This window comes from Octadecabacter ascidiaceicola, from assembly GCF_900185015.1.
GTDB classification, from domain to species: domain Bacteria; phylum Pseudomonadota; class Alphaproteobacteria; order Rhodobacterales; family Rhodobacteraceae; genus Octadecabacter; species Octadecabacter ascidiaceicola.
In genome coordinates this window covers 1-55,517 of sequence record NZ_FXYD01000006.1, presented here as the reverse complement: position 1 = coordinate 55,517, position 55,517 = coordinate 1, and the positions used below count along the sequence as shown (strand labels likewise).

General features: G+C 55.8%; 63 protein-coding genes, 1 pseudogene and 1 riboswitch (1 of these 65 running past the window's edge). Of the genes and pseudogenes, 35 read left to right on the top strand and 29 right to left on the bottom strand.

All coding sequences use genetic code 11. The features are described from left to right. The 3 genes in view from OCA8868_RS15470 to OCA8868_RS15460 are tightly spaced (each overlapping or abutting the next) and all read left to right on the top strand, a layout consistent with a single transcriptional unit that may run on beyond the window. On the top strand, positions 1-148 hold the 3' portion of the coding sequence (locus tag OCA8868_RS15470) for a serine hydrolase domain-containing protein (RefSeq protein WP_093997494.1). Its footprint begins 1,034 nt before the window's first position; only the last 148 of its 1,182 coding nucleotides appear in the window; the start codon falls outside the window, past its left edge; it ends in the stop codon at positions 146-148. Then, a complete protein-coding gene (locus tag OCA8868_RS15465) occupies positions 148-522 on the top strand; it encodes a DUF2237 family protein (RefSeq protein ID WP_093997493.1) in 375 nt (124 codons plus the stop codon). The genes OCA8868_RS15470 and OCA8868_RS15465 overlap by 1 nt, the downstream gene beginning before the upstream one ends. Next, positions 515-988, top strand: a complete 474-nt coding sequence (locus OCA8868_RS15460; protein WP_093997492.1) for a tRNA (cytidine(34)-2'-O)-methyltransferase — start codon at positions 515-517, stop codon at positions 986-988. The genes OCA8868_RS15465 and OCA8868_RS15460 overlap by 8 nt, the downstream gene beginning before the upstream one ends. 9 nt (positions 989-997) lie before the next feature. On the opposite strand, the gene trpB is transcribed toward OCA8868_RS15460, so the two are convergent. The 6 genes from trpB to OCA8868_RS15425 form a co-directional block, all read right to left on the bottom strand. After that, a complete protein-coding gene (gene trpB / locus OCA8868_RS15455) occupies positions 998-2,227 on the bottom strand; it encodes a tryptophan synthase subunit beta (RefSeq protein WP_093997491.1) in 1,230 nt (409 codons plus the stop codon). Between the two features lie 389 nt (positions 2,228-2,616). Beyond that, entirely contained in the window at positions 2,617-3,282 is a 666-nt protein-coding gene (locus OCA8868_RS15445) for a phosphoribosylanthranilate isomerase (protein ID WP_093997489.1), read from the bottom strand. A 6-nt stretch (positions 3,283-3,288) separates the two neighbouring features. Beyond that, the gene (locus tag OCA8868_RS15440; RefSeq protein ID WP_093997488.1) at positions 3,289-3,639 is read right to left on the bottom strand and encodes a LapA family protein; all 351 of its coding nucleotides are present in this window, start codon (positions 3,637-3,639) and stop codon (positions 3,289-3,291) included. Positions 3,640-3,648: 9 nt separating this feature from the next. Continuing rightward, the gene (gene ihfB / locus OCA8868_RS15435) at positions 3,649-3,930 is read right to left on the bottom strand and encodes an integration host factor subunit beta (RefSeq protein ID WP_093997592.1); all 282 of its coding nucleotides are present in this window, start codon (positions 3,928-3,930) and stop codon (positions 3,649-3,651) included. Positions 3,931-4,240: 310 nt separating this feature from the next. Then, positions 4,241-5,923, bottom strand: a complete 1,683-nt coding sequence (gene rpsA, locus OCA8868_RS15430; protein ID WP_093997487.1) for a 30S ribosomal protein S1 — start codon at positions 5,921-5,923, stop codon at positions 4,241-4,243. Between the two features lie 214 nt (positions 5,924-6,137). Next, entirely contained in the window at positions 6,138-7,589 is a 1,452-nt protein-coding gene (locus OCA8868_RS15425) for a KAP family P-loop NTPase fold protein (RefSeq protein WP_179214877.1), read from the bottom strand. A gap of 123 nt (positions 7,590-7,712) precedes the next feature. Here OCA8868_RS15425 and OCA8868_RS15420 point away from each other — a divergent pair, with 123 nt between their 5' ends. Further along, entirely contained in the window at positions 7,713-8,129 is a 417-nt protein-coding gene (locus OCA8868_RS15420) for a hypothetical protein (RefSeq protein WP_093997485.1), read from the top strand. A gap of 3 nt (positions 8,130-8,132) precedes the next feature. Then, positions 8,133-9,197, top strand: a complete 1,065-nt coding sequence (locus OCA8868_RS15415) for an agmatine deiminase family protein (protein ID WP_093997484.1) — start codon at positions 8,133-8,135, stop codon at positions 9,195-9,197. 442 nt (positions 9,198-9,639) lie between these two features. On the opposite strand, the gene OCA8868_RS15410 is transcribed toward OCA8868_RS15415, so the two are convergent. Both OCA8868_RS15410 and OCA8868_RS15405 read right to left on the bottom strand, forming a co-directional pair. Then, positions 9,640-10,794: a DUF2130 domain-containing protein gene (locus tag OCA8868_RS15410; RefSeq protein ID WP_093997483.1), complete on the bottom strand. Its 1,155-nt coding sequence runs from the start codon at positions 10,792-10,794 to the stop codon at positions 9,640-9,642. 41 nt (positions 10,795-10,835) lie between these two features. Beyond that, positions 10,836-11,237: a rhodanese-like domain-containing protein gene (locus OCA8868_RS15405; RefSeq protein ID WP_093997482.1), complete on the bottom strand. Its 402-nt coding sequence runs from the start codon at positions 11,235-11,237 to the stop codon at positions 10,836-10,838. 77 nt (positions 11,238-11,314) lie between these two features. Between OCA8868_RS15405 and OCA8868_RS15400 the strand changes: the two genes are divergently transcribed. Together OCA8868_RS15400 and OCA8868_RS15395 are read left to right on the top strand one after the other, a co-directional pair. Beyond that, positions 11,315-11,986 (top strand): hypothetical protein, encoded by a 672-nt coding sequence (locus tag OCA8868_RS15400; protein WP_093997481.1) that lies wholly within the window; start codon positions 11,315-11,317, stop codon positions 11,984-11,986. Next, entirely contained in the window at positions 11,986-12,633 is a 648-nt protein-coding gene (locus OCA8868_RS15395; RefSeq protein ID WP_093997480.1) for a histidine phosphatase family protein, read from the top strand. Before OCA8868_RS15400 ends, OCA8868_RS15395 begins: the two co-directional genes overlap by 1 nt. 6 nt (positions 12,634-12,639) lie before the next feature. Here the strand turns inward: OCA8868_RS15395 and OCA8868_RS15390 are convergent, their stop codons facing one another. The 13 genes from OCA8868_RS15390 to miaB form a co-directional block, all read right to left on the bottom strand. Further along, on the bottom strand, positions 12,640-13,248 hold the full coding sequence (locus OCA8868_RS15390) for a (d)CMP kinase (RefSeq protein ID WP_093997479.1): 609 nt from the start codon (positions 13,246-13,248) through the stop codon (positions 12,640-12,642). Continuing rightward, entirely contained in the window at positions 13,245-13,724 is a 480-nt protein-coding gene (locus tag OCA8868_RS15385; protein ID WP_093997478.1) for a hypothetical protein, read from the bottom strand. The genes OCA8868_RS15390 and OCA8868_RS15385 overlap by 4 nt, the downstream gene beginning before the upstream one ends. Beyond that, positions 13,721-15,073, bottom strand: coding sequence for a 3-phosphoshikimate 1-carboxyvinyltransferase (gene aroA / locus OCA8868_RS15380; protein WP_093997477.1), 1,353 nt, complete (start codon positions 15,071-15,073; stop codon positions 13,721-13,723). The genes OCA8868_RS15385 and aroA overlap by 4 nt, the downstream gene beginning before the upstream one ends. 103 nt (positions 15,074-15,176) lie before the next feature. Further along, the gene (gene trmB, locus OCA8868_RS15375) at positions 15,177-15,866 is read right to left on the bottom strand and encodes a tRNA (guanine(46)-N(7))-methyltransferase TrmB (protein ID WP_093997476.1); all 690 of its coding nucleotides are present in this window, start codon (positions 15,864-15,866) and stop codon (positions 15,177-15,179) included. 31 nt (positions 15,867-15,897) lie between these two features. Beyond that, on the bottom strand, positions 15,898-16,401 hold the full coding sequence (locus tag OCA8868_RS15370; protein ID WP_093997475.1) for an ABZJ_00895 family protein: 504 nt from the start codon (positions 16,399-16,401) through the stop codon (positions 15,898-15,900). Positions 16,402-16,461: 60 nt separating this feature from the next. Further along, the gene (gene metK, locus OCA8868_RS15365) at positions 16,462-17,640 is read right to left on the bottom strand and encodes a methionine adenosyltransferase (RefSeq protein WP_093997474.1); all 1,179 of its coding nucleotides are present in this window, start codon (positions 17,638-17,640) and stop codon (positions 16,462-16,464) included. 6 nt (positions 17,641-17,646) lie between these two features. After that, a riboswitch (SAM-SAH riboswitch) is annotated at positions 17,647-17,694 on the bottom strand. Between the two features lie 15 nt (positions 17,695-17,709). Continuing rightward, entirely contained in the window at positions 17,710-19,248 is a 1,539-nt protein-coding gene (gene lnt / locus OCA8868_RS15360; protein ID WP_093997473.1) for an apolipoprotein N-acyltransferase, read from the bottom strand. Beyond that, positions 19,241-20,131 (bottom strand): hemolysin family protein, encoded by an 891-nt coding sequence (locus tag OCA8868_RS15355; RefSeq protein ID WP_093997591.1) that lies wholly within the window; start codon positions 20,129-20,131, stop codon positions 19,241-19,243. Before OCA8868_RS15355 ends, lnt begins: the two co-directional genes overlap by 8 nt. A gap of 50 nt (positions 20,132-20,181) precedes the next feature. Beyond that, the gene (ybeY, locus tag OCA8868_RS15350; RefSeq protein WP_093997472.1) at positions 20,182-20,673 is read right to left on the bottom strand and encodes an rRNA maturation RNase YbeY; all 492 of its coding nucleotides are present in this window, start codon (positions 20,671-20,673) and stop codon (positions 20,182-20,184) included. Between the two features lie 69 nt (positions 20,674-20,742). Then, complete coding sequence (locus OCA8868_RS15345) at positions 20,743-21,756, bottom strand: PhoH family protein (protein WP_093997471.1); 1,014 nt, start codon at positions 21,754-21,756, stop codon at positions 20,743-20,745. 124 nt (positions 21,757-21,880) lie between these two features. Continuing rightward, a complete protein-coding gene (locus tag OCA8868_RS15340; RefSeq protein WP_179214876.1) occupies positions 21,881-22,312 on the bottom strand; it encodes a hypothetical protein in 432 nt (143 codons plus the stop codon). 2 nt (positions 22,313-22,314) lie between these two features. After that, positions 22,315-22,884: an OmpA family protein gene (locus OCA8868_RS15335; protein WP_245848309.1), complete on the bottom strand. Its 570-nt coding sequence runs from the start codon at positions 22,882-22,884 to the stop codon at positions 22,315-22,317. 318 nt (positions 22,885-23,202) lie between these two features. Beyond that, positions 23,203-24,510, bottom strand: a complete 1,308-nt coding sequence (gene miaB / locus OCA8868_RS15330) for a tRNA (N6-isopentenyl adenosine(37)-C2)-methylthiotransferase MiaB (protein ID WP_093997470.1) — start codon at positions 24,508-24,510, stop codon at positions 23,203-23,205. A 108-nt stretch (positions 24,511-24,618) separates the two neighbouring features. Here miaB and OCA8868_RS15325 point away from each other — a divergent pair, with 108 nt between their 5' ends. Continuing rightward, positions 24,619-25,482: a hypothetical protein gene (locus OCA8868_RS15325; protein ID WP_370738006.1), complete on the top strand. Its 864-nt coding sequence runs from the start codon at positions 24,619-24,621 to the stop codon at positions 25,480-25,482. 707 nt (positions 25,483-26,189) lie between these two features. On the opposite strand, the gene OCA8868_RS15315 is transcribed toward OCA8868_RS15325, so the two are convergent. Further along, positions 26,190-26,672, bottom strand: a complete 483-nt coding sequence (locus OCA8868_RS15315; protein WP_245848308.1) for a hypothetical protein — start codon at positions 26,670-26,672, stop codon at positions 26,190-26,192. A gap of 48 nt (positions 26,673-26,720) precedes the next feature. Further along, a complete protein-coding gene (gene irr, locus OCA8868_RS15310; protein WP_093997467.1) occupies positions 26,721-27,149 on the bottom strand; it encodes a Fur family transcriptional regulator Irr in 429 nt (142 codons plus the stop codon). Positions 27,150-27,308: 159 nt separating this feature from the next. Between irr and fabA the strand changes: the two genes are divergently transcribed. The 6 genes from fabA to OCA8868_RS15280 all read left to right on the top strand — a co-directional run bounded on the left by fabA (position 27,309) and on the right by OCA8868_RS15280 (position 32,576). Further along, positions 27,309-27,818: a bifunctional 3-hydroxydecanoyl-ACP dehydratase/trans-2-decenoyl-ACP isomerase gene (fabA, locus tag OCA8868_RS15305; protein WP_093997466.1), complete on the top strand. Its 510-nt coding sequence runs from the start codon at positions 27,309-27,311 to the stop codon at positions 27,816-27,818. A 49-nt stretch (positions 27,819-27,867) separates the two neighbouring features. Next, a complete protein-coding gene (locus tag OCA8868_RS15300; protein WP_143849658.1) occupies positions 27,868-28,353 on the top strand; it encodes a hypothetical protein in 486 nt (161 codons plus the stop codon). A gap of 157 nt (positions 28,354-28,510) precedes the next feature. Continuing rightward, entirely contained in the window at positions 28,511-28,870 is a 360-nt protein-coding gene (locus OCA8868_RS15295) for a VOC family protein (protein ID WP_093997464.1), read from the top strand. A gap of 78 nt (positions 28,871-28,948) precedes the next feature. Continuing rightward, complete coding sequence (locus tag OCA8868_RS15290; RefSeq protein WP_093997463.1) at positions 28,949-30,178, top strand: beta-ketoacyl synthase N-terminal-like domain-containing protein; 1,230 nt, start codon at positions 28,949-28,951, stop codon at positions 30,176-30,178. A 798-nt stretch (positions 30,179-30,976) separates the two neighbouring features. Then, complete coding sequence (locus OCA8868_RS15285; RefSeq protein WP_093997462.1) at positions 30,977-31,768, top strand: enoyl-ACP reductase FabI; 792 nt, start codon at positions 30,977-30,979, stop codon at positions 31,766-31,768. Positions 31,769-31,772: 4 nt separating this feature from the next. Continuing rightward, positions 31,773-32,576 carry a metalloprotease gene (locus OCA8868_RS15280; RefSeq protein WP_245848306.1) on the top strand — a complete coding sequence of 268 codons (804 nt, stop codon included), beginning with the start codon at positions 31,773-31,775 and terminating at the stop codon, positions 32,574-32,576. A gap of 6 nt (positions 32,577-32,582) precedes the next feature. Here the strand turns inward: OCA8868_RS15280 and OCA8868_RS15275 are convergent, their stop codons facing one another. The 3 genes from OCA8868_RS15275 to OCA8868_RS15265 all read right to left on the bottom strand — a co-directional run bounded on the left by OCA8868_RS15275 (position 32,583) and on the right by OCA8868_RS15265 (position 34,029). Beyond that, a complete protein-coding gene (locus OCA8868_RS15275; protein WP_093997460.1) occupies positions 32,583-32,879 on the bottom strand; it encodes a fatty acid desaturase in 297 nt (98 codons plus the stop codon). A 39-nt stretch (positions 32,880-32,918) separates the two neighbouring features. Then, a complete protein-coding gene (locus tag OCA8868_RS15270; protein WP_245848317.1) occupies positions 32,919-33,338 on the bottom strand; it encodes a Rieske 2Fe-2S domain-containing protein in 420 nt (139 codons plus the stop codon). 253 nt (positions 33,339-33,591) lie between these two features. Then, positions 33,592-34,029, bottom strand: coding sequence for an FKBP-type peptidyl-prolyl cis-trans isomerase (locus OCA8868_RS15265; protein WP_093997459.1), 438 nt, complete (start codon positions 34,027-34,029; stop codon positions 33,592-33,594). A 94-nt stretch (positions 34,030-34,123) separates the two neighbouring features. Between OCA8868_RS15265 and OCA8868_RS15260 the strand changes: the two genes are divergently transcribed. From OCA8868_RS15260 to OCA8868_RS15235, 6 genes are all read left to right on the top strand, one after another. After that, a complete protein-coding gene (locus OCA8868_RS15260) occupies positions 34,124-34,519 on the top strand; it encodes a DUF1801 domain-containing protein (RefSeq protein ID WP_093997458.1) in 396 nt (131 codons plus the stop codon). Between the two features lie 54 nt (positions 34,520-34,573). Continuing rightward, positions 34,574-35,251: a haloacid dehalogenase type II gene (locus tag OCA8868_RS15255; protein WP_093997457.1), complete on the top strand. Its 678-nt coding sequence runs from the start codon at positions 34,574-34,576 to the stop codon at positions 35,249-35,251. After that, complete coding sequence (locus OCA8868_RS15250; protein WP_093997456.1) at positions 35,251-36,066, top strand: alpha/beta fold hydrolase; 816 nt, start codon at positions 35,251-35,253, stop codon at positions 36,064-36,066. Before OCA8868_RS15255 ends, OCA8868_RS15250 begins: the two co-directional genes overlap by 1 nt. Continuing rightward, positions 36,063-37,034, top strand: a complete 972-nt coding sequence (locus OCA8868_RS15245) for a threonine ammonia-lyase (RefSeq protein WP_093997455.1) — start codon at positions 36,063-36,065, stop codon at positions 37,032-37,034. The genes OCA8868_RS15250 and OCA8868_RS15245 overlap by 4 nt, the downstream gene beginning before the upstream one ends. Positions 37,035-37,103: 69 nt before the next feature. Continuing rightward, positions 37,104-38,321: an endonuclease/exonuclease/phosphatase family protein gene (locus OCA8868_RS15240; RefSeq protein ID WP_093997454.1), complete on the top strand. Its 1,218-nt coding sequence runs from the start codon at positions 37,104-37,106 to the stop codon at positions 38,319-38,321. Next, a complete protein-coding gene (locus tag OCA8868_RS15235) occupies positions 38,308-39,078 on the top strand; it encodes an alpha/beta fold hydrolase (protein WP_093997453.1) in 771 nt (256 codons plus the stop codon). The genes OCA8868_RS15240 and OCA8868_RS15235 overlap by 14 nt, the downstream gene beginning before the upstream one ends. Here the strand turns inward: OCA8868_RS15235 and OCA8868_RS15230 are convergent. Beyond that, positions 39,061-39,852 (bottom strand): phosphotransferase, encoded by a 792-nt coding sequence (locus OCA8868_RS15230; protein ID WP_179214875.1) that lies wholly within the window; start codon positions 39,850-39,852, stop codon positions 39,061-39,063. The two genes, OCA8868_RS15235 and OCA8868_RS15230, sit on opposite strands and share 18 nt — an antisense overlap. Positions 39,853-40,001: 149 nt before the next feature. Here OCA8868_RS15230 and OCA8868_RS15225 point away from each other — a divergent pair, with 149 nt between their 5' ends. The 11 genes from OCA8868_RS15225 to OCA8868_RS15175 all read left to right on the top strand — a co-directional run bounded on the left by OCA8868_RS15225 (position 40,002) and on the right by OCA8868_RS15175 (position 49,363). Then, positions 40,002-41,216 (top strand): TCR/Tet family MFS transporter, encoded by a 1,215-nt coding sequence (locus OCA8868_RS15225; protein WP_093997451.1) that lies wholly within the window; start codon positions 40,002-40,004, stop codon positions 41,214-41,216. An 83-nt stretch (positions 41,217-41,299) separates the two neighbouring features. After that, entirely contained in the window at positions 41,300-42,382 is a 1,083-nt protein-coding gene (locus OCA8868_RS15220) for a zinc-binding dehydrogenase (protein WP_093997450.1), read from the top strand. A gap of 160 nt (positions 42,383-42,542) precedes the next feature. Further along, complete coding sequence (tmpA, locus tag OCA8868_RS15215) at positions 42,543-43,670, top strand: 2-trimethylaminoethylphosphonate dioxygenase (RefSeq protein ID WP_093997449.1); 1,128 nt, start codon at positions 42,543-42,545, stop codon at positions 43,668-43,670. Continuing rightward, complete coding sequence (tmpB, locus tag OCA8868_RS15210; RefSeq protein ID WP_093997448.1) at positions 43,663-44,244, top strand: (R)-1-hydroxy-2-trimethylaminoethylphosphonate oxygenase; 582 nt, start codon at positions 43,663-43,665, stop codon at positions 44,242-44,244. Before tmpA ends, tmpB begins: the two co-directional genes overlap by 8 nt. A 74-nt stretch (positions 44,245-44,318) precedes the next feature. Next, positions 44,319-44,588, top strand: coding sequence for a hypothetical protein (locus OCA8868_RS15205; protein ID WP_093997447.1), 270 nt, complete (start codon positions 44,319-44,321; stop codon positions 44,586-44,588). Then, entirely contained in the window at positions 44,585-45,814 is a 1,230-nt protein-coding gene (locus OCA8868_RS15200; RefSeq protein WP_093997446.1) for a mandelate racemase/muconate lactonizing enzyme family protein, read from the top strand. Before OCA8868_RS15205 ends, OCA8868_RS15200 begins: the two co-directional genes overlap by 4 nt. 116 nt (positions 45,815-45,930) lie before the next feature. Next, positions 45,931-46,536 (top strand): TetR/AcrR family transcriptional regulator, encoded by a 606-nt coding sequence (locus tag OCA8868_RS15195; protein ID WP_093997588.1) that lies wholly within the window; start codon positions 45,931-45,933, stop codon positions 46,534-46,536. Positions 46,537-46,642: 106 nt separating this feature from the next. Beyond that, positions 46,643-47,326, top strand: a complete 684-nt coding sequence (locus tag OCA8868_RS15190; RefSeq protein ID WP_179214874.1) for a PspA/IM30 family protein — start codon at positions 46,643-46,645, stop codon at positions 47,324-47,326. Positions 47,327-47,356: 30 nt separating this feature from the next. Further along, on the top strand, positions 47,357-47,650 hold the full coding sequence (locus OCA8868_RS15185; RefSeq protein ID WP_093997444.1) for a hypothetical protein: 294 nt from the start codon (positions 47,357-47,359) through the stop codon (positions 47,648-47,650). A gap of 121 nt (positions 47,651-47,771) precedes the next feature. Beyond that, positions 47,772-48,428 carry a lysophospholipid acyltransferase family protein gene (locus OCA8868_RS15180; protein ID WP_093997587.1) on the top strand — a complete coding sequence of 219 codons (657 nt, stop codon included), beginning with the start codon at positions 47,772-47,774 and terminating at the stop codon, positions 48,426-48,428. After that, positions 48,425-49,363 (top strand): phosphatidate cytidylyltransferase, encoded by a 939-nt coding sequence (locus OCA8868_RS15175; protein WP_093997443.1) that lies wholly within the window; start codon positions 48,425-48,427, stop codon positions 49,361-49,363. Before OCA8868_RS15180 ends, OCA8868_RS15175 begins: the two co-directional genes overlap by 4 nt. A 9-nt stretch (positions 49,364-49,372) precedes the next feature. On the opposite strand, the gene OCA8868_RS15170 is transcribed toward OCA8868_RS15175, so the two are convergent. Continuing rightward, positions 49,373-50,515, bottom strand: coding sequence for a lytic murein transglycosylase (locus OCA8868_RS15170; RefSeq protein ID WP_093997442.1), 1,143 nt, complete (start codon positions 50,513-50,515; stop codon positions 49,373-49,375). A 146-nt stretch (positions 50,516-50,661) separates the two neighbouring features. On the opposite strand from OCA8868_RS15170, the gene OCA8868_RS15165 reads away from it, so the two are divergent. Further along, positions 50,662-51,276 carry a hypothetical protein gene (locus OCA8868_RS15165; protein ID WP_093997441.1) on the top strand — a complete coding sequence of 205 codons (615 nt, stop codon included), beginning with the start codon at positions 50,662-50,664 and terminating at the stop codon, positions 51,274-51,276. 322 nt (positions 51,277-51,598) lie between these two features. Here OCA8868_RS15165 and OCA8868_RS15160 read toward each other — a convergent pair whose 3' ends face one another. Further along, complete coding sequence (locus OCA8868_RS15160; RefSeq protein WP_093997440.1) at positions 51,599-52,621, bottom strand: LacI family DNA-binding transcriptional regulator; 1,023 nt, start codon at positions 52,619-52,621, stop codon at positions 51,599-51,601. A 286-nt stretch (positions 52,622-52,907) separates the two neighbouring features. Between OCA8868_RS15160 and hisD the strand changes: the two genes are divergently transcribed. The 3 genes and pseudogenes from hisD to OCA8868_RS15145 form a co-directional block, all read left to right on the top strand. Then, positions 52,908-54,215 (top strand): histidinol dehydrogenase, encoded by a 1,308-nt coding sequence (gene hisD, locus OCA8868_RS15155; protein ID WP_093997439.1) that lies wholly within the window; start codon positions 52,908-52,910, stop codon positions 54,213-54,215. A gap of 109 nt (positions 54,216-54,324) precedes the next feature. Beyond that, positions 54,325-55,308: an alcohol dehydrogenase catalytic domain-containing protein gene (locus OCA8868_RS15150; RefSeq protein ID WP_093997438.1), complete on the top strand. Its 984-nt coding sequence runs from the start codon at positions 54,325-54,327 to the stop codon at positions 55,306-55,308. Positions 55,309-55,418: 110 nt separating this feature from the next. Beyond that, a pseudogene (locus OCA8868_RS15145) lies at positions 55,419-55,517 on the top strand (sulfopyruvate decarboxylase subunit alpha); the annotation flags it as partial.

The following is a 55,517-nucleotide window of genomic DNA, read 5'->3' as shown; positions in this document are numbered from 1 at the left end:
CCGCGGCATCTACGGCCAATATATCTACATTGACCGCCCGCGCGGGGTTGTCATTGCCGTCAATTCCGCCGACAGGGGTTTTCGAAACGAAGGCGTCGACGATAGCAACGTCGATATGTTCCGCCTCATCGCAGGAAGCTTGGACTGATGGAAAAAGACCCCTCTCTTAATGTGCTGGGCGGCGCCTTGCAAACCTGCTCAATGGATCCGGTGACTGGGTACTTCCGCAACGGTGCGTGCGACACTTGCGCCGCCGATGAAGGCAGCCACACTGTTTGTGCGGTGATGACGGCAGAGTTCCTCGCCTATTCCAAATATGTCGGCAACGATCTGTCCACCCCGCGCCCTGAATACGGGTTCGCAGGGCTGAACGCAGGCGATGGCTGGTGCCTGTGCGCCGCACGGTTCCTGCAAGCCGCTGATGAGGGCTGCGCACCGAAGGTCAATCTAGCTGCAACCCATCAGCGCGCGCTTGAAATCGTACCGCTCGACGTTTTGCAAAAGCACGACGCCGATGTCTGAACCGCGCCTGAAGATCGTCCTCGTGACCCCTGAAATTCCGTACAACACAGGGGCCATCGGGCGCACCTGTGTTGCGCTGGAACTAGAGCTGATCCTGATTAAGCCATACGGATTTTCGCTGGACGAAAAGGCCGTGAAACGCGCCGGAACGGACTATTGGAAACACGTCACCCTGAGCGAATACGACGATTGGGAAACCTTCATAACAGAACGTAATCCGCCACGCGACAGCATGTATTTCTTTGAGGAAGACGGCGAACACAGCCTGTACGAACCCGACTACCAACAGGACGCCTATCTCGTGTTTGGCTGTGAATCCGCAGGCCTGCCAACCACCATTCTAGACGGGAACAACGATCGCGTATTCCACCTACCAATGCTCAGCCCGCTTGTGCGGTCTCTGAACCTCGCAAACGTGGCGACAGCGGTGATCTATCAGGCAATGCGCCCGCAATTGATGGGCTGAACGAAGCGTTTAAGCGCCGTCAGACATATCCAAGCCCAGCGCCTTAGCAACGGTAAAGATATCCTTATCGCCGCGCCCACACATGTTCATGACCAACAGGTGATCCTTTGGAAGGGTCGGTGCGATCTTCATCACGTGCGCCAAGGCATGGGACGGTTCCAAAGCGGGAATGATACCTTCCATTGCACAAGACAGCTGGAACGCCTCAAGCGCTTCAACATCGGTGATGGCGACGTATTCAGCACGGCCAATTTCATGCAACCATGAATGCTCTGGGCCGATCCCCGGATAATCGAGGCCCGCCGAAATCGAGTGGCCTTCCAGAATTTGCCCATCGTCATCTTGCAACAGATAGGTGCGGTTGCCATGCAGCACGCCTGGGCGACCACCTGTCAGCGATGCGCAATGTTCCATCTTGGCATTCACGCCTTTGCCGCCGGCTTCAACCCCGATGATGTTGACGGACTTGTCGTCAAGGAACGGAAAGAACAGCCCCATCGCATTGGACCCGCCACCGATGGCGGCAATCAATGTATCAGGCAAACGGCCTTCGGCGGCTTGCATCTGCTCTTTGGTTTCCTTGCCGATGATAGCCTGAAAATCACGTACCATTGCGGGGTACGGATGCGGCCCAGCAACGGTGCCAATGCAATAGAACGTATCGCGCACATTGGTGACCCAATCGCGCAACGCGTCATTCATCGCGTCCTTTAATGTGCCACGGCCTGACGTCACAGGAACAACCTCGGCGCCAAGCAATCTCATACGGAACACGTTCGGCGCTTGGCGTTCAACGTCATGCGCACCCATATAGACCACACACTTCAAGCCGAACTTGGCACAGACAGTTGCCGTCGCAACCCCGTGCTGACCTGCACCGGTCTCCGCAATAATCCGTGTCTTGCCCATACGGCGTGCCAGAATGATCTGACCCAAAACGTTATTAATCTTATGCGCGCCCGTGTGGTTCAGTTCATCACGCTTCAGGTAAATCTTCGCACCACCCAAATGTTCGGTCAGCCGTTCGGCAAAATACAGCGGCGACGGGCGGCCCACATAATGCGTCCACAGGTCATTCATCTCAGCCCAGAAGGTTTCATCCGTCTTTGCGTGCTCATACTGCTCCTCAAGCTCGAGAATCAGTGGCATCAGCGTCTCGGATACAAACCGCCCACCAAAGTCGCCAAAACGACCCTTTTCATCAGGGCCAGTCATAAAGGAATTGAAAAGATCGTTCATCGCGCGTCTCCGGCCATTTGCTTGGGCTGGCGCGAGATGTAACGTGGCTGTTTCATTAGGTAAAGCTGAACACAGACTTTCCTCGAAAGTCTGTCCACAAATCTTCTAGGAAGATTTGCCCCGCCCTACCGTCAGGCGTACCGGTTCCGCATTGCAAAAGACAACCACTTGCCCTGCGTTTTCAACCATAGAAAACCCGCGTCTCGCGATCTCGCGCTCAAAAACACTGCGGCCAACCATCCGCTCCATATCACGGGTCTTTCGCCTAACGATCCCACCTTCACGCGCCGCGCGAGCGGAAAAAAGATGATGGAACCATTGAGCTGGTGTGACTGGAATCACGGCGTGTTTCATAAATCCACTCTAGCCTAAGGACAGTTAATGACGCCTTAAAGCTTTGGGACCGAAGGGCTTTTCGCAGCCCTTACGAACGCTTGGATCAGCCCCGCATCTTTGACGCCGACGGTCCCCTCAACACCGCTGGATACATCAACCTGCGTGGCACCAGTGCGGCGCACAGCCTCCGCAACGTTGTCTGGCGTCAAACCGCCTGCCAACACCCAAGGAACGGTCCAGTACTTGCGATCAGCAAGCAGGGTCCAGTCAAAGGCCAGTCCGTTGCCACCCGGTAGCGGCGCGTCTTTGGGTGGTTTGGCATCAATCAACAGCTGATCGGCCACCACAGCATAGGTATCAATCGCCGGCAGATCGCTGGCGTCTGCAATTCCAACGGCCTTCATGACCGGCAACCCATAACGCGCTTTCACTTCCGCCACACGTTCAGGCGTTTCTGATCCGTGAAGTTGCAGCATATCCAATGGAACGGCAGACGTGATTGCATCCAACAACGCGTCATCCGCATTCACAACCAGCGCCACCTTCGCCACGCCCAAAGGCACATCAACCGCAAGGGCAGCAGCGTCTTCAATGGAAATGTTGCGTGGAGACTTAGGGAAAAACACGAAACCAACATAGGTCGCACCAGCAGACGCTGCCGCATCAACATCAGCCGCCGTTCGCAGCCCGCAAATCTTTACCCGAATGTCGTTTGGCATCGGCCTTTAGCTGGCTTTATCAAGCAGCGCGACGATCTCGTCTTTACCTTCGTGCTTCTGCTCTTTCAGGCTGTCGACTTCTCGCTTAAGCGCGTCTCGTTCACGACCCGTCGCACGGGCATCTGCACGCATCCGATGCTCACGCACCCATTCCCACAGGAACCCAATCAACAAACCCACGCCAACACCGATAAAGATTGCCATAAACAACGGCATCTCGATGTCAGGTGAAATGCCTAGAGGCGCAGCCAACGCTTCAGGCATTGCGCGAAGCGTAACGATATCACGATTGGCCATGCCAACAATGATAAGGGCGGTCCCGACGATAGCCCAGAAAGTGTACTTTATATATTTCATGGAAGCAGTTTACTTCCCGTTCAACCGGTCCCGCAAGAGCTTGCCGGTCTTAAAAAACGGAACATGCTTTTCTTCAACTTGAACAGCCTCACCCGTGCGCGGGTTTCGGCCCAAGCGGGCGTCACGTTTCTTAACTGAAAATGCGCCAAAGCCGCGCAGTTCAACGCGGTCACCATTCGCCATAGCGTCAATAATGCGGTCAAAAATAGTATTAACAATTTTTTCAACGTCGCGCTGGAACAGGTGCGGATTCTGTTCGGCGATCTTATCAGTCAATTCGGAACGGATCATATTGATGTTCTCCCCCATCGGATTTTTTGCGGGTCATGGCGCGATGACCTCTTATCCAGAGACTATAGGATGGAAAATCCGTTCGCGGAAGAACCCCAAAGGGCGATTCAGACCCCAAACGCACAGAATTGGCACAGAATCCAAGCCAAATCAGTAAATGAAACCGGATACTTGCGGCGATCACCCTTTGCGGTGGACGTCTCACACAACTGATTCGAAGCGGTAGTTGCGATGTAAAAACAAAACCCCGCCAGCTTTCGCCAGCGGGGTTTCAAGATTTCAATCAGTCAAATCTGACCGCAAGTACGACTTATTCGTCATCCTTGTTCAAAGCTGCGCCAAGGATATCGCCCAAGGACGCGCCGGAGTCAGAAGAACCGAACTGCTCGACTGCTTCTTTTTCTTCAGCAATCTCACGCGCTTTGATGGACAGACCCAAACGACGTGTTTTCGCGTCGATGTTTGTCACACGTGCATCGATCTTGTCGCCAACGCCGAAACGCTCAGGGCGCTGCTCGGCACGGTCACGGGACAGGTCAGAGCGACGGATGAAGGATTTCGCGCCTTCATAGTCAACTTCGATGCCGCCATCTTCGATCTTCGTGACTTCAACAGTTACGATTGTGCCGCGCTTAACGCCGCCAACTGCATCCTGGAACGGGTCACCGTCCATAGCTTTGATAGAGAGGCTGATGCGCTCCTTTTCAACGTCTACTTCAGTAACCTTAGCGTTCACCATGTCACCTTTGCGGAAATCACCGATGACGTCTTCGCCGCGGCCTTCCCATGTCAGGTCAGAGAGGTGAACCATGCCGTCGATGTCGCCTTCGAGGCCAACAAACAGACCGAATTCGGTGATGTTTTTGACTTCGCCTTCAACTTCGGTGCCTTCAGGGTGTGATTCAGCGAACACTTCCCATGGGTTACGCTGTGTCTGCTTAAGACCGAGCGATACGCGGCGCTTGGACTCGTCGATTTCCAGAACCATGACTTCAACTTCTTGCGAAGTAGACACGATCTTGCCTGGGTGTACGTTCTTCTTTGTCCAAGACATTTCAGAAACGTGCACAAGACCTTCAACACCGGCTTCCAGCTCAACAAATGCGCCGTAGTCGGTGATGTTTGTGACGCGACCAGTGTGCGTTGTGTCCAAAGCGTATTTGGCTGCAACAGCATCCCATGGATCTTCCTGCAGCTGCTTCATGCCGAGGGAGATACGGTGCGTGTCTTTGTTGATCTTGATCACCTGAACCTTGATCGTTTCACCAATTGTGAGGATCTCGGATGGGTGGTTCACACGGCGCCATGCCATGTCTGTGACGTGGAGCAAGCCGTCTACGCCGCCGAGGTCAACGAACGCACCGTATTCAGTGATGTTCTTAACCACGCCGTCAACTTCCTGACCTTCAGTCAGGTTGCCGATAACTTCTGCGCGCTGTTCTGCACGGGACTCTTCAAGGATTGCACGACGGGAAACAACGATGTTGCCACGACGACGGTCCATCTTGAGGATTTGGAACGGCTGCTTCAGCCCCATCAATGGGCCAGCGTCGCGCACTGGGCGTACGTCAACTTGGGACCCTGGCAAGAACGCAACAGCGCCGCCCAGATCAACAGTAAAGCCACCTTTAACGCGACCAAAGATTGCGCCTTCAACGCGCTCTTCGTCTGCGTATGCTTTCTCAAGGCGATCCCATGCTTCTTCACGGCGCGCCATCTCACGAGAGATAACAGCTTCGCCGCGGGCGTTTTCAGAAGAGCGAAGGAACACTTCGACTTCGTCGCCAACATTGATTTCTGGGGCTTCGCCAGGGTTTGCGAATTCTTTTACGTCAACGCGGCCTTCCATTTTGTAGCCTACGTCGATGATGGCCTGTCCCGCTTCGATTGCGATGACTTTGCCTTTTACGACACTACCTTCTTGTGGCGTGTCGATTTCGAAGCTTTCGTTCAAGAGTGCTTCAAACTCGTCCATTGATACGTTCTGAGCCATGTGGCGTCTGTTTCCGGTCTGTGTTGGCCGCGCGGGATCGTTTCCGCCGGACTTAGGTTATCCCACCAAAGGCGGGTTCAAGTTTACGTTTCGCTGAGGTGTCCCAGAACAACAAAAGAGGGCCGGAAACTCCGACCCTGCTCAAGCTGTGCGTTCTACGACCCATCAACAGCCGCGCGTATAGGGCGGTTTCTCGTTGTTTGCAAGGGTCGGGTTAGCCTGAGGCTTCGTGGAACTGAACTATATGTGCCGCTGACAGAACAGCTTTATGTTCAGGTACAAAGTAGGGACTAAGGCCAACCAAAACTTTGTACCATTCTCGGAGGTCGTGCCGGCCCACTCGGTAACGTTCGGGTTCTAAATCGAATAAGGTGCTTCCGATCTTACCAATTGCTTCACGGTGCTCGCGCTCAATTCTTGTCCGTGCTTTGTAATAATCCTCTGCTTCCCCTGCTTGTTGCTGTAGTTCTTCAAATCTTGACAGCATTCGAGAAGACAGAGCCGCCCGTGGCAGAATATTCTCAAAGATGACTCCTCCATCGGTCGCCTCATCAAACGCCAACCAAACCAACAACGGCGCATCCAGCGGCACATTCCGATAACATCGCAATGCCACCTCAACCTTCAACAACACCCGCTCGATTTGACGCATCGACAGCCCGCTTAGCGGGGCCAACTGCGCCGCGACTTCCGCCGCGCGTTCAACTGTGAACTCGGGTCCTTCTCCAAATGGCACCCCGATAATGTCTAGCTTGTCCAAAACCAAAGCCCGCGCCGCTTCTCCAATAACCTCTTTCGTTGTCCCGAGGCTCAGGCGAATATCAACAAACTTCTCCAGATACTCCTCATGGTCATCGTCTTTGTCATCCTGCTCCGGCTTACCAAATCGGTGGTTCGCCAACCGCTCCAAATGCTTGGCATTCACCATCAAGACAAAAACATACCCCGCGCGATCAAACACCAGTTTCATCGCTTCCAACAAGGCAATCACATAGTCAGGATGACAACGATCTAACTCATCAATCAGGATAACAACGCGATCTGGACCGTTCTTCTTTTCCCGCTTAACCTTTGTTTCCGCATTCTCCCCATCTTTCATAGTCAATGCGAACCGCAGATTGTCCAGCTGCTGCGGCAACTCTTCTGCACGCGCCTTCTCAGCTTTCATCTGTGTGGCAATCAGCTGCTTGGCGACCTTTGATAAACCATCGCCAACTCCATCAACAAGCGTCTCTAGTGGTGCCGACGTGTCCTCGTCCCCCGCAGCGGCTTGGCCTGCCGCCTCAATCACTCCATCTACAGCGCGCCCGATGACTGCTCCTGCTACCGCACGTCCACCAACAGCAGCCCATTTCAACCCTGACTTCTTCAGCTTAGATGCGGTCGTCTCGTCCTTCGGACCCAACGCCTCAACCAACGCCCCAATAAACGTCACCACCGGATCACCTGAATGGTCTGACTTCTGGGCATCAATCTGGATGACGACCTCGCCCTCTGCCTTCAAATGCTTCGCCCACGCTTCCCTAAAAAACGTCTTCCCGCGGCCAAACCCCGCCTCAATCGAGATGACCTTGCTGTCATCAATCGATTTAATCAGGTTCGTGAACGTCTCACCCCGAGCCCTCACGTTCAACAGGTCTTCACCCCAAATTTCATCACTCGTCACGCACCGCTCCTGCAATCTTTGGGTGAAATCTAAGGGTTGAGGTCCAGACTTTCCAGAAGCAGGCGCACTTGATACGCGTCATTTCCCTCATTACCGTCATCACAACCCAATTTGGAGCGCCTCATGACCCTTGAAGAAGCGATGGCCGACCAAGCTGCGTGGCTCAACATCTGGCTGCCGATCTTGATGTTCGGTAGTATGATCTTGCCCGTTGTTCTGCTGATTTGGAAACCTAGTCGCTTGGCGGGGCTTGCAGGCATCGCGGCGGGGCTTCTCAGCTTTGCAGCGATTTCATGGATGTACGAACAGCTGGGCTACGTGAAACTACTCGGCCTGCCCCACGTATTATTCTATACGCCGGTGGTCATTTATTTCATCAGCCGCCTGCGCAGCGGATTACTCCCCAAGTACGCGGTGTGGATCATGTCCGCGTCGTTAGTCATCATCCTGATATCATTGGCATTCGACTACACGGACGTGGCACGCTATTTCCTTGGCGAGCGCACTCCACTGGCGGTACCTGCTGGGTTTGAAGGGTAAATCGTGAAGAGACGATCGTTTATTGGAGGGGGCGTTGGCATGGTCGCGTTAGGCACATCAACAACCCTGACTGCGCAAACAGGCTACTTCGTTCCCTCCGAGGAAGCCCGTCACCAGCGCACATTCATGCAATGGCCCGTGAACCGCCGTGTCCATCCGGACCCCCTGTTCCTCGAAATGGCGCAGCAGACCATTGCCGATGTCGCCAACGCGATTGCCGACTTCGAGCCTGTCACCATGCTGGCCCACCCTGATGATCACGCAAGCGCACGGCGCAAGCTTTCGTCTGGGGTTGAGCTGTGGGACATTCCCACAGAGGACCTCTGGTGCCGTGATGCTGGCCCTATCTTTTTGGTCGATGGCAATGGCGGCCTCGCCGTGAGCCATATCCAATTCAATGGCTGGGGCGAAAAACAGGTCAACGCGCGCGACAGCAAGATCGCAGCCGAAGTCGCCAATCGCCTTGGTCTTGAATTGATCCCGACAGGCCTTCGCGGTGAAGCTGGCGCAGTTGAGCAAGACGGCCATGGCCTCCTGCTCGCGCATGAAAGCTCTTGGGTGAACGACAACCGTAATCCAGGCCTGACTCGCGGTGAAATTGAAACCCGACTGCTGCGCGCCTATGGGGCCGACCGAATGATCTGGACCGATGGCGTTTGGGGGGAAGACATCACGGATTACCACATCGACAGCCTTGCGCGTTTTACAGGGCCTAATCGCGTGCTGATCAACCTGCCGGACGATCCCGATATGTCGGATCCTTTCCACGTCGCAGCACTCGATACCCACGACGCACTGGAGGCCGCAGGCCTGCAAATTGAAGTCATCCCAGAACCAACAATCCGCCGCGTAAACAGCATCGACTTTGTCGCCTCCTACGCCAACTACTACGTTTGCAATGGCGCGGTGATCGCCGCCCAGTTTGGCGATGCGGAAACCGATGCAATCGCCGAAGATGCGCTGCGCCGTCACTACCCCGGCCGTGAGATCATCACCCTCAATGTTGACCCACTCGGAGAAATGGGCGGCGGCATCCATTGCGCAACACAACAGATGCCCGCGATATGAGCTGGCTTTCGCGAAACGCCCCGCAGATCGAAGCAGTTGCGGCAACTGTAACCGCTCTCGTCGCGATTATTGCTGTCGTTGGCGTGAAAATCTAACTCGACGCTACAGATGAATTACAAAGGGCGCAATCCGCGCGGGACTCTTACCGCGCTCATCTCGCCCTCGCGACGGCCAATCCAGCATTCGCACTACCCGCTGACGGCTGCGCCATTCTGGCCAGTCCTGAAGGTGGGGCCTACGTCGCCTTCGTCGATCACCTGCGATATTCGGCTGAGCAAATGTTAGAAGTGAGCGAAGGCTGGGAACCTACGTTCCTCGAACAACTCGCGCCACATATAGACTACATCTGCTCGCCCATCGGCCCGACCGGTGATACTGAGGCGACCAGCGACCTCCTGACCCAGTTCAGCACCGCGGAGTGTCCAGCGACGCCAACCTGTGGCTAGTCATCCTCAAACCCGATCGCAAGCGCATCCAGGCTCTCGATTTCCGGCATAGAGCGCCCCGCGATCCCCTGAAGGTCACCATGCATCCCGATGGTTGACGCAATCACCGCGTCAATCTGCTTGGACCGTGCAGCCCATTGTTTTTCCATGAAGAACCGTTCTTTGCGCAGGTTGTCTTGCATGTCTTCAAACCGCTCAACGATGGCATCAACGCGCTGTTTGAACTGGGTACCGGTAAGATAATCATAGATCATCTCCATCTTACTCTCCTGCCCCATCGCACGCCCTTTAGCACCCGCAACATCGAGAATCCCCTGTCGCAATGACATTGCCAGCGGCACGGCATACCGCGGCGCACAGACCCAAATGCCGTCAACAATCCCGAAACTATCAACGCCTTCGGGCAGGGCCACAGACGTAATCACCGCGACCTCACATCCAGACGCGCGCTGGTCATCGCGCAGCTTGGCCAACCAACCAGCGGTCCAATTCTTCGTGCGCTTGCTTTCCCACAAAATGCGCCCCGCGACGGCGCCGTTCAACATCACATCTTGGCGCACATCCGCGCCGCTCACACCCTTGGCGACGGGCACAAAACCGTCCATCGGAAAAGCGCGTTCCAAAGTCTCTTCTAGTACCATCTCTGCCGCTTCGCCTTGCGTTTGCATCGACCCCTGCTCGGATTTTTGTTTGAGCGCCTCGATCTGCTTTTTCATCCCGTCGATCATCTGCGCTTGCTCAGCAACTTTCAGCGCGGCTTTTTCCTCGGCGTCCTTCGACAGCTTTTCTGCCAAGGCATCCCGCTCCGCTGCGACCCTCTTTTGCACCGTCAGTTCCAGCTCGGCTTCTTTGTCTTTCAGCTCTTGCTCACGCTTCATCGCGGTGGCCTGTGCCGCCTGCGCCTCACGCAGCTTAACCTCTTGCTCTTTCACGCGTTCCTGCAACGCCACTTGGTCCGCCACCGCCGCAACCCTGCCCGCTTCTTTGGCCTGCGCTGTCGCCACTTGAATAGCCTTGGCCGCCTGCGCCTCGCGCTTTGCCAACTCGTCATTGAACGAAGACCGAAGGTCGGCAAGCATCGGGCCGGCCAATTGCTCGGTCAGCTCAATTTCGTTGGAACATTTGGGACATTGGATCTTCAGCTCGGACATCAGTGCGTTCTCACGGTTGGTTCACCCAGCCCTACCACACATCATTGTGGCTTTGCATCCAGCACTTCGACTGGCCCGCCATGTTCGACCCATGTGCTGAACCCTTCGCGCAAATGCGAGGCCTCGAACCCCATGTCTTGCAAAGTCGCGACCGTCAACGCCGACCGCCAGCCAGACGCGCAGTGAAACACATATCGCTTATCCTGCCCGAATACGGGTTTGTAATATAGGCTGTCTGGATCGATCCAGAATTCAACCATACCGCGGGGCGCATGAACACTGCCGGGAATGAACCCACGCCCACGTTCGCGCACATCACGAATATCCACAATCACCACGTCTGGATCATCAACCAGCCCGATTAAATCAGCTGTTTCAACCTCTTGAATACGGGCACGGGCGGCAGCAACCATGTCTGCCGCAGATATTTTTAACTTTTTCATGGGATGACGATGGGCGCACAAAACAGCATGGTCAAGCACCCGATTGCCAATGAAATTAACCTGTCTATTGTGCGCGCATGTTTCGCCTTGCTTTCATCCTGCTATTCCTGCCGACCTTTGCTGCCGCCGACTGGTCCCCGCGACCGTCGATGTTCAGCTATGATGCGACCTTTGAAAACTGCAAAGCCAACCCCGACGCTGAAAACCTAGCAGCGTCTTGCGAAGGTGCGATTGCGAACGCCTATGTTCTGAAACGCGCTGTCGCTTGGGCGGCGTACAAATGTTTCCCCGAAAGCTTTGCAACCTGCGCCGCGCCGTTTGAGGAAGAAGGCCTGCCAGCAATTGCCGCATGGATTGCAGTTGATGCCGGATGTGATGCAACAAACGTTCTGGACCTGCCCGAAGACGAACCCCTTCCGGCGGACCACTGTATTTCCATCGCGTCAGACATCATGATCGACGAAGGGGTTGTGCCGCTAAACACAGATATTTCATGCGGTATCGATTGGATCGAGTGCGGGGATATCACCCACATCAATGCGTCTTTCTGGGCCGAACAGGTCGATGAAATCACGCAAGATGATCCCGAATTCGCCAATGACCTACAATCGCGCAACCGCGAAGACTGCGCCGGCGAGGCCCGCGAAATCGGAAGCTGGGCCATCATAATGGACGGGCTGATCTGCGAAGCAGAACGCTCAGCGGCGCTCTGGTCTGACCTCGCCGTTCAATCCGCGCAGGATCAATAATGGGCGAGCTTTTCCTCGTCCGCCACGGGCAAGCCAATTCAGGCGCAACGACCGAAGCCGACTATGACCGCCTGTCCGACCTTGGCCACACCCAAGCGACCCTTTTGGGCAATTGGATGCGGACGCACGAAGCCCCGTTTGATCTGGTTCTGTCAGGCACCATGCGTCGCCACCGCGAAACAGCCGACGGAATGGGCTACCCGCCTGCCCTGTTCGATGAACGCCTGAACGAAATGGAATACTTCGCGCTGGCCCGCGACATGCAGGTCCACCACGACATCGATCCCCCCGTGACGACGGAAGATTTCGTCACCCACATGCCCCAAACCCTCGCGGCGTGGGAACAGGCGACCATCAATGGCGTCGAACCCTTCGCAACGTTTGAATCCCGCATCAATGATGCCCTGGCCGAAGCCGCCAAACCCGGAAAGCGCGTGCTGTGCGTTACCTCAGGTGGTGTGATTTCAATGGTTATGCGCGGGGCTTTGGGTTTGGACACGCATCAGATGGCACATATCTTGCTGCCCATCTTCAACTCATCCCTGCACAGGTTCCGCATCCGGCCCGAAGGCACATTCCTGTCCGCCTTCAACGCCATTCCGCACCTAGACCCGCCCGAGCTAAGCGACCATCGCACCCATTTCTAAACGGGTTTAGCCCCGCGCCGCCTGAACAATTTCAATCGCCCGTGCAATCGCCTGCTCTGCCGTCAAATCAGATGTATCCAACAGCACCGCATCCTCGGCGGGCTTCAACGGCGCCGTCGCGCGTTCACTGTCGCGTTTATCGCGTGCTTCAACGTCTGCCAGCACATCAGCGAACGCTAACCCCATGCCTTTGCCGTTCAGCTCATCCAACCGCCGTTGCGCGCGCTTTTCCGCTCTCGCGGTGACAAACAGTTTCACATCCGCACTGGGGCAAATAACCGTACCGATATCGCGCCCGTCCAGAACGGCACCATCACCACGCGCCGCGAATTGCCGCTGAAACGCGACCAAAGCCGCACGCACGTCAGCGTCAACCGCCACCTTGCTCGCCGCCTGCGCTACTTCAGGCGTGCGCAGGTGTTCACCGTCCAGATCAATAGGTTCCAGCGTCTGCGCGGCCTCAAGCGGATCAGCGCCATGCAACACTTTCGCCCCAACCGCACGGTACAGCAGCCCCGTATCCAAATGGGCAAACCCAAAATGCGCCGCCACAGCCTTGGAAATGGTGCCTTTGCCCGCTGCCGCAGGCCCGTCAATCGCAACAGTAAAACTCACGCCAATCTCCTCAGATGTACAATTAGCACCAACCCGCACAGGTAAAGTGATGCAAACTTAGCCATAGTCAAATGATGTGCGGTCGCGATCACCTCTGGGTCCATAACATCCACGAACATGAAACGATAAATCGCTGCGTTTTCAGACAGATCAATCACCGCATAGATCGCCGCCAGTCCCGCCACGAAATAGCGAACCCAATTTCCGCGCCATCCAAACAGCGCCATCCACAACGCCAGCATAACAATGAAAACACGGTCTATCCGGCTCAGGATCACACCATAAGTCGTACGCGCCGGTTCGCTAATGGCGTCCGCAAACGGCGCGATGCTCTGGGCGTCATAGCCCGTCAAATGAAAGTCCGGTGGCCAATGCCAGTCTGCGCCGGGCAGCACAGTTAGGTAAGTCATCGCACCCATCAGCAGATAGCTGACCAGTGCAACGGTCCCTGTAAACTGGCGCCCTAAACGGATCATCCGTTCGTACGTGTGACGCTCGCCCCAAGGTCGGCCATCAGCCCCTCGAAAATCGGGAACGACGTGGCAATCGGGCCGCCATCATCCACGGACATCGGGTTATTTGTCGCCAGTCCCATCACAAGGAAAGACATCGCGATGCGGTGGTCCAAACGGCTTTCGGCGGTAATACCACCTTCAACGTTGCCAAACCCAAGGCCCGTTACGGTCCACCAATCAGGCCCCTCATCAACCTCAACACCCGCGGCACGCAGCCCTACGGCCATTGCATCAATGCGGTCGCTTTCTTTGACGCGCAGCTCTTTCACGCCCTTCATCACTGTCTGCCCCTTGGCAAACGCCGCAACGACGGACAGCACAGGATATTCATCAATCATCGACGCGGCGCGTGCAGGCGGAACCTCGATCCCGACCATATCGGGCGAGTACTTCGCCCGCAGATCGGCCACAGGCTCACCGCCCTCCTCGCGCATGTTCTCAAACGTCAAATCCGCGCCCATTTCTTGCAGCGTGTAAAACAGCCCAGCGCGGGTTGGGTTCAGCCCGATGTTTGGCACCAGCACGTCAGACCCTTCGGCCAACAAAGCCGCACATACAGGAAACGCTGCCGAGCTTGGATCACGTGGTACAATAATCGTCTGCGGTTTCAATTCCGGCTGCCCGACCAGCGTAATAACGCGGCCCTCATCGGTGTCTTCAACCGACAGATCAGCGCCGAAACCAACCAGCATGCGTTCCGTGTGATCGCGGGTGGCTTCTTGTTCAATCACCACCGTTTCACCGGGTGCATTCAATCCCGCTAACAACACCGCGGACTTCACCTGCGCAGACGGAACCGGAACCGTGTAGCGCACAGGCACAGGGTTCTTCGCGCCCACGATCGTCATCGGTAAACGTCCACCTTCACGGCCAACAGATTGCGTTCCAAACAGGGCCAACGGATCAGTCACCCGCCCCATCGGACGCCCGTTCAGGGATGCATCCCCCGTGAACGTTACCGTAATATCGCTGGTTGCCATCGCGCCCATAATCAGGCGAACGCCGGTGCCAGAGTTCCCGCAATCAATCACATTCTCAGGCTCGCCAAACCCGCCAACTCCCACACCATGCACGGACCATTCACCACCACCGTGGTTCACAACTTCAGCGCCAAACGCCTTCATCGCGCGCCCTGTGTCCAGCACGTCTTGGCCTTCCAGCAATCCAGTGATCTTGGTTTCCCCAACCGCCATCGCACCTAAGATCAGAGACCGGTGCGAAATGGACTTGTCGCCAGGAACATGCGCCTCGCCCTTCAGTGGCGTGCCCTTGCGGGTTGTCATTGGAATGGGGGCGCCGTGGCTCGACATATCGTATCCTTCAAATCAGTTGGCACCTGATAAACCGCCCATGAACGAAGGTCCACTTGTCCCTTCATCTTGGCCGATATACTCCCGCCGGAGGCTCCTGCCCTTACCGCTTGCTGAACGTCAAATAATGCGGTGTGCGGCCTTCGCGTAGCGCCTTTTGCTCATAGCGTGTAGAAATCCAATCATCCCAAGCAACCCCACCCTGCGTGACAAGCTCAAATCCCGCAGGCGGAACTTCCTCAAGCGTTTGGCGCACATAATCGGGAATATCCGTCGCAACGCGGAATTCGGCACCCGCCTTCAGCACACGGTTCAACGGTTCCAAATGCTCAGGCGTCACAAAACGACGGCGGTGATGACGCGCTTTCGGCCACGGGTCTGGGTACAATAGAAACGCTTTTGAAATAGACGTATCCGGCAGCACGTCAAACATATCACGCACGTCGCCGGGATAGATACGCAAGTTGTTAACGCTTGCTTGGCGCACCTTGCCCAACAGCATCGCTACACCGTTGATATAAGGCTCACAGCCGATGATACCCACATTCGGGTTCGTAGCCGCTTGGTGAACCACATGTTCACCACCACCAAACCCGACTTCGAGCCAAACGTCATTGCCTCCAAACAATCCGTCCAAATCAAGATCATCGCGGGCAGGATTGGCGTCCCAATCAACCGCACCAGGCGACAGCGCCGCGAGGTCTTCTTCAAGGTAACCCTTTTGACTGTCCTTCAGGTGCTTGCCTTTAAGACGGCCATAGAAATTGCGGTGGGGGCGGATTGGATCTGTCATGCCAGCCCTTTAACCGTGTGCCCCAGCAACCTCAACCTTTACGCGCCTGCTTGGCTGCCAAACGTTCTTCCTGCTTGATTGATCCGCGAACGCCAGACCACAACATGAGCTTGTTGATAAGGATCAGCACGACAGCCGTGACAGCAGCAACAATCAACAAAATGTCGCGTTCCTCGTTCCAAAGTGACAACAGCCCAGCCGCTTCATATTCAGCTAGAGGTTGAAGGATGATCCCGATCCAAAGCGTCGCGGCGCTCAACACAAATGCAAGGACGGTGAAAACGAACGCCAACATCCAACCTTCACCGCCCGTCATGCGGCGCACTTCGTGCTTATAAAATAGCTGCGCAACAAGCATCGGCGGCAAAATCACAGAAACGACAGAAACCCCCGTGCCACCACCGCCGCTAAAGATACTTTCTGCGATGTCAGGAAGGAACCGATAGAGGCAAAACGCAATCACAAAAACCGCCACCACGACGATGACGTAATACATCGCATAGCGAAGCGAGTAGAAACCGAGGGACTTATTCATGTTCTCACACCTATAAAAAAGGCGCCAACTGCAAGAGCAACTGGCGCCATTTACTAGCTCTTATACCGCTTTCTTCAGCGCATCTACCAATGTCGTCGCTTCCCAAGAGAAACCACCATCCGCCTCAGGCGCACGCCCGAAGTGTCCGTATGCTGCGGTGCGTTGATAAATCGGCTTGTTCAAATCGAGGTGAGTGCGAATGCCATTCGGCGTTAGGTCAATCACCTTAGGGATAGCCGCCTCAATCGCCGCCGCTTCAACGTTTCCAGTGCCATGCGTGTCGACATAAATCGACAACGGACGTGCCACGCCAATCGCATAAGACAGTTGCACGGTGCAACGCGACGCCATACCCGCAGCAACAACGTTCTTGGCAAGGTAGCGCGAAACGTATGCCGCTGAACGGTCAACTTTGGTTGGATCTTTACCAGAAAACGCGCCGCCGCCGTGTGGGGCCGCACCACCGTAAGTATCCACGATGATCTTGCGCCCCGTCAGGCCCGCATCGCCATCCGGTCCACCGATGACGAACTTGCCCGTCGGGTTCACATGCCATTCAGTCGCCGCATCAATCCAACCTTCAGGCAGAACTTCACGGATATAAGGCTCAACAACGGCGCGCACATCGGCGCTGGTCATGCTCTCATCCAAGTGCTGCGTTGACAAAACAATGGAGGAAACACCCACGGGTTTGCCGTTTTCATAACGCACAGAAAGCTGGGACTTCGCATCAGGACCAAGCGTCGGCTCAGTTCCGTTTTTGCGTACCTCGGCCAAACGGCGCAGGATTGCGTGCGCATAATGGATCGGCGCGGGCATCAGCTCAGGCGTTTCATCGACTGCGTAGCCGAACATAATCCCTTGGTCGCCCGCACCTTCGTCACCGGCTTCACCCGTAACGCCCTGTGCAATATGCGCGGACTGTTCGTGCAGCAGGTTCATGACGTTGCAGTACTTCCAGTGGAACTTGTCCTGCTCGTAACCAATGTCCTTAATGCAATCACGTGCAATCTGGTCGATGTCGCCCATCATACCTGCAAGCTTCGCAGGGTCCGACAAACCAATTTCACCGCCAATGACGACCTGATTAGTCGTCGCGAATGTCTCACACGCGACGCGTGCTTTGGGCTCAACAGCGATCAACGCGTCAAGAACCGCGTCAGAAATGCGGTCACAGACCTTGTCAGGATGTCCTTCAGAAACGGATTCCGAAGTAAAAGTATAATTGTTACGTGCCATTGGGAGTGCTCCAGTTAAGTTCAGATCCACGTCAGGAAGCCGTTGTGGACGATTTGCGTTCGGTCCCGCCTAAACCCGCGGCCCGTCCCCGTCAATGCGTATACGCGAACGTTGGGCGATGCCTGCCATGATGCAGAGACAAAGCAACACAAGTAACGGCCAATCACCAATCTTGGCGTATAAAGTCTGCGCAGATGCACCCGGCACAAAGGCATCCAGATATCCTGCCTCATTCAAAGGAAGGCTTTCGGTGATGTTTCCCCTTGGATCGATAATCGCTGAAATTCCCGTGTTGGCAGCGCGTACCACTGGCAGACCTTGTTCAATCGCCCTCGCTTGCGCTTGCACCAAGTGCTGCCGAGGCCCTGCCCCTTTGCCGAACCAAGCATCGTTGGTGAGGATCAACAACACATCCGGTCGCACGTCTCCGCGTTGCATTTCTTCCGGGAAGATGCCCTCGTAACAGATCAACACCCGCGCAAGGCCAAGCCCGTCAATCTGCATCAACCCGTCCCCGACGCCCGGTGAAAAGCCCGCAACCTGATCGACTAAGGTACCAAGGCCGATGGGCTTAAGAAGCCATGCCAGCGGGATATATTCACCAAACGGCACCAAATGCACCTTGTCAGAAATCGCGCTAATACTCTCCGGCTGATCAATCAAAATCGCGGAATTGAAGTAATTTTCGCCGTCACGCCGCTGGATCCCTGCCACAACAGGTGCGCCATGCGCGGCAAGCGACATTTGCTCTGTCCAGGGTTGGGCAAAATTCAACATCGCGGGCACAGATGTTTCCGGCCAGATCACGACATTAGGCGTGGCGCCGCTGGCGGTCAGTTCAATCGCGCGGTCGAAAAAGACCGGCATCCATTCGCGATCCCATTTCTGGTGCTGGGGCGCGTTGGGCTGAATGATACGAACGACGCTTTGCGAGGAAGGTTCAGCGGCCTTTGGTGTCAGGGCCTGCACTCCGATTGTCACGAACAGGACACCAACCAACGCGGGCCAAACCAAGGTCCAGCCTTTGTGCAGGCAAAACGAAACGCCCCCCACCAACGCAAGCAGCAAGAAGTTGGTCCCATAGGGCCCGACCCAAGCAAACCAAACGTCTCCGACGCCGCCAATCAACGTGTAAGACAATAGCCCCCAAGGGAACCCACTTAAGATATGACCGCGTGCAAGCTCGGCCGCGGCCAAGGTTACCGGAAGCCAAATCATGACGCTTGCACCGCGCCCTACAATCCAGCGCGCACCCCAAACCGCCAAAGCCCAAAACAGCGCCAAACCACCCGCCATAAAGAAAATTGCAAACGGGGCCATCCATCCATGACGCACTGGATCCACCAAGAACGGTTCAACCAGCCAGCGAAGGGTGACGCCAAAATAACCAAGACCCAAAAGCCAGCCAAACCACGCAGCCGCGCGGCGTTGAACTGGCAATATCAGAAACGCGAGTGCGAGCGCGACGGAGACGGCCAAAAAACCCGTCATCCACGCCTCATGTCCTAGGGCGGCAAAACCGCCCAGCGCAATCGGCACAATTATACGCAAAACGCGTGGCAAGGCAGCGAAGCGGTTCCGCAATGCGCTTGGGTGCAACTTAGCCACTTGTCACAGCGCCGCTCAATCGAACACGCAGCCGTTTAATGCGCCGAGGATCGGCTTCGACAACCTCAAACACGGGGCCTTCGGGATGCTGAATGACTTCTCCGCGTGCAGGAACGTGACCAGCAAGCATGAACACCAACCCGCCAAGCGTATCGATTTCTTCTTCGTCAATTTCTTCATGTTCCGTTAGCGGCATGCCGATTTCGGCTTCGAACTCATCCAGCGGTGCTTTGGATTCCACCATGTAAACGCCGGGCTTTTCCAGCGTCCACAAAACGTCCTCATCGGTGTCGTGTTCGTCTTCAATCTCGCCAACGACTTGCTCCAACAGGTCTTCAATCGTCACAAGCCCGTCGGTGCCGCCGTATTCATCAATGACCAGCGCCATATGCGTACGCTCGGCCTGCATCTTTTGCAGCAATACACCAAGTGGCATCGACGGGGGCACAAACAATAATTCACGAACCAAGTCGCGCAGATTGAACGATTTGGATTTTCCGTTGAACCCGTATTTCAACGCGAAATCCTTAAGGTTCACAAAGCCAATTGGCGTGTCCAACGTGCCATCAAACACTGGCAAACGCGTCAGGCCTTTCTCACGGAACACCTGCACCAGATCATCACGGCTGATCGTAACGGGAACGGCAACGATATCCGCCTTGGGGATCATGACGTCTTCCACCCGCTTGCGGCGCAGGTTGATCATCCCGCGCGCTTCAAGCGGCGGTGCATAGCCCGTTACAGGCGCGGTGTCTTCGGGGGTGTCCGAGGGGCTAAGCGCCTCAACAATACGGCCAAAAAAGCCGCGTTCACTGGTCTGTTCTGCCGTCTCTAGCTGCGCGCTTTGCGCCGCGCTAGAAGGTCCGTCGTTCGTGTCGCCCATCGTCTCCATTTCCAAAATAGGCCGCGAAACGCGCGACCAAGATACTGTACTTACAAATATGGGTCAGGGATGTCCAATTTACCAAGTATTTCTGTCTCAAATCGTTCCATTAAATCCCCGTCCTTTTCACGCACATGGTCAAACCCCAACAAATGAAGGGTTCCATGCACAATTAAGTGCGTCACATGGTCATCAAACGGCTTACCCGCTTCGGCGGCTTCGCGCGCACAGGTATCATATGAAATAGCAATATCGCCCAATTCAGCATCCATCGGGAGTTGCGGCAGGGTCGGCATATCACCGTCATGTTCTGCGCCGCGTTCATCTGAGGGCCACGAAAGTACGTTCGTTGCCGTTCCCTTTTGGCGAAAGTCCGCGTTGAGGTCCGCAATACGCTTGTCATCACAGGCTAGAATGCTGATTTCAAACGCTGACGGGTCTAGCCCAACCCCCGCCAGTGCTGCGGTGCAAGCAACAGTCGCTGTTGTCTCGAGGGAGGACCAGCGGTCGTCCTCAATAAGGATGTCGATCTGTGCGGTCACGGCCGCGCAACGGGGGCCAGCCCCCGCCCCCCCGGAGTATTTACGTGCCAAAGAAAGGCCCTGGAAAGGCTACTTGGGGTCATCGGCTTCGTAAGCTTCGATGATGGCCGCGACGAGTGGGTGGCGCACCACATCTTTGGAGCTGAAATAATTAAAGTCGATCTTCGAAATGCCCGCCAAAAGGCGTTCCGCATCGCGTAAGCCAGAGCTGACACCGCGCGGAAGGTCAATCTGGGTGCGGTCACCGGTAATCACCATGCGGGAGCCTTCGCCCAAGCGGGTGAGGAACATTTTCATCTGCATCGTCGTCGCGTTTTGCGCCTCGTCCAACACAACGAACGCACGCGCCAAGGTCCGGCCGCGCATAAACGCAAGCGGCGCTATTTCGATCTTCTTTTCCTCGATCAGTTTCTCCACCTGCTTTTGCGGCAGAAAATCATTCAGCGCATCATAGAGCGGCTGCATGTAGGGATCGACTTTGTCTTTCATGTCGCCGGGCAGATACCCCAGCTTTTCACCGGCTTCGACAGCAGGGCGGCTAAGGATGATCTTATCGACATGCCCACCGATAAACAGGTTCACACCAACAGCGACCGCCAGATAGGTTTTACCTGTACCCGCGGGACCGATGCCAAAAGCCAGCTCATTATCGAACAGGGATTTCACATAGGCCTTTTGCGCATCGGTGCGCGGCTCAACCATTTTCTTACGTGTTTTGATTTCAATGCGGTCACCCACACCGAGATCCATTTGGTCTCCAGCAGCGGGAACCGTGCCTTTTTCAGACACCCCCATGCGCACTTCGCGATCAATATCAGCCGGCTCAACAGCGCGGCCGACCTCAAGGCGCTCGTAAAGCGAATTCAGAACCTCAGCCGCTTCTTTCTGCGCTTCGGGTTCACCGTGAATTGATAACTGATTGCCCCGTCGAACAACCTGAACACCCAATTTTTGCTCAACATCCGCCAAATTTCGATCATGTTCTCCGCACAGATCAATCAGCAGGAAATTGTCAGGAAACTCCAACTCAACAGGAGGAGCATCAATTTCATAAGCGGTTGGGGTTTTTGTGGTCGTGGCCAATCATCTCTCCGGCGTTTGGTGTTTGTTCAATGGTGCAGACTCATGCGGCTATGCGCAAGCCAATAGTGCAACGAAAAAGGGCCGCAGATTTCGCTGCGGCCCTCTTTAAACTTGTATACCAACTTTAGTGGTTGTGCGGTTGAGACACAGGGTGAACCGTATGGAAGTGACCCGTTGTCGAACGAACCGGTACGGTTTGTGTGCTCACTGGAATCGGATCGCCAGGAACGCGGTCTGCGATGCCAGGGGAACCACTCTGATATGGGCCGTAAACGACGCCTGGCTCACCTACACAAACTGGCAGACCGGACACCGGATCAAGACGGTTGGACGCACGGCCTTCGATACCATCATCGATGACCCAAGCCTGACAACCGTCGGGCGTTACTGCAATACCTGCGTTGTCCATACCGTGCCCATCGGAGTCACGGCCAAGGTCGCCCGCAACAGCGATGTAGTCGTTTGGACCTTGAACGGTGCGTACACCTTCAAACCCAGTACACGCGGAAAGGCTAAGAGCCGCCAACCCAAGCGAAATTTTTGTAATATTCATCATGATTACCACCTGTAGCAGACAACTTCGACGCGGCGGTTTTGCGCCATGCCGCTTGCCGAATTATTAGACGCAACCGGGCGCGTTTCGCCGAAACCGATTTCGCGTTCGATGACAGCACCAACGCTGCGACCTACATTCGCAACTGCGCGGGCGCGGTGCTCAGACAGGGTCTGGTTGTAGCTGTGAGACGCGCGGCTGTCTGTGTGTCCATAAACCGCGTAACCGGAAACGCCACTTTGGCTGAACACTTGCTGAAGACGCTGGCGCGCTGCATCAGTCAGCTGGTAGCTGTCCGTGTGGAACATGGAATCCGTGTCGCCAGAGAAACAGGTGTTGACCTTCATACAAACTGGGCGACCAGTTTCTGGATCCAAACGGTTTACTTGATACTGCTCAAGGCCACCATCAGCCATCCAGTGCATGCACCCATCAGGGTCAATCCAGACACCCCATTGGATACGTCCGACTTGTTCGCCACGCGCCACGTCTTGTGCAACCGCTGGCGCTGCCAAAACGCTTATAGCAGCTACCGCCGCCAAACTGCGTCTCAAAGTTTTGATTAAGTGTCGCATGACACACCCCTTTCACTACCTTCTAAAGGCCGGAATCCCACCCGTCCTTCATTGCTCGTCTTCTTGAAGACTTTCGTCACGGCAAACCCCTCTGCCAATCGCTCCAAAGGACAGTATAGTATGCCCTTCAAGAGTACTTACATCACATCATCTGCTAATGGATAACAAATTTTAGCCATATTGGAAGGACAAATCACCACATATTGTAGCTGAATACGCAACAAAAGAAGTAAAGAGCGCTGATTGTTTTGCGAATTAGAAAAATTCGACCACTGTCGTCAGATGTTTAGCAAAGAAGCCTCTTGGGCCTTTCTGGAGCTAAACAATTTCGCCACCGAGGGAGTTTCTTTCCGATTTCACAATCCGGACATCACGAATATCGCCGATAGATACGTCGCTGGTTTCCGCGAAAACGGCGTGTAGATACTCGGATTTACCGATCATCTGCCCCGTTTCTCGACCGTGCTTTTCGAACAAAACTTTAACAGTGCGTCCGATCATCGACTTCTGGATATCGTACTGCTGCTCGCTCAACAACGCTTGAAGGCGATGCAACCGCTCCAGCTTCACGTCTTCCTCAACCTGCGCACGTTCTGCCGCCGGTGTACCGGGTCGTGTGGAATACTTGAATGAATAGGCCTGCCCGTAGCCAACGGTGCGTACCAAATCCATGGTGTCCTCAAAATCCGCTTCGGTTTCACCCGGAAAGCCAACAATGAAGTCGCCAGACAACAGCAAATCTGGCCGCGCGTCGCGAATGCGTTCAATCAATTTGAAATACTGCTCACGGGTGTGCTTGCGGTTCATCGCCTTAAGCACTTTGTCGGACCCGGACTGGACTGGCAAATGCAGGTACGGCATCAACTTATCGCAGGTACCATGGGCCTCGATCAGCGCGTCATCCATATCGTTGGGGTGGGACGTTGTGAAACGAATGCGTTCCAATCCGTCAACTTTATCGAGCTCCCAAATCAACCCCGCCAGACCACCATCATGGCCATGATAGGCGTTCACGTTCTGCCCAAGCAGAGTGATTTCACGCACGCCGGCCTCAACCAGTTCCTGCGCTTCACGGATAATCCGATCAGACGGGCGCGAAACCTCAGCTCCGCGCGTATATGGAACTACACAGAATGCGCAAAACTTGTCGCACCCTTCCTGAACCGTCAAAAACGCAGTCGGCCCACGCTTTGCCTTCGGGCGTGATTTGAGCGTTTCAAATTTGTCGTCTTCAGGGAAATCCGTGTCCAACGCGGTCTCACCACGGGCCAAAGCGTCTTCCATCTGTGGCAACCGGTGGTAGCTTTGCGGGCCAACGACGAGGTCAACCATCGGCTGGCGCTTCATGATCTCGGCACCCTCAGCCTGCGCAACGCAGCCTGCCACACCAATTTTCAAGTCAGGGTTTGCCGTCTTGAACCCCTTAAGGCGCCCCAGCTCGGAATAAATCTTTTCCGCCGCCTTTTCACGAATATGGCAGGTGTTCAGCAGGATCATATCCGCATCATCCGGCTTGTCCGTGGTCACATACCCCTTCCCGCCAAGGCTTTCGGCCATGCGTTCACTATCATAAACATTCATCTGGCAGCCGTAGGTTTTGATAAACAGCTTTTTAGGGTCAGACATGGGAAGGCCTCTCAATGGATCAGGGCCGCATTTAGCGCACCCCTACCCCGCTTGCAATGAAGAGCGAATTACCTGACATTGGCCGCAAGCAGGCAGAGCATAACAATGATCCATCACGATACCCTCGCAGCATTTATCAAAGACGGCGCGCCGCTTCTTAAAAAGGGGCCTGTGGCCCTTATTTTTGCAGAAGACGAAGTGGAACTTGACGCTACGATCCGCCACCACCTTGGCGCGGGCTTCTTGTACGTGATCGTCTTTGCGATGCCGGAATTTGAAATCGCCGACGATGTGGCCGATGACATCGTGCGGGTGAGCTATAACATGCTCTCCACCGCTGCCTTAGAAACTGCCGTTAGTGCAGTGATGAAGGCCACGGGCGATATCTGGATCTATTACTGCTTCAATGCCGAGTTCCTGTTCTTCCCATTTATTGAAAACCGCACCGTCGGTGAGATGATCGCGTTCAACGTTGAAGAACGGCGCGACACGATCCTGACCTATGTCATTGATTTATATACGGGCGACCTGTGGCAAAACGCCAATGCTGTCTGCATCGAAGACGCACATCTGGACAAGACGGGTTACTACGCGCTGGCCCGTAAAGATCGATGGAACAATGACCTAGATCGTCAGCTCGACTATTTTGGCGGTTTGCGCTGGCGGTTCGAAGAACACATTCCAGCGCCACGCCGCCGCATCGACCGCGTCGCGATTTTTCGCAACAAACCCGGCTTAGTGTTCTTCCCCGACCACACCTTTAACGACCCCGAATACAACACCTATTCTTGCCCGTGGCACCATAATATCACGGCCGCTGTCTGCTCATTTCGGACGGCCAAAGCCCTCAAACGCAACCCTGGGTCTACGTTTGAAATCGACACATTCAAATGGCACAACTCCGCCTTGTTTGAATGGCACAGCCAACAGTTATTGGACTTGGGGCTAATCGAACCTGGTCAGTGGTTCTGATCGAATGATCTCTGGGGTTGGTGCAATCGGCGCGCTTTTTGCGGTCTTCTTTGGTCTCATCATTGTTATTACCCTATTTGTGTTAACAAAAGGCTGGGATTGATCGGGCTCATTCTTTTTCTCACTTGGTTATTTTTCCCGCCATTTTGGGACATCGCCAAATATGGATTTGCTATGCGGCAGACCAGTTTTGACCATTACAGGGAGACCCAAACCAGCCATTACGGGGTAACCCTGCCAGACGACGGCAGCTTTTGGCGCAGTCGACGTGGCTTTCTTAGTAATCCTGCACATGGGTTAAGCTTTCGGACTACGGTTGAGGGCGTGGAACACCAGATTGGCTTTGCAATCAACAACACAAAGTCAAATTTACATTTCGATTTTTCGGGATGTACCTACACCGACGGACCCAATGGGCTGCGTAAGATCATAAACAACGACTGTGATAACCTAGACAATCATGGATCAGATTTGTTTTTCACCACCCCACCGAACGACCCGAACCCCGCAATTCTAAAACTGCATAGCTTCGACAGTGTCGAAGATATTCGGATCTTTCGTTTCGTTCATGGTGACGCGACCGTTTCGGTATCCGTAGGGTCTGATCTACGAATTGGCCGACCCAAACTCCCTCAATCCAGTTGGATGTCTATCCGAGCGGCAATCATCCCTCTGCTGGACACCCACTTCGTTTTCAATCCCCCTACTTAGGCTACAGCAACCCCCATCTCCCCACTCTGCGCAGCCCCCTGATGGGCGGAGCTATAGGGCCAATCACCCGCCGACTCCACCAGCCCAGCGCGCACGGGGGCCGCTTCAATGAACTCGCGTCGAAGCGGAGCAACAGCATCTGCTATTTCGAGCACTTCCGTCTCAGCAGCCCAAACGCTTCCTCCATGGGTCGGGAGATGGTGGTCAAAAGCGGAGCAAATCAACTTTATCGCGCCATGGGTACCAAAGTCAGCGTCTGGAAATAGACACAGCAATTGCATTTCGTCTGGCAGGACAACCGCTGCATCTATCGAAAACCCCCAACGTTGCTGCGACAACGCCACGCAGTCTCGCAAAAGTCGAACGTGGCGCACGAGTGAATCATCGCTGGGATCAGCCAATCGAAGCGTTACTGCAACGTAAGCGGAATGAACTGGGCGAATTGGAGCGGGGCAAAACTGCGAGGTGTGGTGAGACATGCCCAACCTTGAACCGCGCACCCTTAAAATTTTGTGAAACTGCCCAAATTAGCTGCGACGCAGGCGGATCACGACATCGACCGATGCAATCTCCGCGCCCGCAGGGGCATCCGGCACCCGCGCGATTTCCAACTGCTCAGCTGGGGCGTCAGACAGACGGTTGTCGTCTTCCCAGTAGAAATGCGGATGATCAGACATATTGGTGTCAAAATAGGACTTCGACCCATCGACAGTAATTTCGCGCAACAGACCTGCGTCACAAAAGGCGCGCAAAGTGTTGTAAACCGTAGCAAGCGAAACCTTTTCATTGGTATCCGCCGCCGCATCAAACAGGCTTTCGGCTGTCACATGGCGATCTTTGCCGTCCCCAACCAGCAATCCAGCCAAGGCCATACGTTGGCGTGTCGGGCGCAAACCTGCCCCTGCCAGCCAAACTGCCCCGCGTTCTGTCGCGCTATGAGTTGATACGTCCGTCATGTGTCGGTCCTACGTCTTGGTGCCCTATAATATGGGGGAAACGCGCAGGCATTCAATCTTAAATGCGAATAACGCTCTGCGCGGTGCTCCCCTTGCCCTTAATCGACGCGGGATGGTAGGACGATAATCAAGTACAACTCCACAAGGAAGACAGGCACTATGAGCGAATATCCATCAAGTTTTGACCGCGACGACCTTCTGAAATGCGCGCGTGGCGAACTGTTTGGCGAAGGTAACGCCCAGCTTCCAGAACCTCCAATGCTTATGATGGACCGCATCACCGACATCTCTGGTGACGGCGGCGCACACGGCAAAGGCCACGTTCTTGCGGAATTCGACATCAAACCCGACCTGTGGTTTTTCGAGTGCCACTTCCCAGGCAACCCAATCATGCCCGGCTGTCTTGGCCTTGATGGTCTGTGGCAGCTGACAGGCTTCAACCTTGGCTGGCGCGGCTGGACGGGGCGTGGCTACGCGCTCGGTGTTGGCGAGATCAAACTCAAGTCCATGGTGCGCCCTGATGCAAAGCTGCTCACCTATGAAATCGACTTCACCAAAGCCATCCAAACACGCCGCCTGACGATGGGCGTCGCGGATGGCATCGTTAAGGTCGACGGCGAACTGGCCTATGAAGTCAAAGACATGAAGGTCGCGCTGAGCGAGAGTTGAGCCTAATTACTGTAAATCATTAAACTATCTCAGATGGGAGAAATTTGTCTTGAAGTGTACTTTTCTTGTAGCATCGGTCTTCACCGCTATCGCCACTACTGCCAGCGCCTTTTGGGATGTGCAAAATTCTGGCGAGGACGTGTTTGGTAACGTCAATGTTACGGTTACTTCAATCGGAGACAACGGTAACCTAATGCGCTTTGAGTGCGGCAGCTCTTCGGAACCATTTCTCGCGTTTTTGTTGCGAGATAGCTCAGGTGAAATCCCAGAAATTCCTGCGACATTTGTACATGTAGACCAAGAGAACGACCGCCATGTTTCGGGTGCAACACTTGGTTCATGGAATGACCAGTATGTGGCTGTAAAGGTTACAGACACTGAAACTCTGGTTCGACTTGCTGAACATATGACGGTTGCAACTTCCTCAATCTCAGTTGGAATCACCATCCCATTCACGGACCATCAAGTAGCGGATACTTTTAGTTCGCGAGGCAGCACCAACGCAGGGCAAACAGTAAAAGAGCATTGCTTCTAGTCTAAATAGCTGTTGTGCCCGTGACGGCTCACTTGCCGCCCACTCCCCTACATCTAAGAAAACACCACTAAGGGAGCAGCCAAGCGTCGGGTCGTCATTACGAGCTTAGGCCAAAGGACCCTTTGGGGAAGTGTCAAATATAGGCTACCCTCCCCTGATGACAGAACTCACGCCCTACTTCACGGTCGCTGACGGCGACGCATTTATCGCCTTTCTGGAAACCGTCTTTGGCGGCACCGTTGTCAAGGACGACCGCTATGAAAACGGCCGTATCCAGCACGCGCGTGTTCAGTTTGACGACGCCATTATCATGATCAATGAAGCAAGCGACTCCTATCCGGCCAATGCATCCCAAATGCATCTTGAGGTCGCAGATGTGGAAGCAACCTATGCAAAGGCGCTCGCTCACGGCGCGACCTCCCTCATGCAACCCAATACCCGCCCACACGGCGCGCGCATGGCAGGGATCAAAGATCCCTGCGGCAACACATGGTGGGTCGCGACCCCGCTAACTTAGGCTCCTAGCTTCAGCGCAGGACTTGCCCCTCCCCCACCACTCCCCTACATCTAAGAAAACACCACTAAGGGAGCAGCCATGCGTCGGGTCGTCATTACAGGGTTGGGCATCGTCTCACCAATCGGGAACAACGCAGCCGAGGTCGATGCGAACCTTCGGGCTGGGAAATCCGGCATCGTCGCGTCTGAGGAAATGAAGGAACACGGGTTCCGCTCTCAGGTCGCCGGTACGCTCAAGATCGACATCACGGAACACGTCGACAAACGCACGCTGCGCTTCATGGGGCCAGGTGCCGCCTATGCCCACATCGCGATGGGCCAAGCGATTGAAGACGCAGGGCTAACCGAAGACCAGATCGTGAACCCGATGACGGGTCTGATTGCGGGTTCTGGTGGGACAAGCACCTCTGCGATGTATGCTGCGCATAAGGTCGTTGAAACCACGGGCGCGACGAAACGCATTGGCCCGTTTGCGGTGCCAAAGGCGATGTCGTCTACCGTGTCCGCAAACCTTGCGACAGCCTACAAAATCAAAGGCATGAACTTTTCGATCACGTCAGCCTGTTCCACATCGCTGCATTGCATCGGCATGGCCGCACAGCAGATCGCGCTAGGCACACAAGACATCATGTTCGGCGGCGGCGGCGAAGAACTCGACTGGACGCTGTCCTGCCTGTTCGACGCAATGGGCGCGATGTCATCCAAGTATAACGACGCACCTGAAACAGCGTCCCGCGCATTTGACGCCAACCGCGACGGGTTCGTCATTGCTGGCGGCGGCGCGATGGTTGTGCTGGAATCCCTTGACGGCGCCCTCGCCCGCGGCGCGAAAATCTACGCCGAAGTTACAGGCTTTGCCGCGACGTCCGACGGCGCTGACATGGTTGCTCCATCAGGTGAAGGCGGCGAACGCGCGATGCGCGGCGCGCTGGCGACCCTGCCGACAGGCCGCAAAGTCAGCTACATCAACGCCCACGGCACATCCACACCCGTCGGTGACGTCGGCGAAGTCGAAGCCGTGCGTCGCGTCTTTGGCGAGGGCTCAACACCGCCAATTTCATCGACCAAATCCATGACAGGCCACTCTCAAGGGGCCACAGGCGCACAAGAAGCCGTCTATTGTCTGCTCGCACTGCAGGGCGATTACATCATCCCGTCCATCAACGTCGAAACCTTGGATCCAGCCCTAGACCCGACCGAAATCGCGACCGAATTCAAAGCCGATGCAGGTCTCGACACGGTGATGACCAACTCCTTTGGCTTCGGGGGCACCAATGGCTCCATGTTGTTGAGCAAGTATCAAGAATAGATAGGCCGCCAGAAACCAACCAGCTCTCCTTCCGTTATCTGCAAACACCTACCTTGACTTCAATGGCTTAGCGGCTACTCCTTGGGTTGAAATAGCAGTTATAGATTCAACCGGAGTACTGTCATGTTTTTAAGTAGCACCCTAAAGAAATGCACCATATTGGCGGTGCTTTCGCTGTCGGCCTGCGTCGCACCGACAGACCCCAAAAGCACTCAACAAATCACCACAGCTCCGGCCGCTCGCAACGCCCTGGTTGTGGATTCGGGGTCAAACGTAAGTAACCCGATCGTCACTGCCAATTTCCGTGGCGGTGGGGGCTCTTGGGAAGGAACCGGAAGCATATTGTTTCGATATGTCGCTATCGAACGGAACGGCGAAATCCATGTCTGCGGTGCCTACACTGCTCAAGGATCAAATAACATTCGCAGACTCAGCCGAGAGGTGATGCAAGCGGCGTCGGTGTCTGCGAACGGCGAAACAATCATGCGGAACATGCGGTTCTTCCGAGAGGCGTCAAGCGCAACCATGTCCAGAAGGTTAGTTGGTATTGAAACGAGCTGCAGATCAACAGGCCGAGCTTCGGGCACAGTGGCACTCGAGACCTTGATCGTTCAAACGCGCTCAGGTCGATACCGCGTTGACGGTTGATCCGCGTCGGATCATTTTCGCATCAATAGACCTACGGCGGCCATAAGAGCGTGGCTGCCGTTAGCTTTGCTGGCCTCCATAATCCCAGCCAAACCTTGACCCCACCCCCTAATCCGGCGCAAACCTGTTTCAACAATTGGAGAGCAGACCATGACCATCGACATGAACGGAAAACGCGGCCTTGTCATGGGCGTGGCCAACAATCGCTCGATTGCGTGGGGCATTGCAGAAGCCATGCACAAGGCGGGCGCTGAACTTGCGTTTTCCTACCAAGGCGAAGGCCTGCTCAAGCGCGTTGGCCCATTGGCTGAATCTGTCGGATCAGACACGCTGGTCGAGGCAGACGTGATGGATGATGCATCGCTGGACACCTGCTTTCAGACCCTCAAAGATAAATGGGGCAAGATCGACTTCGTCGTCCACGCCATCGCCTATTCCGACAAGAACGAGCTGACAGGCCGTGTCTCTGACACAACCCGCGCCAATTTCACCAATTCCATGGCCATCAGCTGTTACAGCTTCATCGACGTCGCCAAACGCGCCGCTGAAATCATGCCTGACGGCGGCACATTGCTGACGCTGACCTATGACGGAAGCCAACGCATTACACCAAACTACAACGTCATGGGCGTTGCAAAAGCAGCCCTTGAATCCGCGACCCGTTATCTGGCCGCCGACCTTGGCCCGCAGCAAATCCGCGTCAACGCGATCTCCCCCGGTCCAATGAAAACGCTGGCCGGTGCCGCAATCGCAGGCGCACGTCGCACGTTCAAATATGCCGAAGCAAACGCCCCAATGCGCCACAACGCAACGCTAGAAGCCGTGGGCGGCACGGCCGTTTACCTCGCGTCTGACGCAGGCGCTTGTACGACGGGCGAAATCGTCCACGTCGATAGCGGGCTTCACGTCATGATGATGCCGGCCTTGGAAAACCTCGGTTAATTTTGTGATCAGCCCGACCATGTTCCTGATCTGCGCCATCGCAGCGTGCCTTGGCACCATATATGCGCTGCGCGGTGGCTGGACGTCGCCGCTAAAGACAACAATCATCGGGCTTGATCCACAAGGCTTGGGCATCTCAGCACTCGCCGTCATCCTTGCTGTGGTCTTTTTCGGACCAGTCTTCGGCCTATCGATCATCCTTGTGGTCGTGATCCATGAATTCGGCCACGTCGCTGCGTTTCGCGTCGCAGGCCACCATGATGCATCCTTCCGGCTGGTGCCATTACTTGGGGGCTACGCGATCTCAAACCGCCCCGTCGACACGCAGGAAGAGTCCGTGTTCATCACCCTGATGGGTCCGGCAATCTGCCTTGCACCAATGTTGCTGGCCTTTGCTCTGGCGCAAATCTCGCTCACGACGTTTCCAGCCGCCTACTATCCACTGGTAACTTTCGCCAGCATTAGTGGTGCGTTGAACTTCTTTAACCTGCTCCCGATATGGCCGCTGGATGGTGGTAAACTTACGGCGTCCATCACATCCGTGTTCCACGATCGCGCACCGTTTTACATCTTTGCCACAACATCCGCCCTCATCGGGTTGGTCGCGGTACTGTCGCAATCGTTCTTCTTGGTGTTCCTCGTCATCATGACCGTTCAGCATCTGATGCAAACTGGTGGCAGCGATGGCCGCGCGCCTTATCGGCGGATGTCTAAAAAACGCGCCTTGATATGCCTCGGCGCATGGCTGTTTACCGCAGCCGCGCTATTCATGGGTGGCATTGGAACAATTTTGCGGTTCATCAGCTAAGCTCGCCTAGGTGTCATCCGCCAGTTTACCGATAAAACTGTCCCTCAGGTAATCATGATTGAAGTTAAGGTATCCATCTTTCTGATGCCTGACGTGTTTCCGTGTGAATTCGTGAAACTCGGGGAGTTTATGGAACGGCACCGACGGATAGGCATGGTGTTCAACGTGATAGGGCATGTTCCACGCAAGGAACCGCACAAGCCTGTCCATGAACGTCGTGCGGGTGCTCTCAAGCATGGAAGCCGCGTGCGGGCAACGCGCATGTTCCGCAAGTAAATAGCGGCGCAAGAAAGGCCCGCCCATAAGGATCGGAAGAAGCCAAACATACAAACAAATGACGACTTAAAAAGCAGGCTTAGCCCCCCGATACCCGCATAAAGGGCCGATCCAAACGTTCGGGTCCAACAAGTTGTCGCACATCAACAAATAGTTGCAGTCCAGCTCCATCGCTGCACCGCGATTGATACCCCAGTCAGGGCTGTCGTAGTTTTCGATCTCAAAGATGTCTGCTGGATTACCCATCCAGATCCAACCCAACCCGTATTTTTCATGCAGTGGGTACGCGTGGACTTTGGCATTGGAAGGAATGCCCCCAGCCCCCGGCGCCCGAACGCATTGCCCAACGCAGTTGAACGTCAGCCCATGATAGCCACACTCAACTGTGCCGCCCTTGATGCGACCGTTGGACAAAGGCAATTTGCGATGCGGGCACGCACCCTCAAGCGCGACGAGTTCGCCAGCTTCCGTTCGAAACGCACAAATTTTTCCCCTAGAACCACGATCTGTTGCAAATCCCGCGTGACCTCATGATCCCAAGCGGCAACACACCATGCATTTTTGAGGAACATCGGGTTACCTTACTAAGATACCAGGCCATTTTCGTGTGTGCACCAAGACCACCTTTATACCCTGCTTACGCACGGCGCTAAACGTCAGTTTCAGGTCTCGTGTTAGCAAAACGCGCAAAGCCGCCCCAGATCGGGACGGCCTTGCCTGTTCAAATCGTTCAGCTTTCTTAAGCTTCTTTGATTGAAACCATCTCAACCGCGAAGGTCAAATCCTTACCTGCAAGCATGTGGTTCGCATCCAGAGTGACTTCGCTTTCGCTCAACTCAACCACGGTCACCGGCATCACATGCTGCCCGTCTGGTGATTGCATCTGCAATGTCAGCCCCATCTCCAAAGGGATATCCGCAGGGATTTGTTCACGCGGGATGGACTGGCGGTTTTCTGGGTTGATCGCGCCGTAAGCTTCTTCACACGGGATCTCGACAACTTTCTTGTCGCCCATTTTCATACCCGGCATCGCCTTGTCCAAACCTGGGATGATCTGGCCGGAACCGACAACGAACTCCAACGGGTCACGGCCTTCGCTGGAATCAAACGTTGTGCCGTCCGACAAGGTGCCGGTGTAGTGGATGGCAACTGTGTCGCCTGATTTTACTTCGCTCATGGAATGTCCTGTCTGGATTTACGTGAATTCGCGCGCTGCCTAACAATCGCGCCCCAAGATTGCAAATCAGCCCCCAACGCGGCACCATCAAGGTATGACCCGACCCTTTGCATCAACCGCTGCACGCGACGCATTCGCCGCTTTCCCGCAACCTGCACGTGACACGCTCATGTCGCTGCGCGCGATGATCTATGAAATCGGTAAGACCCTACCCGTCGGACGCATCGAAGAATCGACAAAATGGGGGCAACCGTCTTACGCAACGCCAGACACCAACCTCGCAACGCCGATCCGGCTCGGCCTTTCCAAGGCAGGCGATCCCGCGATCTTCACCCACTGCCAAACCACCGTCATGAACGACTTTCGCGCCCTCGCCCCACCGGACATGGCGTTTGATGGCAATCGCGCCGTGCATCTTCCCACCGATAGTGCGCTCAACTTGGATGAACTTGCGCCACTTATCCGCGCGGCACTCACTTACAGGCTTTGAGGCTTTCCAAACAACCAGTTGCATGCCAAGCTGTTCCCAACAGAAAGGTTGCCCATGACAATCACCACCTGCATTTTTGACGCCTATGGAACTCTGTTTGATGTGGACGCCGCCGCGCGCAACGTCGCCAAAGAGCCGGGCCAGTCACAACTGGCTGCAGTCTGGGGGACACTGTCTGCGGACTGGCGCACAAAGCAGCTCGAATACTCATGGCTTCGCTCGATCTCCGGCCAGCACATTCCATTCTGGCAAGTCACCCAAGACGCATTAGATTGGGCTTTGGACAACAACGGCTTACATGACAACGCCCTGCGCGCGAAATTGCTGAGCGTTTACAAGGAACTCCCCGCCTACTCCGAAGTTCCCGCCATGCTCAAGGCACTGAAAGAAAAAGACCTCAACGTCGCAATTCTGTCCAACGGCTCACCCGATATGCTGGTCAGCGCCGTGCGTTCAGCCGGCATCGGTGAATATCTGGACGATGTATTGTCCGTCGAAGAAGTCGAAATCTACAAACCACACCGCCATGTCTACGACCTGGTTTGGGACCGCTTTGACGTTCCACAAACCGAAGTCCTGTTCGCATCCTCCAACGGCTGGGACGCCGCAGGTGCGGCCGGATATGGCTTTGGCACCGTTTGGGTGAACCGCGCCGACAAACCGCAAGACCGGCTTTGGGCTGCACCACACCGCACCGTCAAAGACCTGAAAACAATTCCCGATCTGGTCTAATGCCGCACTTTACGGCCCAAGACGGCACCCGCCTTTACTACACCGACACCGGCGAAGGCCTGCCCGTGCTCGCACTTGCGGGGCTTACCCGCAACACCGCAGACTTTGACCACGTCGCGCCGCACCTGAATTGTCGACTTATCCGCATGGACTACCGCGGTCGTGGCCAGTCCGACTGGGCCGATCCGGCAAGCTACACAATCCCCCAAGAAGCCCAAGACGCGATTGCCCTGCTCGATCATCTGAACATCGAAAAGGCTGCCATCCTTGGAACGTCACGCGGTGGCCTGATCGGTATGGTCCTCGCCGCGACGGCCAAAAACCGTCTGCTTGGTGTGGCGTTAAATGACATCGGCCCCTACATCGAAGCGGCAGGCCTATCCGTGATCAAAGACTACATCGGCCGCAATCCACCCCAGAAAACCCACGCCGACGCCGCCGCCTTTCGCGCCAAGGCATGGTCGCATTTCAAAGGCGTCCCAATGGATCGTTGGCTGGCCGAAGTTGCCGCCCACTATAGCGAAACGCCCGACGGCCTCGTGATCAAATACGACCCCAAACTCGCCGACACGGTCCTTGCCGCCAGCGCCAACCTCGCCCCCGACCTCTGGCCAGTGTTTGACGCCATGGCGGGCTTGCCCTTGGCGATCCTGCGCGGTGATGCTTCTGATCTTTTGTCCGTCCCGACCTTTGAAGAAATGCGCAATCGCCGCCCCGATGCCCATGCGGCAACCGTTCTGGGCCGTGGCCATGTGCCCTTCCTTGACGAGCCGGAATCCTTGGGCGTTCTCAACGACTGGATCCTTTCCCTATGAACATTGATATGATCCGCGCCGCCGCCAAACGCTTGGACGGCCATGCACGCCGCACCCCGCTGTTATCGTCCCCTTTCCTTGACGAAATGGCAGGCCGCAAAGTGTTCATCAAACCCGAGTGCCTGCAACACACTGGCAGCTTCAAATTTCGCGGCGGCTGGTCCGCTCTCTCTGCGATGGACCCCGATCAACGCGCCAAAGGCGTCATCGCCTATTCCAGCGGCAACCATGCCCAAGGCGTCGCGCTGGCGGCTGCACGTCATGGCACATCCTCCGTCATCGTCATGCCCTCTGACGCGCCGCAGCTGAAAATAGACAACACCAAGGCGCTGGGCGCCGAAGTGGTTCTTTATGATCGCGACAATGAAGACCGCGACGAAATCGGCGCGCGCGTCGCGAATGAACGTGGCCTTACCCTCGTCAAACCCTTTGATGATCCACAGGTGATCGCAGGCCAAGGCACCTGCGGCCTTGAAATCGCACAAGACGCGAATGCCCTTGGCATCGAAAACGCCGACGTTCTGGTCTGCTGCGGGGGTGGCGGCTTTACGTCCGGCATAGCACTCGCCTGCGAAGCCGACGCCCCGACCCTGCGCATCCGCCCTGTTGAACCCGAAGGCTTCGACGACGCCGCGCGCTCCCTTCGTTCTGGCGGGATCGAGCGCAACAACCAAACCTCGGGCAATATTTGTGACGCCATTATCACCGCGCAACCCGGTGATCTGACCTTCCCGATCATGAAACGCCTTTGCGGCCCCGGTCTCATCATCACCGAACACGAAGCGCTACAAGCCATGGCGCACGCCTTCTTACGCCTCAAAGTGGTCGCCGAACCCGGTGGTGCCGCCGCCCTCGCCGCCGCCCTTTACCGCAAAGATGACATCAACGGCGACGCAGTGATCGTCACGATCTCCGGCGGCAACGTCGACCCCGCCCAATTCAAAACGGCGCTCGACACGCTTGCCTAACTCGTGTTTGTCTTTGTCCCTTAAATATCCCCGCCGGAGGCTCCCCTCCATAACCGAAAGACGCCCGACATGACCCGTTTCACCATCGCCAGCTTCAACGTCAAAAACCTCATCGGCGCGGATAAGGAATATTACGAGTTCCAGAAATACACGCCTGAAGAATACGCGTGGAAACAGGACTGGATGGCAGATCAACTGCTGACAATGGACGCCGATATCGTTGGCTTTCAGGAAATCTTTGAAGAAGACGCTCTGCGTGACGTCATCGCCGAAGCCGACACCCTTGGTCAGGCTTCAAACGCCGCCTCAATCCCCGACAAGTCCAAACGCTATCACCGCAAAGCGATCTTTCGCAAACTCGCCTACACGCCCTATGGCACAGGCGGCTTGGCATTCGCGCCAAACGCCGCCGACACTGGCGAACCGGGCAAACGCCGCCCCGGTGTCGCGATTGTGTCGCGGTTCGGTTTCGTCGGCACACCCGAAATCATCCAAGACCTGCCCGAACCCCTCGACATCCCGTTCTCTGCCCTGCGCGGATCGGACGGCGATGACGACGCGGGCCACTACCGCCTGCGCCGCCTCTCGCGCCCCATTCTAAAGGCGCGCATTCCCGTTGGCGATCAAACCATAACCGTCTTCAACTGCCACCTGAAATCCAAACTCGGCGAACACATCACCCCCACTGGCGCCGACTTCCCGCCCGCCGCCGACCTTACCCAATACGACGCCGCAACCCGCGCGATGGGCTCGCTGCGTGCCGCCCTACGCCGGATGGCCGAAGCATGGGTACTGCGCCGCGAAGTCATCACCGAACTTGAGGCCGGAAACCCCGTCATGGTCCTTGGTGACTTCAATGACGGCGAACACGCTGTGTCCTCTGAAATCATCTCCGGCGAGGTTCCGTTCAAGAACTACGCATGGATGCTGCGCCATGACGCTAAAGCGTCCAATGACCGTTACACCAAAGAAGAAAACACGCAGATCACCGAAAACATCAATCGTGTGCGCCTCCACTCCGCTGAAAAACTATTCGTGCGCAAATCCTCGCGCGATATGGTCTATACCTCGGCCTTTGGGGGCAATTTTGAATCCATTGACCAGATTTACATGTCGCGCCACTTCCACCCTGACTACAAACGTAAGATCGGCGAAATGGAATACTTCTCTGTGCTGAACGACCACCTGACGGACGGCTCACACGCAGAAGCGCCCTACAACAAACTCGCCTCTGACCACGGCCAGATCATCGCGCATATGGTGATGGGTGACGATGACAACGCATAACATCCAAGCCAAGGGCGCGACCCTGTTTGCCAAAGACGAAGGCACAGGGCCAACCTTGGTGTTCTCGCACGGTCTGGGCCTTGATCACCGGATCTGGGACGGCGTTGTAGCCCAGCTGCCAGACCACCGCTGTGTGCGCTACGATCTGCGGGGACACGGCCAATCTGACGTTCCCGACGGCCCCTATAGCATGGGCACGCTGATTTCTGACGCGGAAGCGGTGTGTGACTCACTAGGCCTAAAAGACGTTGTGTTCATCGGCCTATCTGCCGGCGGCCTTATTGCGCAAGGTCTGGCCGTCAAACGCCTCGACATGGTGCGCGGTATGACGTTGATCGCCAGCGCCGCCAAACACGGCCAACCCGAACCGTGGCACGCCCGCGCTAAAACGGTGCGCGATGGCGGAATGCCCGCGATCATCCCTGAGATGCTGGAACGCTGGAACGCCCGTGATGACGGCGCCCAGCTGGAAAACTGGCTAACACGGGCAAACACCGAAGGCTTCGCCGCCACCTGCGAGGCCATCGCCGGAACTGATTTCTACACCCCAACCTCCGGCCTTCGCCTGCCAACGCTTGGCCTTTGCGGAAACTACGACAAAGCCACACCACCGGACCTTGTGCGCGAAACCACCGACCTCGTGCCAGGGTCGCAGTTTCACCTGATCCGTGGCGCCGGACACATCGCACCGGTTACCCACGCTGATGACATCACCGCTAGGCTAACCCAATTCCTGACGTCAATCGGCCACGTCTGATTTCGAAACGCCCTCAAGAACACGCGCGGCCCAATACGCACCACGCACATCATCAGCTAACATCGTCGCGCCAGTGCCCCGCATGATCCACCGCCAAACGCGCAAGGATTTGCAAAGCGCGATTAACCGCTGGGCGACGTCCTTGGGCGCATCGGCAAGGTAGCTGTCTAGCAATCGCTTAAGCCCCGCTTTCGGGTCGTCCTTAAACTCGGCACAGGACAGCAAAAATAAATAAATGTCTCTGGCTTGCGCATCTTCCAACGGCATCCGCTGAACCGGATCTTCCTCAAGGTCGAGAACAGAAATTTCACCGGTTTCAGAAAGCGTCATATCTTTCAAAAACGGTCTCCCATGCGCGAGGCCCGATTGATGAATTTTCACCAACACATCCAACGCCTGCTCCATGAGCCGCTCTCTCTCCGCAACGTCGGATATCGCCCGCATATGCCCGCGCAATTGTATGCCGCAATCTGACAGCACCAAATGCGCGTCGGTCTCGTCTAGAACCGTCGGGACAGGCAAGCCCTTGGTAGCAAACAACCGAAGTCGCGCAGCCTCCCCATGAAGCGCTTCCATGCCACCAACTGCGTTCGTCGACTGCATTGCTTTTGGAAAAATACGATCCAGAACTCTGTGCAAGCTTGTAAATATGCTGGACCGCGCGCCTTCGGGCCGCTTAACCCATGCGTCCTGCCCGTCAAAACACACCCTTTCGACACGTGGCTTATCCGCAGATGCCGCCGCTCCTTCGCTCTTATCCACAGGCAATGTCATACGCATCCTTGCAACCAAAACCAGACAATGAACCGACCCCTACCAATCTCGCTCCGCTGAGACAATCTTGCAGCCGTCCCACAAACACATAATCGATTTACCTAAGAAACCATCTTTCCGAACCGATCAGTTCACTTTATGTAAACCATATGGACGCCACTCAGCGCAAACGCGCCTTCACGTTTATCCTAATCACGCTAACCCTTGATGCCATGGGTATCGGGCTAATCCTGCCCGTCATGCCCGACCTTATCAACGAGGTGAACGGCGGCACCGTTGGCGACGCAGCCCTTTGGGGCGGTATCCTAGCAACGACATTTGCTGTGATGCAATTCATCTTCGGCCCGATCCTCGGTTCCCTGTCGGATCGTTTCGGTCGCCGGCCTGTACTGCTAATTTCACTGCTGGTTATGACCATAGATTACATCGTCATGGCAGTTGCCGGAACAATTTGGCTGCTGTTTCTCACCCGCGTTATCGGCGGCATCACAGCCGCCACGCAATCCACTGCAACCGCCTTTATCGCGGACATCTCCAAACCCGAAGAAAAATCCGCGAACTTCGGGCTGGTCGGCGCGGCATTCGGCCTCGGCTTCGTGCTTGGCCCCGTCATTGGCGGCCTTTTGGGGGAATTCGGCCCGCGCGCACCCATCTATGCGGCAGCACTTCTTGGCGGCCTCAACCTCATCTTCGGCTATTTCATCCTGCCAGAAACCGTCACAGACCGCATCCGCCGCCCGTTCGTTTTGCGTCGCGCCAACCCGCTGGCCGCGTTCAAAGCACTAGGACAACTCGACGGGGTGCGCCGCCTGATCTTCCTCGTATTCCTCTATGAATTTGCCTTCATCGTATACCCTGCAACATGGGCCTATTTCACCAAAGAGGCCTACGGCTGGTCCCCCGGAATGGTCGGCGTATCTCTGGCCCTGTTCGGCATCGGCATGGCCATCGTACAAGGCGGGCTTATCCGCATCGCACTACGTCACTTGGGGGAACGCGGAACAATTATCTACGGTATCTGCTTCAACCTCGCTGCCTTTGTGATGCTCACACTTATCTCAAACGGCTGGGTCGCCCTTGCGTTCATTCCACTCACGTCCCTTGGCGCGGTTGTCACCCCAGCGCTGCAAGGCCTGATGTCCAAACGTGTCAGCGATGACCGCCAAGGCGAGCTTCAAGGCGTCGTTTCATCGGCAAAATCAGTGGCGATGATCTTTTCTCCGCTGGTGATGACACAGCTATTCTGGGCCTTCACCACAGAATCCGGCCCCTACTTCCCCGGCGCGGCGTTCATCCTTTCAGCGCTAATCATGGCCCTGTGCATGCTGGTTTTTCTCGGCCGTACGCGCCAGACCGCCCCCTAAACGACACCGCACGTCGTTTTCCCGCTTGCACAGGACGCACTCCGCCGCCACGCTTTAACAAAGCCCTTAGCCCGAGGTGGTCCATGTCCCGTATCAAAGCCGCAGTTTGCCACGAATTCGGCCAGCCCTTCGTCATTGAAGATATCGAAATTCGCTCACCGATTGACGGCGAAGTCGAAGTCACACTGGCCGCCTGCGCGATCTGCCATTCCGACATAACCTATGCCGAAGGCCACTGGGGCGGATCCCTTCCAGCCGTATATGGCCACGAAGCGGCAGGTACGGTCACGGCTGTCGGGCCAAATACCAAAGGCGTGAACTTAGGTGACAACGTCGTCGTCACCTTGATCCGGTCTTGCGGCACCTGCCCCAGCTGTTCTGCCGCCCGCCCGACGAATTGTGAAGAAGGCTATGACGGCGACCTAGGCCCAATCAAAACCGCCGAAGGTGGTAAACTCCACCAAGCGATGGCCTGCGGCGGCTTTGCTGAAAAGGTCGTCGTGGATTCCAGCCAAGTCGTGACCCTTCCCGATGGGATCGGCATGGAAGCTGCGTCCCTACTCGCCTGTGGTGTGATCACTGGCATCGGTGCCGTTGTGAACGCCGCCAAGGTCCGCCCCGGCCAAGACGTTGTCGTCATCGGTGCGGGGGGCGTCGGTCTAAACGCGATCCAAGGCGCGGCCATCGCAGGCGCACGCCGCATCGTTGCCGTCGACATGGAACCTTCCAAGCTCGACGTTGCGCGCGAATTTGGTGCTACCGACGCGGTACTCGCCTCGACTGACAAGCCTTGGCGCGAGGCTAAGGCAGCCATGGGGCGCGGCGCAGACGCAGTTCTTGTGACGGTTGGTGTTGCCCCTGTTTATGACCAAGCGCCGCGCTACCTCGCCAAGGGCGGCAATATCGTCATGGTCGGCATGCCCGCATCTGGCGCGTTCTCCAGCTACGAAGCCGCCAACTTCGCCGCCGCAGGTCAAGGTATGATTGGCTCCAAAATGGGCGACGTTGTTATCAAACGCGACATCCCTTGGATGGTCGACCTCTACAAACAGGGCCGCCTAAAACTGGACGAGCTGATCTCGGGCACTTGGACGCTCGATCAAATCAACGACGCCATCACCGACACCAAAACTGGCGCCGCCAAACGCAACGTTATCGTATTCTAAGCCAATTCAGGAAATTTACCGCCTATTCAAACCCATAACTAAAAGCCCCCAGATTGGCCCCATACCAGACCCATACGAAACCCATACCGGACCCATATCACGGATTTTAAGACCAGAACGCCCAACCCTATAGCCAGATCGTTAACCTATGGAGGATCACATGAACGCTCAATCCACCCCCCGCATCAGCGCGGATGGCACTGTCCTTCATCTGCTCCTTGGCGAAGCTGAGACCCGCTTTCACGCCATCTGGTTGCGCGACAACGCGCTTGATGCGGACACCCGCGACCCCGGTAATGGGCAACGCTTGATCACATTGGGTGACCTGCCCGATACCGTCACTTTGACTGATGCGCGTCTCGCCGAAGGGCAGTTGCACATCACCTTCCAACCCGAAGGCAAGACCTGCGCCTTTCCACTTCGTTGGCTTGCTGATCACACCTATGATACCAGCGCTCCGGCCCCGCTGCTCACTAAGAATGTGACCCCATGGGACAGCGCAATGGCCCCACCCAGCGCTGATCTTACTGCCCTACAAACCAACGACGACACCCGCCGCGACTGGCTCGCCTCTATCCGCCGCTACGGCTTTGCCAAGGTCACCGGAATGACCCCGCGCGAGGGCGGGTTGTTCGATATCGTTGATCTGTTCGGCTACGTGCGCGAAACCAACTACGGCCGCCTTTTCGAGGTCCGCACCGAGGTAAATCCAACCAACCTCGCCTACACAGGGCTGGGTCTTCAGGCCCACACCGACAACCCTTACCGCGACCCCGTACCGACCTTGCAAGTCCTTGCTTGTCTTGAGAATTCCGCCACCGGCGGGGAGAATATGGTCGTCGACGGCTTTGCCGCCGCCCTGCGTTTGCGGGATGAAAATCCTGCCGGATTTGACCTGCTCGCGGGCTATCCAATGCGGTTTGCCTATACAGGCAGCGCGGGCGTGGCCCTCCATTCCCGCCGCCCGATGATCGAATTGTCGCCCGACGGCACCCTGCAATCCATCCGCTTCAACGCGCGCTCCGCCGCCCCCTGCACAGACGTCCCGTTTGACAAAATGGCGGACTGGTACGCCGCCTACCGCCGCCTCTCTGATATCATCGACGACACAGCCCAAGAGGTGCATTTTAAACTCGCTCCGGGCGAAGCCTTCATCGTCGACAACACCCGCGTCTTGCACGCCCGCAAAGGCTACTCTGGTGCGGGCAATCGCTGGCTCCAAGGATGCTATGCGGACAAAGACGGCCTTCTCTCAACCCTCGCAGCACTAGAGGCCCAAGATGCCTGAACTGAACCGCGACACCATCGTCCCCTTTCTCGCCTCCATCTTTGAGCGACGCGGCGGAGAGGAATATCTGGGCGAGCCTGTCACAATGGCCCAGCACATGCTGCAAGGCGCGACATTCGCCGAACAACAAGGCCTGCGCGAAGAAATCATCGTCGCCGCCCTACTCCATGACATCGGCCACTTCACCTCCGAGTTTGGCACTTACTCGCCGGATGATACCGAAGATAAATACCACGAAGAAGCGGGCGCCGAGGTGCTCGCCGATTTCTTCCCCTCACTCATCACAGATTGCGTGCGCTACCACGTCGCCGCCAAACGCTACCTCTGCGCCACGCGCCCCAGCTACTTTGATCGCCTAAGCGCGGCCTCGATCCACTCCCTGAATCTGCAAGGCGGCCCTATGTCTGACGCCGAAGTCGCGAGCATTGAGGCCAACCCGAACCTGCCCGAAATCATCCAAGTCCGTTATCTGGATGAAGCGGGCAAAGAACCCGACATGCAAACCCCCGACTTTGCCCATTTCGCCCCGATGGTCCAACGGGTCGTAGACCGCCATTTGGAAAGCACACAGTGAATTATCAGACTCAACTGATTAGTTTATCGCAACAAGCTTTCTCTTAGCACCTATTCCAAACAGAAGGCCTTCAAATGATCCGTTTTCTTACCAATTTGTTCAATGCACCGGCTCAACAAGCGCAGACCGTGGCTGGCCACGCCGCTGAAACCTCGATGAACTTCGACAGCGAAAATGTGCGCCCGTTTCTCGAAGGCCTCCGCCCCGGCATCATCGACCCGAACGCGCTTGCTGCAGTCGACGGCGCCGTCGGAGGCATGGCCGTTAACGAGACGCGCAATGTTGTCCTAAACGCTCAAACCGGCCTTAATGGCGTTTGCTACCGCGATGGGACTCTGACATGAAACTGCAAGACCTAGACATCATTGTCACTGCGCCCCCAGCTCCCGGCTGGGGAGGGCGTTACTGGATCCTCGTCAAGGTCACGACTGACACAGGCGTTGTCGGTTGGGGCGAATGCTACGCCTCATCCGTTGGGCCGGATGCGATGTCCCACGTCATCAAAGACGTGTTTGAACGGCACATGCAGGGCGAAAACCCCGAAAACATCGAACTCATGTTCCGACGGGCTTACTCTAGCGGCTTTACTCAGCGCCCCGATCTCACAGTCATGGGCGCATGGTCGGGCTTGGAAATCGCCTGCTGGGATATCTTGGGCAAAGACCGCGACCGCCCTGTACATGCGCTGATCGGCGGGCGGTTGAACGACAAAATCCGCGCTTACACATATCTTTACCCGCAACCACACCACCCTCTGCCAGATTTCTGGGCCTCAGCTGACATGGCCGCCGAAGTCGCGGTCAGCTTAGTCGAGCAAGGCTACACTGCCGTCAAGTTCGACCCCGCTGGCCCGTACACAATCCGCGCGGGTCACATGCCGTCGATGCATGACATCGAAACCTCTGTCGCATTCTGCCAGAAAATCCGCGACGCCGTCGGCCCAAATGCTGACCTATTGTTCGGCACCCACGGGCAGTTTTCGACGGGCGGCGCCATCCGCATGGGCCAAGCCATCGAAAAGTTCAGCCCGCTTTGGTATGAAGAACCCATCCCACCGGACGCCGTTGATGAGATGGCTAAAGTCGCCTCTGCTGTGAAAATCCCGGTTGCAACAGGCGAACGCCTAACAACTAAGGCTGAATTTGCAGCGGTCCTTCGCGCAGGCGCTGCCAATATCCTACAACCTGCTTTGGGCCGTTCTGGCGGCATTTGGGAAACCAAGAAGATCGCGACATTAGCTGAGGTCTACAACGCCCAAGTGGCCCCGCACCTTTACGCAGGCCCGATTGAATGGGCTGCCAACGTACAGCTCGCAGCCACGCTGCCCAATATCTTGATGTGTGAAACCATCGAAACCCCGTTCCATGACGCGCTGATCAAATCCTCGATCACGATTGAGAATGGCTACGTTAACGTCCCGACTGCACCGGGTCTTGGCATAGACGTGGACGAAGACCTCGCGCTGGCGCACCCGTTAACCGATGAGGGTCTTCACCTGCAAATGCAGGAGGACCCGATCGGCTACCATGGCCCCAACCTTTTCGCTGGCGGTGCGCCTGTAAAAGCGTAGGCGCCATCCATTCAAGGTAACCCCGCATGTTTTCAAAGTAGCTAAAAGTTCATTTCCGCTCTTTGCCTGATGATTGCCTTTTGCTACTCTTGAACCAAGTTCAAAAAGGATACCCGATGGCCGGAAAAGTTGAATTGCGCCGCGCTGCGTTGCGCGACACCCTAATCGAACACGCTGAGCGCCGGATTACATCTGATGGGCTTAAGAACCTACGCGCCCGCGATTTGGCCAAGGACGCGGGCTGTGCGCTTGGCGCAATCTATAATGTGTTCGGTGATTTGAACGACCTCGTGCTGGCCGTAAACGCTCGCACTTTTAAACGTTTAGGCGCTGCTGTCGCTGAATCCCTTGCGGATGCACCGCAAGACGCGACCCAGCAACTTATCGTCATGTCGCACGCTTATCACCATTTCGCTTCGCAGAATTTTAACGCTTGGCGGGCCTTGTTTGATATTGAACGTCCCGCCGGCGAAGCCGCCCCTGACTGGTACCTACAAGAAATGGGACAGCTGTTCGCCTATATCGACGCCCCGCTGTCCGTCATTTTCCCCGACCACAGCGCAGAGAATCGCGCACTTTTGACCAAAGCACTGTTCTCAAGCGTGCATGGAATCGTGCTTTTGGGCCTCGATGAGGCATCAGCAGGCGTACCAGCGGCGCAATTAGACGAAATGATTTCGTTGATTCTCAATCACTTAGCTTCTTCACCTCAAATTTCCTGAACATTGTTCAAGATTTTACTTGATCGAAACCCACAGCATCGCTAAATCTAATTCATGAACAACGTTCACACAATTCAGTGAACCGCGACACATGAAAGGAAGCGATATGTTCAAGACACTCTCAACCCTTATTGCAGGGGTCAACGCACGCTCCGAAGATCGCGTCCGCGATGCTTTTGCGATTGAATTGATCGACCAGAAAATCCGCGAGGCCGAGACCTCCCTTAAGGCGGCGAAGGCCACCCTCGCCTCCCTGATCCAGCGTCAACGTTCTGAAGAACGCCAGCGCGACGCCCTGAAAAACCGCATCAAAGACATGATGACCCGTGCGCAAGACGCAATGGATCAAGGCCGCGATGATCTGGCGACAGAAGCGGCACATGCCGTCGCCCAAATGGAAAACGAACTGACCATTCGCAACGAAACTTGTGACCGGCTGGACCAAAAAGTCATCCGTCTGCGCAATTCAATCGAAGCCGGCCACCGCCGCATCATCGACCTTAAACAAGGCGCTATCCAAGCCCGCGCTGTTCGTCGCGAACAGGCGATCCAATCAAAGCTGAATTCAACGATCGGGCATACTTCGAACGTTGAGGAAGCGGAGGAGCTGATTGGTCGCGTGATGGGCAAAGATGACCCGTTCGAGCAATCCGAAATCCTGCGCGAAATCGACCGTGACCTTGGCCACGAGACCCTTGCTGATCGCATGTCTGATCAAGGTTTCGGCAAGGCGACCCGTACCACGGCGGATGATGTCCTCGCCCGCCTAAAATCCAAAAAATCTGTTTAACGCGCTGAATTTAATAGAAGGAATAACCCCATGAGTAACTTCAACAAATCTGACAACGGCCTCATCATTTTCTTTAACGGCATCGGCGTTGTGATCGCTTACGGCATGCTTGCCCTGTCCCTATACATGTCGCCAGACGTGCCGATGGCCACCAAAGGCTACTGGGGGATCGGCATTTTGCTCCTGACCCTCGCCTTGGTTAACTTCGTCAAACTGCGCTTCGATGAGCGCCTGTCAGAAGACCGCATCTCGCGCGTCGAAGAAGCCCGCAACGAACGCCTGCTGGCAGATTACATCGGCGGCGAAGACGACAAAGCCGCATAAGACCTCCTCCCTTGCCGCGTCATCGGCAAGCGCCCCGCCCCTTCCCTGTCCCAAGGGTGGCGGGGCGCACCCCTTTTCAATCTCTCCGTCCTCAGCCAAACTCACCGGAATGAAATCACTCATGTCCCTTCCCCGCAGGTTTGCAGCCAAGATTGTCGGCCAGGCCATCGCGCTGTTTGCCCGCTTTATCACTGCTGTGCGTGCGGATTGGCGTGGGATTGAACCGGTCAACAAACAACGCGTCTATTTCGCCAATCACGTCAGCAACGCCGATATGCCGATGATCTGGTCCTGCATGCCGCCAAACATTCGCCGTGACGTACGCCCTGTTGCCGCCGCTGACTACTGGTTGAAAAACAAACTGCGCGCCTTTGTCGGGCCTGAGGTGTTCAACTGCGTTTTGGTGGATCGCCGGCCCGAAGCGCGTGACGAAAACCATGACCCGATGCAGAACATACTGGATGCTCTGGACGACGGCTCATCCCTCATCATCTTCCCCGAGGGCAACCGCAACATGACCGAAGATCCGCTGCTGCCGTTTAAGTCAGGCCTGTTCAACATGGGCAAAGCCCGCCCTGACGTGGATCTCGTGCCGACATGGATCGCCAATGTCACCGCGATCATGCCAAAGGGCGAAGTCATTCCGCTGCCGCTTATTTGCACTGTCACCTTCGGGGAGCCGATCCACGTGGAAGATGGTGAAACAAAAGACGCTTTTCTGGCACGGGCATCCAATGCGCTCGTCGACCTCGCGCCAAGTCGGGAGGATCGGTTATGACATCAACCAGTTCTGACATCCTCGGCTTGTTCTTCGCGGTCTGTGGGCTGATGTTTACGCTCACTCTGTTTGGTGAAGTCCTCAGTGCGCGCGGCGGTGAAGACAACCCCGTCGTCGAAACTTTCAAGACCCGACTGCGCAGCTGGTGGGGCATGGTCATCCTGTTCACGCTGGCTCTGATCGCCGGCAAGGTCGGCATCATCGTGTTATTTGCTTTCGCGTCCTTCGCGGCTTTGCGCGAATTCCTGACGTTGACCAACAAACGGCAAGCCGATCACCTCGCCCTCGCACTTGGGTTCTTCGTGGTTTTACCACTGCAATACCTGTTTGTTGGCCTTGATTGGCAAGCGCTTTATACGGTGTTCATCCCTGTTTACGCCTTCTTGATGCTGCCCGTCGTGTCCGCGCTGCGAGGTAATTCGGACCGTTTCCTAATTCGCGTCGCAGAGACCCAGTGGGCTTTAATGATCGCGGTCTTTTGCATGTCCCATGTCCCTGCCTTGTTGATGATTGATGTCGCTGGCTACCCCGCGGATCGAGGCGTTCTCCTTATCGCGTTTCTTGTCATGGTTGTTCAGTTTGGCGACCTCTTGGATTTCTTCTTTGGCCGTCGCATCGGCAAAACCCGTATCATCCCGAACCTGTCAGCAAAAACATGGGAGGGCATGGCCTGTGGCGTTGCGTCTGCCGCCATCATCGGCGGATTGCTTGCTTGGATGACCCCATTCGGGATCGGTGGCGCGGTAGCGATGGCGGCATTGGCATCAACGGCGGGCATGTTCGGTAATCTGGTGTTCGCAGCCATTAAAGCCGACCGTGGCGTAAAAGATTGGTCCCACTTGATCCCCGGCCAAGGCGGGTTCACCGACCAGCTTGATAGCGTGATCTTTGCCGCGCCCATCTTTTACCACGTCACGCATTTGATCTGGGGCTGAGGTTTGCGATTACCGCAAGCTTGAAAGCACTTCAGCCGAGGCAATACCCGTGACCGCAAGTCCCTGACGTTGTTGGAAATCGCGGATCGCAGCCTCGGTTAGTCGCCCGATCACACCATCGATCGTTCCAACATCGTACCCCCGCGCAGCAAGGCCACGTTGAATGGCCAACCTGTCTTCGCGCGAGAGCCCGTTTTCATCCGGTGGGAAGCTACCCTGAAGTGGTCCAGCGCCGCCAAGGCGATCCGCCAAATGACCAACGCCAAGCGCGTAAAGGTCAGAATTGTTGTAAGTTTTCAACACATTGAAGTTGCGCGTCACTGTAAAGCGGACCCCGCCCGCTTGCGGTTGAATAGTACGCCCATCCGGGCCACCTGTGCCAGCCTCGGCGCCCCACTTCAGGCCAGATCGCCATCCATTGCGCGCCAGATAGCTGGCTGTAGATGCCAAAGCATCCGCTGGATCATCGCTCCAGATATCGCGGCGGCCATCGCCGTTAAAATCGACCGCAAAGGATTGATAGGACGTCGGGATAAACTGCGTATGCCCCATTGCGCCCGCCCAACTTCCGGTCAATTGCGCTGGCGTGGTGTCACCGCGTTCCAGAATGCGCAAGGCCGCAATCAGCTGGGATTCGTAAAAATCCCCACGTCGCCCGTCAAACGCCAAGGTCGCGGTTGAGGACACCACAGGGATCAACCCACGTTTTTCGCCGAACTGGCTTTCCATGCCCCAAATCGCTGCAACGATATGCGCATCCACGCCGTACCGCGCTTCAATCGCGTTCAAGGTATTTCCGTACCGCGCTATCGCCACACGTCCCTTACTGAGCCGATCATCAGACGTCGCGATCGAAAGATATTCTTCCAAGGTCCTCCGTGTCTGAATTTGCGTGCCATCCCGCGTGACGACACCCGGAAGGTAGCCTGCGTTCGCGAAGGCCGCGTCAAACGTGGCCGATGAAATTCCCGCATTGGCTGCGCGGGACTTGAAACGCGCCACCCAGTTGGCAAAATCGGCGTTCGCAACGGGCCGCAAATCAGCTGGCATCCCTCCACTACTAACTGGTTGCGCGGTTGGCGCATTGCCGACACAAGCCGTGATACTCATTGTGGCAGCAGCGGCGATAAAATGGCGTCTATTCATACTCATAATCCCAAAGGATAGTCAGGTTCCGCCAAAAGGAAAGGCATGATATCGACCCGCAACACAGACGTGCTGAATGCCGCCTAAAGCAATGCATAATTTCAAAAGACCGTTCCTGTCAGACGTCAGTCTTAAGATATCGAAGGTCAAAAATGCCATTCGCCCATAAGAATGAAAAATATTTTTTGCCAGTGGGCTGTTCACACAAAAAACCGTGCAATGCACGGGCTCAGGATTGTTCATGGAGAACAGACTTTACTTCGATCGATACTTTTGAGCTTCTGTTTTTTTGCAGACCACTGAGTGCAGAGCTGTCACGCGTTGAAGGCACCTTGAGTGAGAATGACGCTTCAAATATTCAAACTGCACAAGCGAAAGGCTTTGCGGTCGCTCGCCAAAGCGAGAATGCGGTAACAGAAGCGCTCAAAATGCTGGCTGCTCACGCCGGTGGGCGAAGCGACGAGCCTAGAATGGCCTTTGGCCGACTATACGCCGACTATACGCCGACTATACGCCGACTATACGCCGACTTAAGCACGCTGTATTTGAATAGACAAGAATTTGAACCATTCCACCAATTGCTGTGCGATAGCATCCTATCAGTCTGGCCCATCGGAACATGGGAAACAGTGTTCGGTGTGTGTCAGCAAGAGCGCAAGTTGCACACAATTCATACCGCGGCAAAGGAGACGGGGATCGGCGCTTTCCTTCTTGAACAGTTCTTGGTTCATGCTGGTACCCTCGACCGCCTGCGAGACGTACATTAGGTGCGAAAAGTTACGCGGAACTGCTTGCAGAAATATCAACCCTGGTTGGCCACATCGAGATGCGAAAAGCGATGTAAGAGCGGGCTGGCACAGGCCAGATTGAGACGATGCAGCGCTGCATCCGATGACCGCCCTGAGCCCAAATCCACCGACGCAGCGAAATCATGGACGACTGCATAGAGTATTGAGCGAACAATCGTCGCGATTGGAATGGGCGCCCGTCTAATTCGGGCGTCGGAGGCGTTCTAATACGATCCGTCGGTTGGCTTAGTGGTGAGGGCAGCAATTGCCCTGAAGTGAGCGCCGGGGTGAAGAAGGTCGCTCAGCCTTTGGCGGGTGCTAGGGTGCCCCTAAAAACAGGGTTTGCATCGAGCTCGATTGCCTCGATCGGTGTTCCGTTGGTCACCAACTCAGCGAGGGCTTTGCCGGCGCGCCACCCCATCTCGCGATGAGGGACATGTACAGTTGTTAGCGCGGGGTAGGCAACTTCTGCCAGCTCGATGTCATCGAACCCTATAACGGACACATCTTCGGGCACCCTGACACCCATTTCGCGAGCACGACGTAGGGCGCCCACAGCCAGAACGTCATTTCCGCAAAATACAGCAGTCGTTTGTGACGCTGCTTTCATCACCTGTTCGAACGCGGTTGCACCCTGCTCAATACCGTAGACGGTTTCCACCATGTGTAAATCACTCGCGCGTAGCTCGGAAATGGCCATGGCATCCTCAATTCCTGACTGACGGGCCTTTGCGCGGTCGTTCAAGGTGGTTCTTGCCGAAATGAATGCAAGGTTGCGGTGGCCCAATTCGATTACTTTCAACGCCATGTCACGCATGGCTTTGCGGTTGTCAAAACCGATAGAGGGGCGTGTTAAGCTGGTATCAAAAGCCCAAGTTATAAGGGTGGGCACATTCTGGGTTTCAAGGAAGCGGTAGGTGTTTGGGCTGCGTTCATGACCAATGAGTAACAATGCGTCAGCGCCGCGCCCGACCAATGCACGGATTTGTTCTTCTTCAATGTCTGCTCGGTAGGATGTGCTGGCCACCAGCATTGTGAACCCATAACTATGGAGTTCATCCTGAAAAGCTTGCAGTCCGCGTGCAAAAACTGCGTTCTCCATTGTTGGAATAATCGCTCCAATGGTGTTGGTCCGCCGCGATGCCATGGCCCGCGCCCCGAAGTTCGGCGAATAGCTGAGCGCATTTACGGCTTGCATGACTTTGGCGCGGGTACGTTTTGTGACCTGATCAGGGAAATTCAGACAGCGTGAGACCGTTGCGGTAGAGACCCCAGCCGCTGTCGCGACATCTTGTAGGGTTGGCGTCGGTTGGTCGCTAGTCATCGTGATCTTTCATCAAATCCCCGAGAATATGACCAATTCGGGTCAGAACGAGTTTCTGACATAAAGTACAATGTGAGCAACCACAAAATGTAAGCGCTTGCAATTGAGTTATGTAAGCGCTTACATGGGCTGGGGCTTGGATCTGCGACTGGGAGGAGGCGCAATATGTCAATCATCGGCGCGATACTCTTGTGCGTGCTTTGCATGCTCGTCGGTTTGCTGATCACGTACGTCCAAGCAATCTCCACAAGTTTCCTTACGGAAAACTATAAATAAGGCTCAAATAATGGCTCGTACTTACCTTAAGAAAGCAACGCTGACCGCCCAGTCCGGCGCATCCGACGTCCACGAAATCGTTCAAGGTATCTTAAGCGATATCAAGGCTGGCGGAGATGACAAAGCACGCGAATATGCTGCGAAGTTTGACAAGTACGAAGGCAATATCATCCTGTCGGATGACGAAATCCAAGCGGCTTGCGAACGTGTTCCACAAAAACTGAAAGAAGACATACAGTTCGCCCATGACAATGTGAAACGATTTGCCGTGGCCCAAAAAGGCACCGTCAATGACATTGAGGTTGAAATCCAACCTGGCCTTGTTGCTGGACAAAAAGCAATTCCGGTTGATGCGGCCGGGTGTTACGTCCCGGGCGGTCGCTATAGCCACATCGCCAGCGCGATCATGACTGTCACAACGGCGAAAGTCGCGGGATGCAACCACATCACGGCGACGTCGCCGCCGCGGCCAGGCCTCGGTGTTGCGCCTGCCATCGTTTATGCGGCCCACATCTGCGGCGCTGACAAGATCATGGCGTTGGGTGGTGTGCAGGGCGTCGCGGCGATGACGTTCGGACTTTTCGGATTGCCGAAAGCAAACATTCTTGTCGGGCCAGGAAACCAGTTCGTAGCAGAAGCGAAACGCATTCTGTTTGGCCGCGTTGGCATCGATATGATCGCTGGACCGACAGACAGCTTGGTCTTGGCAGACAAGACAGCGGACCCTCAAATTGTGGCGACAGATTTGGTCTCTCAAGCGGAGCATGGATACAATTCACCTGTCTGGTTGGTCACCGACGACAAGGCGTTGGCCGAAGACGTTATGGCCCGCGTTCCCGCCTTGATCGAAAATTTACCAGAGCTGAACCGTGAAAATGCGTTTGCTGCGTGGCGCGACTACGCAGAAGTCATCGTATGTGCCGACCGCGAAGAGATGGCGGCCTGTTCTGATGAATACGCACCCGAGCATTTGACCGTTCAGGCAGAAGACCTTGACTGGTGGCTGAACCGTCTGTCCTGCTACGGATCGCTGTTCCTGGGCGAGGAAACGACCGTGTCGTATGGTGACAAGGCATCCGGTACAAACCACGTATTGCCGACATCAGGCGCGGCTGGATACACAGGTGGTTTGTCCGTACACAAGTACATGAAAATCGTCACATGGCAGCGGTCTACACGCGAAGGCTCCAAAGCGGTGGCCGTCGCAACAGCGCGGATCTCTCGCCTTGAAGGAATGGAAGGTCACGCGCGCGCAGCTGACGTGCGACTTGCCAAATATTTCCCCGACGAAACATTCGATCTGACCGCCGATGGTTAATGCCGATGGTTAATCTCGTCAAGATTCCAGCTGAACTGATTGATCCTTCGGGACGTTTGGCTTGCGTCACAGGTCGGGTCTTGATGGTTGGCGGAGGAGATGCCGCGAAATGAAAGCCCTCGTTTATGATGCCGTCGAAACTCTTGTGTATCGCGAAATGCCTGACCCCGTAGCAGGTGACGGGGAACATTTGATCCGGATAGAGGCCTCTGGCATTTGCGGCTCTGACATGCATGCGTTCTTGGGCCATGATGCGCGACGTCCATCGCCATTGATCCTTGGTCATGAGGCTGCAGGCACGATTGTTGGCGGTGATCACGACGGCATGCGCGTGACGATCAATCCGCTGGTTACTTGTCTGAAATGTGCGGCCTGCAAAGCTGAGCGCGAAAACCTCTGTCCAGACCGTCAGATCATCTCGATGCAGCCACGCGAAGGGGCCTTTGCGCAATACGTGAAAATGCCTATGCGCAACCTCGTTGAAGTTCCGTCAGATGTACCGTTTCGCAAAGCCGCCTTAGCGGAGCCTTTGGCCGTAAGCTGGCACGCTGCGCGTCTCGCGATCGAGGCGCTGCACCCCAGTATGGACCGTCGTGCCGTTGTCATAGGTGGCGGTGCAATTGGGCTTGCCGCGGCTTTGGCCTTGAAGGCGATGGGGGTTGAAGATGTCACGATAGTTGAGCCCAATAACATTAGACGCGCATTTCTGATTGAACGTTGTGGGCAAGCGGCCGTTGATGCGACGAACTTGTCTGCACCGATCGTTGTCGATGCCGTTGGTTACGGTGCGACTCGCGCCAGTGCCTCTGAGATAGTGGAGGCTGGTGGCGTGATTGCCCATGTTGGATTGGGCAACGATGCCCCCGGTTTGGATGTGCGCCGCACGACTTTGCAGGAGATCACATTTATCGGCACCTACACCTACACGGCGCAAGATTTCCGCGATACAGCAGCAGCCATTTTCGACGACCGCCTCGGTGCGCTCAATTGGACTGAAGCGCGCCGCTTAGCTGACGGGCATCAAGCGTTCCTCGACATCCGCGCGGGCCGTGTTGCGGCCCCCAAAATCATCCTGGAGCCAGAGCATGTATAGCGAAGTCATTGTAACGACAGCAGCCCAGATGGTTCGTCACGCTCCGTGTGCCGCGCACCTTGAAGCCTTCTAACCTTTCTTCTTTAATCCCCTCTGACAGGAGCGAGCCCTTGAGTATTGACAAGAAAATCGTGGACGATTTGGTTGCGAACGACGTGTCGTTCGTCACTACTGTTCCTTGCAAGCAACTGGCTGGTGTGATCGACGAA

Coding starts and splice junctions, on each gene's coding strand:
- OCA8868_RS15460 (WP_093997492.1), top strand. CDS start 515: ATGTCTGAACCGCGCCTGAAGATCGTCCTCGTGACCCCTGAAATTCCG.
- OCA8868_RS15400 (WP_093997481.1), top strand. CDS start 11,315: ATGTTTCGCCTTGCTTTCATCCTGCTATTCCTGCCGACCTTTGCTGCC.
- OCA8868_RS15465 (WP_093997493.1), top strand. CDS start 148: ATGGAAAAAGACCCCTCTCTTAATGTGCTGGGCGGCGCCTTGCAAACC.
- OCA8868_RS15170 (WP_093997442.1), bottom strand. CDS start 50,515: ATGAGTATGAATAGACGCCATTTTATCGCCGCTGCTGCCACAATGAGT.
- fabA (WP_093997466.1), top strand. CDS start 27,309: ATGAGCGAATATCCATCAAGTTTTGACCGCGACGACCTTCTGAAATGC.
- OCA8868_RS15295 (WP_093997464.1), top strand. CDS start 28,511: ATGACAGAACTCACGCCCTACTTCACGGTCGCTGACGGCGACGCATTT.
- OCA8868_RS15385 (WP_093997478.1), bottom strand. CDS start 13,724: ATGATCCGTTTAGGGCGCCAGTTTACAGGGACCGTTGCACTGGTCAGC.
- OCA8868_RS15340 (WP_179214876.1), bottom strand. CDS start 22,312: ATGATGAATATTACAAAAATTTCGCTTGGGTTGGCGGCTCTTAGCCTT.
- OCA8868_RS15185 (WP_093997444.1), top strand. CDS start 47,357: ATGAGTAACTTCAACAAATCTGACAACGGCCTCATCATTTTCTTTAAC.
- OCA8868_RS15245 (WP_093997455.1), top strand. CDS start 36,063: ATGAACATTGATATGATCCGCGCCGCCGCCAAACGCTTGGACGGCCAT.
- OCA8868_RS15220 (WP_093997450.1), top strand. CDS start 41,300: ATGTCCCGTATCAAAGCCGCAGTTTGCCACGAATTCGGCCAGCCCTTC.
- OCA8868_RS15445 (WP_093997489.1), bottom strand. CDS start 3,282: ATGCCAAACGACATTCGGGTAAAGATTTGCGGGCTGCGAACGGCGGCT.
- OCA8868_RS15230 (WP_179214875.1), bottom strand. CDS start 39,852: ATGACATTGCCTGTGGATAAGAGCGAAGGAGCGGCGGCATCTGCGGAT.
- OCA8868_RS15420 (WP_093997485.1), top strand. CDS start 7,713: ATGACCCTTGAAGAAGCGATGGCCGACCAAGCTGCGTGGCTCAACATC.
- OCA8868_RS15175 (WP_093997443.1), top strand. CDS start 48,425: ATGACATCAACCAGTTCTGACATCCTCGGCTTGTTCTTCGCGGTCTGT.
- OCA8868_RS15315 (WP_245848308.1), bottom strand. CDS start 26,672: ATGTCTCACCACACCTCGCAGTTTTGCCCCGCTCCAATTCGCCCAGTT.
- OCA8868_RS15160 (WP_093997440.1), bottom strand. CDS start 52,621: ATGACTAGCGACCAACCGACGCCAACCCTACAAGATGTCGCGACAGCG.
- OCA8868_RS15395 (WP_093997480.1), top strand. CDS start 11,986: ATGGGCGAGCTTTTCCTCGTCCGCCACGGGCAAGCCAATTCAGGCGCA.
- metK (WP_093997474.1), bottom strand. CDS start 17,640: ATGGCACGTAACAATTATACTTTTACTTCGGAATCCGTTTCTGAAGGA.
- OCA8868_RS15405 (WP_093997482.1), bottom strand. CDS start 11,237: ATGAAAAAGTTAAAAATATCTGCGGCAGACATGGTTGCTGCCGCCCGT.
- OCA8868_RS15195 (WP_093997588.1), top strand. CDS start 45,931: ATGGCCGGAAAAGTTGAATTGCGCCGCGCTGCGTTGCGCGACACCCTA.
- OCA8868_RS15200 (WP_093997446.1), top strand. CDS start 44,585: ATGAAACTGCAAGACCTAGACATCATTGTCACTGCGCCCCCAGCTCCC.
- OCA8868_RS15250 (WP_093997456.1), top strand. CDS start 35,251: ATGCCGCACTTTACGGCCCAAGACGGCACCCGCCTTTACTACACCGAC.
- irr (WP_093997467.1), bottom strand. CDS start 27,149: ATGACGGACGTATCAACTCATAGCGCGACAGAACGCGGGGCAGTTTGG.
- OCA8868_RS15205 (WP_093997447.1), top strand. CDS start 44,319: ATGATCCGTTTTCTTACCAATTTGTTCAATGCACCGGCTCAACAAGCG.
- tmpB (WP_093997448.1), top strand. CDS start 43,663: ATGCCTGAACTGAACCGCGACACCATCGTCCCCTTTCTCGCCTCCATC.
- OCA8868_RS15285 (WP_093997462.1), top strand. CDS start 30,977: ATGACCATCGACATGAACGGAAAACGCGGCCTTGTCATGGGCGTGGCC.
- OCA8868_RS15180 (WP_093997587.1), top strand. CDS start 47,772: ATGTCCCTTCCCCGCAGGTTTGCAGCCAAGATTGTCGGCCAGGCCATC.
- hisD (WP_093997439.1), top strand. CDS start 52,908: ATGGCTCGTACTTACCTTAAGAAAGCAACGCTGACCGCCCAGTCCGGC.
- OCA8868_RS15260 (WP_093997458.1), top strand. CDS start 34,124: ATGACCCGACCCTTTGCATCAACCGCTGCACGCGACGCATTCGCCGCT.
- trmB (WP_093997476.1), bottom strand. CDS start 15,866: ATGACAGATCCAATCCGCCCCCACCGCAATTTCTATGGCCGTCTTAAA.
- OCA8868_RS15335 (WP_245848309.1), bottom strand. CDS start 22,884: ATGCGACACTTAATCAAAACTTTGAGACGCAGTTTGGCGGCGGTAGCT.
- ihfB (WP_093997592.1), bottom strand. CDS start 3,930: ATGATCCGTTCCGAATTGACTGATAAGATCGCCGAACAGAATCCGCAC.
- OCA8868_RS15290 (WP_093997463.1), top strand. CDS start 28,949: ATGCGTCGGGTCGTCATTACAGGGTTGGGCATCGTCTCACCAATCGGG.
- OCA8868_RS15190 (WP_179214874.1), top strand. CDS start 46,643: ATGTTCAAGACACTCTCAACCCTTATTGCAGGGGTCAACGCACGCTCC.
- OCA8868_RS15275 (WP_093997460.1), bottom strand. CDS start 32,879: ATGGGCGGGCCTTTCTTGCGCCGCTATTTACTTGCGGAACATGCGCGT.
- OCA8868_RS15440 (WP_093997488.1), bottom strand. CDS start 3,639: ATGAAATATATAAAGTACACTTTCTGGGCTATCGTCGGGACCGCCCTT.
- OCA8868_RS15255 (WP_093997457.1), top strand. CDS start 34,574: ATGACAATCACCACCTGCATTTTTGACGCCTATGGAACTCTGTTTGAT.
- OCA8868_RS15265 (WP_093997459.1), bottom strand. CDS start 34,029: ATGAGCGAAGTAAAATCAGGCGACACAGTTGCCATCCACTACACCGGC.
- OCA8868_RS15150 (WP_093997438.1), top strand. CDS start 54,325: ATGAAAGCCCTCGTTTATGATGCCGTCGAAACTCTTGTGTATCGCGAA.
- miaB (WP_093997470.1), bottom strand. CDS start 24,510: ATGTCTGACCCTAAAAAGCTGTTTATCAAAACCTACGGCTGCCAGATG.
- OCA8868_RS15235 (WP_093997453.1), top strand. CDS start 38,308: ATGACAACGCATAACATCCAAGCCAAGGGCGCGACCCTGTTTGCCAAA.
- OCA8868_RS15240 (WP_093997454.1), top strand. CDS start 37,104: ATGACCCGTTTCACCATCGCCAGCTTCAACGTCAAAAACCTCATCGGC.
- OCA8868_RS15225 (WP_093997451.1), top strand. CDS start 40,002: ATGGACGCCACTCAGCGCAAACGCGCCTTCACGTTTATCCTAATCACG.
- trpB (WP_093997491.1), bottom strand. CDS start 2,227: ATGAACGATCTTTTCAATTCCTTTATGACTGGCCCTGATGAAAAGGGT.
- aroA (WP_093997477.1), bottom strand. CDS start 15,073: ATGTCGAGCCACGGCGCCCCCATTCCAATGACAACCCGCAAGGGCACG.
- tmpA (WP_093997449.1), top strand. CDS start 42,543: ATGAACGCTCAATCCACCCCCCGCATCAGCGCGGATGGCACTGTCCTT.
- rpsA (WP_093997487.1), bottom strand. CDS start 5,923: ATGGCTCAGAACGTATCAATGGACGAGTTTGAAGCACTCTTGAACGAA.
- OCA8868_RS15165 (WP_093997441.1), top strand. CDS start 50,662: ATGCCATTCGCCCATAAGAATGAAAAATATTTTTTGCCAGTGGGCTGT.
- OCA8868_RS15410 (WP_093997483.1), bottom strand. CDS start 10,794: ATGTCCGAGCTGAAGATCCAATGTCCCAAATGTTCCAACGAAATTGAG.
- OCA8868_RS15370 (WP_093997475.1), bottom strand. CDS start 16,401: ATGAATAAGTCCCTCGGTTTCTACTCGCTTCGCTATGCGATGTATTAC.
- OCA8868_RS15355 (WP_093997591.1), bottom strand. CDS start 20,131: ATGGGCGACACGAACGACGGACCTTCTAGCGCGGCGCAAAGCGCGCAG.